The sequence below is a fragment of the Methanosarcina spelaei genome (assembly GCF_002287235.1).
GTDB classification, from domain to species: Archaea; Halobacteriota; Methanosarcinia; order Methanosarcinales; family Methanosarcinaceae; genus Methanosarcina; species Methanosarcina spelaei.
Map to the genome: position 1 here is coordinate 1 of NZ_LMVP01000057.1, position 47673 is coordinate 47673.

31 protein-coding genes are annotated in these 47673 nt (G+C 37.4%); 16 read left to right on the forward strand and 15 right to left on the reverse strand.

All coding sequences use genetic code 11. From position 1 onward, the window contains the following. Window positions 1-141 precede the first annotated feature (141 nt). The 8 genes from ASJ81_RS04460 to ASJ81_RS04495 all read right to left on the reverse strand — a co-directional run bounded on the left by ASJ81_RS04460 (window position 142) and on the right by ASJ81_RS04495 (window position 8953). Entirely contained in the window at window positions 142-1188 is a 1047-nt protein-coding gene (locus ASJ81_RS04460) for a polysaccharide deacetylase family protein (protein WP_095643434.1), read from the reverse strand. 56 nt (window positions 1189-1244) lie between these two features. After that, window positions 1245-2672, reverse strand: a complete 1428-nt coding sequence (locus ASJ81_RS04465) for a nucleotide sugar dehydrogenase (protein WP_095643435.1) — start codon at window positions 2670-2672, stop codon at window positions 1245-1247. Between the two features lie 173 nt (window positions 2673-2845). Continuing rightward, window positions 2846-3781 (reverse strand): UDP-N-acetylglucosamine 3-dehydrogenase, encoded by a 936-nt coding sequence (locus tag ASJ81_RS04470; RefSeq protein ID WP_095643436.1) that lies wholly within the window; start codon window positions 3779-3781, stop codon window positions 2846-2848. 45 nt (window positions 3782-3826) lie between these two features. Then, entirely contained in the window at window positions 3827-4909 is a 1083-nt protein-coding gene (locus tag ASJ81_RS04475; RefSeq protein WP_095643437.1) for a DegT/DnrJ/EryC1/StrS family aminotransferase, read from the reverse strand. 61 nt (window positions 4910-4970) lie between these two features. Further along, window positions 4971-5639, reverse strand: coding sequence for an acyltransferase (locus ASJ81_RS04480; protein ID WP_095643438.1), 669 nt, complete (start codon window positions 5637-5639; stop codon window positions 4971-4973). Window positions 5640-6142: 503 nt separating this feature from the next. After that, a complete protein-coding gene (locus ASJ81_RS22580) occupies window positions 6143-6400 on the reverse strand; it encodes a hypothetical protein (RefSeq protein WP_170943189.1) in 258 nt (85 codons plus the stop codon). Between the two features lie 820 nt (window positions 6401-7220). After that, the gene (locus ASJ81_RS04490) at window positions 7221-8063 is read right to left on the reverse strand and encodes a CPBP family intramembrane glutamic endopeptidase (protein WP_095643440.1); all 843 of its coding nucleotides are present in this window, start codon (window positions 8061-8063) and stop codon (window positions 7221-7223) included. Window positions 8064-8065: 2 nt separating this feature from the next. Continuing rightward, window positions 8066-8953, reverse strand: coding sequence for a DUF1616 domain-containing protein (locus tag ASJ81_RS04495; protein ID WP_095643441.1), 888 nt, complete (start codon window positions 8951-8953; stop codon window positions 8066-8068). A 911-nt stretch (window positions 8954-9864) separates the two neighbouring features. Between ASJ81_RS04495 and ASJ81_RS04505 the strand changes: the two genes are divergently transcribed. The 3 genes from ASJ81_RS04505 (at window position 9865) to ASJ81_RS04515 (ending at window position 13981) form a co-directional block, all read left to right on the forward strand. Continuing rightward, a complete protein-coding gene (locus tag ASJ81_RS04505) occupies window positions 9865-10764 on the forward strand; it encodes a glycosyltransferase family 2 protein (RefSeq protein WP_095643460.1) in 900 nt (299 codons plus the stop codon). Between the two features lie 22 nt (window positions 10765-10786). Then, window positions 10787-11803 carry a glycosyltransferase family 2 protein gene (locus tag ASJ81_RS04510; RefSeq protein WP_095643443.1) on the forward strand — a complete coding sequence of 339 codons (1017 nt, stop codon included), beginning with the start codon at window positions 10787-10789 and terminating at the stop codon, window positions 11801-11803. Between the two features lie 192 nt (window positions 11804-11995). Further along, the gene (locus tag ASJ81_RS04515; protein WP_095643444.1) at window positions 11996-13981 is read left to right on the forward strand and encodes a hypothetical protein; all 1986 of its coding nucleotides are present in this window, start codon (window positions 11996-11998) and stop codon (window positions 13979-13981) included. 207 nt (window positions 13982-14188) lie between these two features. Here ASJ81_RS04515 and ASJ81_RS04520 read toward each other — a convergent pair whose 3' ends face one another. Beyond that, window positions 14189-15394 carry a glycosyltransferase gene (locus tag ASJ81_RS04520; RefSeq protein ID WP_095643445.1) on the reverse strand — a complete coding sequence of 402 codons (1206 nt, stop codon included), beginning with the start codon at window positions 15392-15394 and terminating at the stop codon, window positions 14189-14191. A gap of 205 nt (window positions 15395-15599) precedes the next feature. Here ASJ81_RS04520 and ASJ81_RS04525 point away from each other — a divergent pair, with 205 nt between their 5' ends. From ASJ81_RS04525 to ASJ81_RS04545, 5 genes are all read left to right on the forward strand, one after another. Next, on the forward strand, window positions 15600-16784 hold the full coding sequence (locus ASJ81_RS04525) for a glycosyltransferase family 4 protein (protein ID WP_095643446.1): 1185 nt from the start codon (window positions 15600-15602) through the stop codon (window positions 16782-16784). 915 nt (window positions 16785-17699) lie between these two features. Then, window positions 17700-19178: a right-handed parallel beta-helix repeat-containing protein gene (locus ASJ81_RS04530; RefSeq protein ID WP_170943190.1), complete on the forward strand. Its 1479-nt coding sequence runs from the start codon at window positions 17700-17702 to the stop codon at window positions 19176-19178. A 944-nt stretch (window positions 19179-20122) separates the two neighbouring features. Further along, window positions 20123-22132: a putative Ig domain-containing protein gene (locus ASJ81_RS04535; protein WP_095643447.1), complete on the forward strand. Its 2010-nt coding sequence runs from the start codon at window positions 20123-20125 to the stop codon at window positions 22130-22132. Window positions 22133-23231: 1099 nt separating this feature from the next. Further along, window positions 23232-26186, forward strand: a complete 2955-nt coding sequence (locus tag ASJ81_RS04540) for a disaggregatase related repeat-containing protein (RefSeq protein WP_245859789.1) — start codon at window positions 23232-23234, stop codon at window positions 26184-26186. A 780-nt stretch (window positions 26187-26966) separates the two neighbouring features. Next, entirely contained in the window at window positions 26967-28433 is a 1467-nt protein-coding gene (locus ASJ81_RS04545; RefSeq protein ID WP_095643448.1) for a flippase, read from the forward strand. Window positions 28434-28492: 59 nt separating this feature from the next. Here the strand turns inward: ASJ81_RS04545 and ASJ81_RS04550 are convergent, their stop codons facing one another. Further along, a complete protein-coding gene (locus ASJ81_RS04550) occupies window positions 28493-29452 on the reverse strand; it encodes an NAD-dependent epimerase/dehydratase family protein (RefSeq protein ID WP_095643449.1) in 960 nt (319 codons plus the stop codon). A gap of 200 nt (window positions 29453-29652) precedes the next feature. Between ASJ81_RS04550 and galU the strand changes: the two genes are divergently transcribed. Further along, on the forward strand, window positions 29653-30549 hold the full coding sequence (gene galU, locus ASJ81_RS04555) for a UTP--glucose-1-phosphate uridylyltransferase GalU (protein WP_095643450.1): 897 nt from the start codon (window positions 29653-29655) through the stop codon (window positions 30547-30549). A 72-nt stretch (window positions 30550-30621) separates the two neighbouring features. Here galU and ASJ81_RS04560 read toward each other — a convergent pair whose 3' ends face one another. Beyond that, window positions 30622-31905: a UDP-glucose dehydrogenase family protein gene (locus ASJ81_RS04560; RefSeq protein WP_095643451.1), complete on the reverse strand. Its 1284-nt coding sequence runs from the start codon at window positions 31903-31905 to the stop codon at window positions 30622-30624. Between the two features lie 230 nt (window positions 31906-32135). Between ASJ81_RS04560 and ASJ81_RS04565 the strand changes: the two genes are divergently transcribed. From ASJ81_RS04565 to ASJ81_RS04590, 6 genes are all read left to right on the forward strand, one after another. After that, window positions 32136-32414, forward strand: a complete 279-nt coding sequence (locus ASJ81_RS04565; RefSeq protein WP_095643452.1) for a hypothetical protein — start codon at window positions 32136-32138, stop codon at window positions 32412-32414. Between the two features lie 585 nt (window positions 32415-32999). Beyond that, entirely contained in the window at window positions 33000-34073 is a 1074-nt protein-coding gene (locus tag ASJ81_RS04570; protein WP_095643453.1) for a DUF354 domain-containing protein, read from the forward strand. Continuing rightward, complete coding sequence (locus tag ASJ81_RS04575; protein WP_095643454.1) at window positions 34057-35106, forward strand: polysaccharide deacetylase family protein; 1050 nt, start codon at window positions 34057-34059, stop codon at window positions 35104-35106. Before ASJ81_RS04570 ends, ASJ81_RS04575 begins: the two co-directional genes overlap by 17 nt. Before the next feature lie 19 nt (window positions 35107-35125). Continuing rightward, window positions 35126-36022 (forward strand): glycosyltransferase, encoded by an 897-nt coding sequence (locus tag ASJ81_RS04580; protein ID WP_275112528.1) that lies wholly within the window; start codon window positions 35126-35128, stop codon window positions 36020-36022. Between the two features lie 52 nt (window positions 36023-36074). Next, window positions 36075-37286, forward strand: a complete 1212-nt coding sequence (locus ASJ81_RS04585; RefSeq protein ID WP_095643456.1) for a glycosyltransferase family 4 protein — start codon at window positions 36075-36077, stop codon at window positions 37284-37286. A gap of 73 nt (window positions 37287-37359) precedes the next feature. Beyond that, a complete protein-coding gene (locus ASJ81_RS04590; RefSeq protein WP_095643457.1) occupies window positions 37360-38367 on the forward strand; it encodes a GNAT family N-acetyltransferase in 1008 nt (335 codons plus the stop codon). 178 nt (window positions 38368-38545) lie between these two features. Here ASJ81_RS04590 and ASJ81_RS04595 read toward each other — a convergent pair whose 3' ends face one another. From ASJ81_RS04595 to ASJ81_RS04605, 3 genes are all read right to left on the reverse strand, one after another. Next, a complete protein-coding gene (locus ASJ81_RS04595) occupies window positions 38546-40018 on the reverse strand; it encodes a lipopolysaccharide biosynthesis protein (RefSeq protein ID WP_095643463.1) in 1473 nt (490 codons plus the stop codon). A gap of 75 nt (window positions 40019-40093) precedes the next feature. Then, window positions 40094-42040 (reverse strand): hypothetical protein, encoded by a 1947-nt coding sequence (locus ASJ81_RS04600; RefSeq protein ID WP_095643458.1) that lies wholly within the window; start codon window positions 42038-42040, stop codon window positions 40094-40096. A gap of 38 nt (window positions 42041-42078) precedes the next feature. After that, window positions 42079-42666 carry a hypothetical protein gene (locus ASJ81_RS04605; RefSeq protein WP_212556026.1) on the reverse strand — a complete coding sequence of 196 codons (588 nt, stop codon included), beginning with the start codon at window positions 42664-42666 and terminating at the stop codon, window positions 42079-42081. 937 nt (window positions 42667-43603) lie between these two features. On the opposite strand from ASJ81_RS04605, the gene ASJ81_RS04610 reads away from it, so the two are divergent. Further along, window positions 43604-45205, forward strand: a complete 1602-nt coding sequence (locus tag ASJ81_RS04610) for a glycosyltransferase family 2 protein (protein WP_245859791.1) — start codon at window positions 43604-43606, stop codon at window positions 45203-45205. A 539-nt stretch (window positions 45206-45744) separates the two neighbouring features. Here ASJ81_RS04610 and ASJ81_RS04615 read toward each other — a convergent pair. Further along, window positions 45745-47286 carry a right-handed parallel beta-helix repeat-containing protein gene (locus ASJ81_RS04615; RefSeq protein WP_245859793.1) on the reverse strand — a complete coding sequence of 514 codons (1542 nt, stop codon included), beginning with the start codon at window positions 47284-47286 and terminating at the stop codon, window positions 45745-45747. Window positions 47287-47673 lie beyond the last annotated feature (387 nt).

Below are 47673 nucleotides of genomic sequence, written 5' to 3' on the forward strand. Positions count from 1 at the left end.
GTGTTAATTTGATAAGTGTTAATTTGATAAGTGTTAATTTGATAAGTGTTAATTTAATCAATTTATCATACATGTAAGAAATTAATCTATCTTAGTGCCTCTGACGATTATTAACTGACCCCTATCTTATACCTGGTTTTTTCAATACCGCGGTTCAATATTGGTAGACCACCAGTTATATATTTCCTTTCCACTTGTAATCCAGGCTTTTTTACTGGAAACATATTTGAGGAATTTTTCGTAATATTTAAGGCCTTTTCCTTCAATAGATGTGTTATTGTGCCATAGAATCGTGATCACACCATTATACTGTTCAACCTTATCAACAAGACTTTTTGTTAGTTCCCAGGCCTTTTTAACGTCAAGTCTCATGTAGTCTCTAAATAAAGTCCGGTCCATAACTATGAGAGGGAGCTCTATGATATCGATTTGTTTTCCGGTATTTATATTATAAGGCCTGAAGGGATGACACATACCGTTTCTAAAGCCTGCACAATCTGGGTACCCGAATGTCGTATCATACTTAAAGTTTGCTTTGCTTAATAATTCCCATGTGTCCGGTACTTTAAACTTTAAATAGTGATTTCTGTACCCTATAACTTCTTTGCCTAATACTTTTTCAAGTCTCTGCTTTTTTTCTTTTATATCTTCCAGGCTGCTGTAGGATTTGTGCCCTCCATGTAATCCTACTTCCCATCCCTGAGAGGATATAAACTTCAATTCGGCCTCAAGATCCTCTATTTCATAGTTGAAGTCTTTCTCTCCAGGCCTCAAGGCCAGAAAATAAAAGCTGGATTTTGCATTATATTTTGCCTCCAGCTCCATTATTTCTCTAAAATTCCAGCAAGGGTTAAACTTCTTGCAAATTCTACAAAAGGGGGTCTTTATAGCATCTGTTAAGTTCCCTTTAGCAAAGGCTTTGGCAGTTCCAATGATCGGGTAGAACTTTTCCGGATATATCACATCAATATCATGAGTAAGGCAGACTGCAAATTTTTTTCCGTCTGGATACTCAGGGTGTAATCCCTTTTCTACTAGAAACCTGGAAACTCTGGGATCAAAAACATTCCTCTGGCTACTTAGATAGTAAGGAAACCTATCATGCTGGTCAGAAAAGGTCAAATTGTATTCTTCTTTTTTGCTAAACAGATCCCAGAGTTCATCGTTTTGTTTCAATTTCTCGATCATTTCTCTTCCTTTTCCAGATTTTAAAGTCTGAAGTAGTTTTTCAAAGAAATCTTAGTTTACATTAATAAATGTTCGTTTTTATCGCCTCTTCCAATCCCCTTATAGACAAAGCCCTTGCGAATAAATTCATCTGGTTCAACTATATTTCTTCCATCCACAATAACTGGGTTTTCCTTGCCTGTAATTCTCTTTACCCAATCGGCCTTTATATCAGAGTATACACTATGCCCTGCAAGAATAACCACAGCATCCGCGTTTCTGACAACATTTTCAAGATTATCCGAGATCTCAGTTCCTGGATAGTTCACGACATAAGGGTCATGCACATTAACTGTCGCACCTTCCTTAAGGCAGAGGTCTCTATAAGGTTCTGAAGGCGTATTCCTCGCATCATCCGAGTCTCGGATGAAAGCCCAGCCGAGCATTGCAATCTTTGAGCCTTTCATCTCTTTTCCAATCCTCATAAGGGCTGCAATAGTCAGGTTGTACATGTGGACAGGCATGAAATCATTTACTTTTCTTGCGAGCACGTAGATTGAGTCTGCACCTTCTGGATAGTCAAGCTGCCCATTACCGATCTTAACTCCTCTCTCCAAGTGGTACGTATCCTTGGTAAGGCAGTGACCTCCAACGCCTGCTCCTGGCCAGAGTATAGCTCTTGTAATACCTTCTCCTTTTAGACTGTCTACACCAGTCCTTACATCGTACACGTTTATGCCCATGGCTTCACAGTAAAGAGCAAGTTGGTTGATTGCTGCAATCTGGAGATCACGGAAAGTGTTCTCTGCAGTTTTCGTTACCTCAGCTGCAGTTGCACTCATAGGAATTACTTTCCCCGCAGTTAATACAGGGGAATAGAGCTCAATAGCCCGCCTGGTACTTGCTTCGTTTATACCACCCACGATTCTATCATGTTCTCTGATGTTCTTCAAAAGCCTGCCCACCATTACTCTTTCAGGTGCATGGGCAAGGGCAAAGTCTTCTCCGGCTTTCAGGCCTGATTCTTCCTCAAGAATCTTTTTTGCCATACCTTCGGTTGTGCCAGGAGTAATTGTGGACTCAAGAACGACGAGTATTCCTGGTCTCAGGTATTTTCCTACGTTTCTGATACCCTCAATAAGTGCGGAAAAGTCAGGTTCCAAATCTTTAGGATTTGCAAAAGGAGTTTGGATTGCAAGAGTGACGGCGTCAAGTTCTGATATTCTTGAAAAGTCGGGAGTGCATTCAAACTTGCCGGCTTTTACAACTTTGCTAATGAGGTCTTCCAGACCGGGTTCTTCTCCTTTGAGAGGACTCTCTCCACGGTTGAGCATATCAATCTTGTAACTTGAGCTTTTTGAATTACGCTGGAAACCAAGAACTTTAGTAAAACATGGGGCATCTGCGAAAAGAACGGCTGAAGGAATACCTACGTAGCCCATTCCAAGTACTCCTATTTTTTTTATTGGGCCTCTGTCAGCGATAAGTTTTTCTAATTTACTCATATTCATCACTTTCCAAATTGTTTTTTAGATTTTTTTTCAAATCCTTTTGTTTTTTTCAAAGTTTTTAAGATATTACTTCTTTGAGCTTTTAGATATTATTTCTTCAGATCTTTTAAGATATTACTTCTCTAGATTCTTTAAGACATTATTTCTTCAGATCTTTTTCCGGCTTATTATCCTACTTCAATTAATCTTCCTTCCTCGTAGGACTTTATAGCTGCCATTGCCACTTCAAGGGCGTGTTTTCCGTCTTCTCCACAGGGGTTAGGGCTTTTACCATTTGCAGCGCAATCTATGAAATATGTGAGTTCATTTTTCAGAGGTTCACTATGTTCTACTTTGGCTTTTCTTATCCATTCGTTATCGTGTAGCTGTACTGTTTGATTAATGTAGTCCAGATAGGCAACCCCCTTAACTCCTATTGCTGTTAGCTGCCTGATCTTGTGTGGAGTCAGCCAGTTTGTTTCCACAACCCCTGCAAAATTATGGTCCATACGCAGAATAATTGAGGCATGATCTTCAAATGAGTGAATGTCTGCACCTGCAATAGCATAAACACTATTTATTTTCTTGCCGTAAAGATATGAAATTACATCTATGTCATGGACACCAATATCCAGGATTACTCCCACGTCTCTTATTCTCGGGTTATAGGGCCCTACTCGTTTGGTTGAGATCGAGACTATTTTTCCCAAAGTGCCTGAGTTTATAATTTCTTTGAGTTTTATGACTGCAGGGTTAAAACGTTCGATGTGTCCAACCATAAGGATTTTTCCCGCGTTTTGTGCGGCTGCTATCATCAAGTCCGCATTTTCAGTTGTGTCTGCAATCGGCTTTTCTACAAGGACATTTATGCCTGCCTCAAGAGCATCAAGTACAACTTGCTTATGCAGTTTAGTAGGTACAACAACACTTACCGCGTCAAGTCCTTCTGCTAACATTTTTTTATAATCTGTAAAGGCTTTTGTCTTGAATTGCGTAGCCATTGCTTCTACACGCTTCTGGTCTACATCCGAGATTCCGGCAAGCTCTACGTTATTCATTTCACTATAAATTCTTACATGGTTCTGTCCCATAGCACCTGTACCTATTACTCCTACTCTTATCAAAAATCTCACTTCCTGGTTATGAGAATGCAGTGGCTGGAAAAATGATCAGTCCTTTGCATAAAATTCTTTGGTCGCTTCGATTATGTTCTGCAAATCGATTCTGGATAATGAAGGGTGCACAGGGAGAGATAATACTTCTTCCGCTGCTTTTTCCGAGACCGGTAAGGAATCCGTGTATCCAAGTTCCCTGTAGAAAGGCTGCTTGTGAATGGATATAGGATAGTGAACTCCTGTTCCTATTTCTTTTTCTTTCAGGAAAGTTGCCAATTGGTCCCTCTTTTCTGCTCTGACCGTATATTGGTGGAATACATGGGTACATTCGGCTTTTGTTACAGGTAGCACAATTTCGGGTATGTTCTTTAACCCTGCTGAAAGAATCTCTGCGTTCTTTTGTCTGGTTGAGGTAAATCCATCCAGTTTTCCAAGTTGTACAAGTCCGATTGCAGCTGCAATATCAGTCATGCGCAGGTTGAAACCTAGCATTTCATGCAGATATCGAACTTTTGAGCCATGGGCCCGAATCATCTTTGCCTTCTCTGCAATTTCCTTCTCATCTGTAGTGAGCATTCCACCTTCGCTGGTTGTCATATTTTTAGTAGGATAAAAGCTGAATGCCCCTGTTCCGAAGCTACCCACTTTTTTTCCAAGGTATTCTGCGCCGTGTGATTGGCAGGCATCCTCAATTACAATGAGCTTATTATCATCTGCAATTTCCATTATCGCTTTCATATCTGCAGGGTGTCCATAAAGATGAACAGGCAAAATAGCCCTGGTTTTTGGAGTTATTTTCTCCTTAATATTTTCAGGGTCCATATTGTATGTGTCTAAATCAATATCTGCAAAAACAGGTTTTGCCCCGGTATAAAGGATGCTGTTTGCTGTTGCAATAAAACTGAAGGGACTTGTAATCACTTCATCACCTTTTCCTATACCATGGGCAAGAAGCGCAATGTGTAAAGCTGCAGTTCCAGAGTTCACAGCAACTCCATACTCACAACCAATGTATTCAGAAAAAGCAAGTTCAAACTCTTCGACTTTTGGACCCTGTGCAATCATACCTGACCTCAGGACCTCTGTCACTGCATCAATCTCTTCCTTACCCATAAGGGGCTTGGCAATTGGGATCATTTTGGAACCTCTTTTAATAATCTTGATAAAACTAATCTTACTTAGCTTGATTTTTACAAGTTTATATTTGATTCAATTCCTTTAAATCTTTTGGAAGTTCTTGTATTCTGGCAGGCACTCCAATTGCAAGTTTCCAGGCGGGAACATTTTTTGTAACGAGTGCTCCTCCTGCAACCATTGCTCCCTCGCCTATTTCAACATCAGGAAGCAGGGTAGCGTTTGCACCTATAGATGCGCCTTTTCTCAAGAAAGGACCCTTCAATTCGTATTTCTTTCGAATTGGATATTTATCGTTAGCCAGAACAGCACAGGGCCCAATAAATACATTGTCCTCGATAACAACATTGGTTGGAATGTAGACATTTCCCTGGATACTTACGTTATTTCCTATTTTCACGTTTCCGTCTATAATAACATTAGTTCCAATAAGAACATTATTTCCAATTTCTGTATTTTCTCTAATCATTACGTTATGCCCGGTTTTGAAGTTTTTTCCGGTTTTTACGTTGGAAAATATCGTTGATCCAGCCCTTACCATTGAGTTCGAGCCTATCGTACACCCTGGAAAATCAAAGTTTTCAATTTCTATGTTTTGCTTCAGGATTTCCATCAGAATTCTGTGTTCAGGGTATCCTAGAATCACATTTTCCATTATTACCGTGTCTTTCCCAATTACAGAGGTTCCATATATTTTAGAAGAATTGTGAATCTTAAATTCAGTCGAGTTCATTGTTCCCCCCGTTTTTCTGGTGTTTGTTAACCAGATAAACTTTCTGTTGGAGCATAAAAACATCCGCTTACTTTTTGTAGTTTTACATAGCTTTTCATTTCATAGTTTTTCATTTTTTATCTTCCCGATAACCGGGCTAAGTAAACCTCTCAGGACAAACCCAAGATATTGCTATTACTTTTTCCATCTTCATTTCTTGATTTTTTCTAACTATCCTTAGTTTTTATTTTAGAGGATTTTTTAATTATTTAATGATTTTGTTTATTTTTCTACTCTTCTCTTCTATCTTTTCAAGAATTATTTAATTTATATTTTGCGTCTATAACTTTACAATATAATTTTGATTCTTTGGTTGCGAACTCAAACTTACAGTATTTTCGTTATCTATTAAGGGAACTTCCTACTTTTTTCTAAAATTCGAGTTTAATCCTTTCTCTCCTGATGTTTATCAATTTGTATGAGGAGGATTTTTATATCTTATCGCGTATTGTTCCTGTAATATGCTAATCAACTCGAGGAGTGCTGACTATTCTTACAAGTTTAATCACGTCTAACTCCGTTTCTTCAGGCATGCTCTCAGTAACTACCGTAACACCGGGAATTCCTGAAGGCGCATCTGTGGCTGCGGCAGTTTTACTTTTATTGCTTTTGCTCAGGGACTTCCTTCCTGCATCGAAACATTGGGGAAGTACGGTAAAGGTTTCTTTGAATATGGGAATTATTCCACTGATGTTTTCCTTTGGTGCAATCATTCTCTTCAAGGTTGTTGCACTATTTCAATGAATTTTCAGCGGGCGGCTGTCCAAGTGTCCGCTCGATTTCTATCTCAACAAAGTTTTGCGGCTTTACAGTGTACTGACATTTTCACTCCACTCTGTTTCCATGAGAACTGAATTATAGGCAAGTAATAGGGGTCTTGTCTCAAGAAGTAACTTCTAAACATAATAACACTTTATTTAATAATGCTTTTTTAATAATGCTTTTTTAATAATGCTTTTTTAATAATGCTTTTTAAAAATCGTAACTGACTCAATTTCTGTTATAGAAGGCAATTTCAATTATACTTGGCAGTTGATGAGTTTCATTTATTTCAGTCGAATACCCCGCTAGCTTGCTGCGGGGATGGAAACTTCCCCGGTAACCGTTGATGACTATATTATTTATCAATTTCATTTTCGGTTGTTAACTTCTGATCAAACCAAACAGTTTGGGGTTATTACTTCCTTTAACGGAATTTTGAGCGGTGGCGCGAACATACCCCGTTGCTTGCAGCGGGGTGCGCCAGCGCAGCTTTGATTTTTTATTATAGTGAAATACATTTTATATATCAACTCTCTGGTTAATTCTGGAAAATATGAAAAATATGAAAAATATGAAAAATGCGAAAAGCATGGGGAACTGTTAATGTTTACTTTATTCTGTATTTCCATTATTATAGAAACATGAGTGAGTTTTTCTGACTATATTATCGAGAATAGTCCAGAAAAAAGTTCCCGACTATATCGGGCTTTCGCTTTTGGTTTAATTTTCTTTGATTAAGCTACTTTTTCTTTTTCGGAACACGTTAATGGACATAGAGAGTTAAAGGAGAAGGGGAATAATCCCGAAAAAGAATACATTCATAAACCCATGAATTAATGCAACAAGCGGTAGGCTTCGGGTTCCGTAAAACAGGTAGCCTATAACAGCACCTACTAAAGTTATATAAAATATCTCGTAAACGCTCCCATATCCTGAATGCATTAGCCCGAATAAAATACTTGTAACTATTAGCGCTTTCCGGCCGCCTAATACTGTCTCTAATCGATTCTGCAGGATTGATCGGAAGATCATCTCCTCTATAGGGCTCACAAGAAGGACCATAATTATGGTGAGACTCAGGAGGTTAAGGATTGAAAGATCCTGAATAAGAGGATTTTTTCCGACTATGATATATTCTCCTGCTCCTAATAAAAGGCCCATGAATACTGATAACGGAATATATAACCCTATTTTTTTGAAAGTCACTCCAAGCTGCGTGCTAGTAAACTCCTGATTAATAGCTGCAATGCTTACCGGAATTGCCATAAGACAGTATATGAAAATAAGGTTGTAAAGTTTCTCTTCATAGAAAATAGGCATTGAAAAATCCACCAGACGCAGGAGCGGTAGAAGGAGAAAACTCTGATAGGTTTTCTGAATATCCTTGTTTTTTATATATATTATGGATAAGGAAAGCCCGAGCAGAACTAATGCATATATTCCCATAGCTTCGAGTTTTCTTCCCGAATATATCATCAGTTCAGCAAGAGCGATAGTTACAATCGGGATTGATAGATAAACCCATTTGTTTTCTATCTCAGGTGTTTTTTCCTTCAGATCCTCAGACATCTCCGTTTTTATGCCTCCCGGAGTCTCCACGTTAGCACTCTCAAATTCTCCCATCCTCACACCTCCTCTCCAACGTTTATCCAGAGGTGCAGATCTTTGTAAGGTATATTCTTTTCAGTTTCATTGAAGAGCAGGAACTCAAGCTTCATATTCTCTCCTTCAACAGAAGGCGTAATCTCAAGAGGCTCTACCAGGGTTTTATTATTGGCAAGCCTTATATGCTGCAGATTTTCCGGAAGGGGCAGCGATTGATTTTCGAGTCTTACTTCCATTGTATAGTCCATTGTTCTATACTCATTATTTGTTATTCCTATAAAGTAGGTCCCGCTTTCTCCCTGTATATAATCTGTTTTATAGTTGTTAGCCGTCCCGTTGGTTCCAAGGACATAGAACTCCGTATATGTTTCTTTATCCTGAGGTACCAGAATGACGTAAACTCCAGTTCCTATCAAGATAAGGAAAGAAAGAATTAGAATTATCCTGAGGTTTTTTTCAGTCTTTGATTCCGTTTTTCCCGTAATTCCTAATAGCAGGGTTAGGGTAAGAGCCCTGAAAGGGACATCAAATTTTCTGTCTGCAGGTAGATAGTTTCTTCTAACGTATGCTATTGCCAACACAATTAGGGTAAATATGGAGACACTTGTAATGAGAGGCATCTCCTTGATTTCCCAGGGGGTATAATTGAGTGCAAGCCCTATCAAAGGCACAACTGAGACGCTCATTGCAACAGAAAGAGCTATTCTCTCCATCCCTTCAAGTTCGCTTTTTTCCGGAAAAAGCATAGCTATGAGAGCGTACCCTGGAAGGAAGAGTATTAGGGGTAGACCAAGAGCTGTGCGAATAATACTTCCGCTAAGTACAGGAATTAATACGAAAATGTCCATAAGAATTACAAGGCCTGCTACTAACAACAGGTCAGATGGGAACTTCTGGTTTCCGGCCATATAACTCCTCATAAAACGGTTTTATGTTTTTTTGGCTTCCCAGCCTTTTTGTTATTCGGGCTAATCTGCCAATTTCTTTGTTCCCTATGAGGTTTTTCGGAAACCTTCCGATTTCCTCTCACCGACTTTTAATCTTCAACTGCGAAGAGGTGCGCCGGAAAGGTGAAAGTTTTCCGAGTTTTAATCTCGGTTTTCTTCTGATTTAGCAGAATATATTTCCTGAATTATATTCGTTTTCAAGAATGTTTTAACCCGATCTACTCAATTACTTAGTTATATAAAATATCTTTCCCTTTTCCTGAGTTTTATTTAAAATACTTTTCCCTTTTTGTCTATTTCTTTTAAAGAAGTTTTAGTCTTTTGAGGCCCCATCTCTTTAATTTTTTAAATGCATTTTCGGGGTTGAGTCCGCAGGTGTTTAGTCTGAAGGGTTATGAACACTGACATATACAAGGAAGTCCTTGAGTTCTTATATCTGTGTAATTTTTTCTTTTATTATTCTCTCACACCAGTAAATAATTGGTGCCTTTTAAGCCATTATTCCGATTAACAGGCACTTCATATAGATTTAACTGTTTTTCGTCATCGGAGTTACTGACTAATTATTTTTTGTGTCTAAACGCTTATATAGCTCATCTATTAAAACAGATACAGGTCTTGTATTAAACGCTGTGACTCACTTACGGAGTATTTATGTTCCTTCTTTTAGGTAAAAAGAGGAGAACAATTTCCCTAACTGATTCTCTGTAAACGTAGTCGTAAAAGACCTTTTGAAACCCTCTAAAAATTGTGGAGCGATGACTCTGAAAAATATATTTGCAGAATTTGGAATTTTTACTGATTCTTCTATAATAAACTATGTTACCAAGGAGACTTCTTACCTTTATCTTCAAAGAGGTAGATGATTGCATATGGCCATTACGATTGCAGCCATGCCTGCCTATAACGAAGCCCATGCCATTGCAGATGTTATCAAGGGTTGCAAAAAATACGTCGACAGAGTAGTAGTTGTAGATGATGGAAGTACCGATGATACTGTCGATATCGCCGAATCTCTTGGCGCCTATGTAGTTCGTCATGAAATAAATAAGGGATATGGAGCAGCCCTCAGGAACTGTTTTGAAACCGCCCGTAAGCTCGATGCAAATGCTATGGTCATAATTGACTCTGACGGTCAACATGACCCCTCCGAAATTCCCAAGCTTCTTGAACCCTTAAAAAATGGTTTTGATCTGGTAATTGGCTCAAGATTTGTCAATGGCAACGGTAAAAATGTTCCTGTTTACCGCAAATTCGGGATGAAAGTCCTTGATATCGCAACTTATATTGCAGGCGGTCTGAATGTAACCGATTCTCAGAGCGGCTTTAGAGCTTATGGAAAAAAAGCTATCGAAAATATAAATTTAAATGGTACAGATATGTCTGCGGGCTCTGAAATTCTGATTCAGGCCAAAGATTACAAACTGAAGTTTACTGAAGTGGAAATCCATTGCAGGTATGATCTTGAGGACTGCTCAAGTGAGCATCCTTTCATACATGGACCCAGAGTCCTATTCCGCATCCTTAAAGATATGGAGTACAGACGGCCTCTGTATTATTTCTCCGTTCCTGGCCTGATTATGACATCTACAGGCTTTCTTATGGGACTGATATTTTTACAGGACTTTCTTCTGGGAGGATCCTTGCGCTTCGGGCCAACACTCCTTATGGTAATGCTGACGGTTATAGGAGCCTTCATGGTGTTTACTGGAATAATACTGCATGCCATTTCAAGGATGATATTTTTAAATGAGCATATCCGAAAACAATAATGTTAAAACGGGGTCAATTTGTATGAGATTCCCTTTCGTTTCAGTCATAGTAGGTATTCGTAACGAAGAAAAATTCATTGAAGAATGTATTGAGTCACTTCTTAATCTAGACTACCCGAAAGATTCTTATGAAATTATTATCGTTGATGGCATGTCCACCGACAAAACACGCGATATAGTACAGAAATATCCTATCAAGCTTCTTTTAAATGAAAGAAAGAATGTAGCTGCGGCAAGAAACCTTGGTGTGAAGAATGCCAGGGGAGAACTTGTTGCTTTTACTGACGGAGATTGTAAGGTCGATCCTCTGTGGTTGAAAACTCTTGTTCGTGAAATGCAAGCCTCTCCAGAGGAAGTTGTGTGTTTTGGAGGCCCGAACCTGATCTTTGACACTGATCCTGTATTTGGCAGGGTGGTGGGTTATGCCCAGGAATCTTTCTTGGGGTCAGGAGGCTCGGCTCAGTCCAAAAACTCCACAAAAAAACATTATGTTGGCTCTCTTCCTAACTGTAATGCAATGTACAAAAAAGCTGCAATTCAGGAAGTTGGAGGTTTTGATGAGCGGTTTGTGGTAGGTCAGGACGGAGATCTTAACTACAGAATTGGTAAGAAAGGTAACAAATTTTTGTATATCCCGAATGCGCAGGTTCTGCACCATAGAAGAGGAACTCTCAAGTCCTTTTCCGTAAGGATGTTTAAATATGGCATGTGGATGGCAGAACTTTTCAAAAAACATGGAGAATTTGTTCGTTGGTATGCTTTTTTGCCTTCAATTGCCATCGTGTTTGCAGTTGCTTTGCTTATTGCTTCTATAAAGTACTCTACTCCAAGCCTGCTTCTTCTTGCACTTACGGCCGTGTATTTTATTCTTGTCTTTGTTACCTCAATTCAGGTTGCCTACAAAATGAAATCAAAATACGGTCTTTTTGCCCTTTTTATAATTCCTGTGCAACACATCGCTTATGGGCTAGGATTTTTGTACAGCTTTACAAATTCTCCTCTTATCTCAAAAACACGTTCCTGCTCGGATAATGTTTAACGATTACAGACTTATTCGTTCATATAGTAAAAAAGCAACCGAAAAACTTGAGTATATGGGAGGCTTTTCAGGGCAAAATATTCTTAATCAATAAAGCCCTGATGAACTCTCATTGGTTTTGAAACACAGCTTTTTGGATACCAGGTTTACTGAACTCATGAAATTATGATTATTTAACGACATGGAGATAGTATGTTGGGATTAAGCAAAGAAGCAGGACCCGGATTAGATAATAACCGTTTAATGAGATTAATTTCTTTTCTGTTTCCGTTAGCTATCATTTTCGCAGTAATATTCGCGTTCTTATGGATGTTTGCAACCGAAAAGTTCGGTTATGCACTTCGGGGGCTATTTACAGGAGTACCTGCAATACTTTCCTGTCTTTTCGTATTATTTATTTACAAAAAAGATGTAAGTTTACATGATATAGATATCTTCCCATCATTGAGTACAAAGTCCCTTACGTACCTTTTTGGGACATTTTATATTGGTTCCCTAGTTGTACTTATGCTGTCTCCAGGAAGCAGACCTCTGTACTATTTCTTCTTTATTTTAGGACTTTATCTGTCTGTATTCTTCCAAATTTTCTCTGAAGACGTAAACCCTTCCCTTGTTCTGGCTGAATCTGTCTTAATCGCGCTTAATTTAATATTCAGTGTGACTTTAAATTATGATTTCTATGTCGGTACCACAGACATTCTGCCCCATATTTTTATTTCGGAAGTCACTGCACTGACCGGGAAAACAATTCCTACCTCCTTAAGCGATTACGCTTACTTCCCTCTTTATCACGTGTTTATTGCAGAAGCTGCTGAGATCTTGAATATAAGCGTAAAGAACTCACTTTTTCTGGTAACTGCACCTGTCTATGCAATAACTATTATTTTCCTTTATTACCTTATTAACTATATAACAAACAACAGGCAGATCTCACTCCTCTCGTGTGTACTGTTCTCCGCAAGTTCTACCGTGCTTTATTATGGTACAAACGTAATCACCCGCACAATGGCATTCATAATGTTCGTTGTATTATTGTATCTGATTTACAGTGTCAATTTCAAAAAGGATAAACTATCCTTAAAAACTCTCTCAGTAATTGTTGCAGTTTTTTTAACTTTAGTTCACAATGTTTCCCTTCCACAGCTTGTTCTATTGCTAATTATTCTTCTTGCATCGGAATATGTAATAGGAAATAATAGCTATATCAGCAAACCCTTCTTTATATTGCTTAATGTTATTTTTTCCGCTTACTGGTTCTTCGTAGCATATGTGTTTGTACAGAGGAGCCTGGCTCCCCGTTTACAGAGTCAGTTTTTGGATTCTGTAGTTTTAACTGCCGGAGGTTCAGAAGTTCTTCAGGAAAGCTTGATTGATTTAATAGGGCTTCTGGATAAATCGGTATTTTTATTCTTTACCTTGATAGGAATAGGTTTTCTTCTGAAAAATTACAAGAAGAATTATGCTGCCGTTCTAGGGTTATTTGCTTTGTTAACTCTTATATTTTATGTTCCCAATCCCCTGAATACGATCTGGCAGTTCAAGGTCCTCTTTAGAGTTGATCGATTTATGCTTTTCGTCAGTCCCTTTATGGCTTTCATAATGGGATACGGATTGTACATATTCTGGAATTATATGGTTAAGTATTCTAAGAAATCGAACTCCGCTCTATTAGTGACCTTATTATTCTCTATTTTTATTTTAGTTTCTTCGGTCTACAGTATTTCAGATTCGAGTTTTCTTGGTCAAGAAGCAAAACATGAATACTTTACTTCCGAAGAGTTAAGTGGGTTTAATCATGTTTTCAAGTATGTTCCTGTCAATTCCTCAACTAAGTCTGTTTACACCGATTATTACGCTTCAAGATTCTTTTATGTCCCGCTGATACCTTCGAAATCTGCGGAGTTGAATATCTCATCTTACGATAATTACAGAATTGGTAATGTAAATAAACTGCCAGAGTACAAAGGTTATGTAGTTCTAAGAACCAGGGAGTTTCTCAGGAGTGGATTATATTTTGGCAGTGAGGAAAGCACCCTGAAAGATACTGCCAATTATTTCTATCAGGGGATACCCGAAAACGAGCTTGAGCTAGAGAGCAACCTCAAAGGTCTTGACAAAATTTATTCAAATCCGTCGATAAACATTTATATTCCACATCAGGGATTAAATAATCTCTGAAATTTATTTTTTAAGATTCCTTTTTCCTCAACCTTATTTTACTTCTAGATGAAAAAGTACAGCAGGTATTGTACGTGAGTAAAAATTTTTACGAGTTTTTATCTGTTATTCACTTAATTTGAGAAGCATAAAAAATTAAAATAAAAAAAGAGTTTTATGCACCTGTTTTTCCCGTACATTTAATGTTTATGTACTGTTTTTTTGTTTTTATCTTGAAGCTTTCTCCAAAAGTTCTGAGTATATATCCACAGTCTTTTTTGCATGGGATTCCCAGGTCAGTCCTCTCTGAATTATGCTTTTACGCCCTAGCTTCCCCATATTTTCTCTCTGGCTTTTATTCTCAAGCAATTTATTAATTTTTCTGGATATCTCTATAGGATTTTTTGAAGGCACCAGGTAGCCTGTTTCCCCATCGATCATGATCTCAGGTATCCCACCTACATTGGTTGCCACGACCGGTACCTCACAAGCAAGGGCTTCGAGTACTACATTTGGTCTACCCTCAGAAAGAGAAGGTAATACGAGGATGTCAGAAGCTGAAATCCAGAGCGGGATCTTTTCATGGTCTACGGGCCCAGTGAATCTAATGTGATCTGCAATTTTGAGCTCTTGCGCTCTTTTTTCCAGACTTTTTCTTAAACCGTCGTCCCTGCCTACCATAAAAAGATCGGTGTTCGTGTTCACAAAATCTTTTGCAGCTTCAATCAGGTAGTCCACACCTTTTATTTTCCTAAGTGCTCCAACAAAGAGAACAATATTTTTATCCTGCGGTAGATTTAAAAGATCCCTTGCATGTGCTTTTCCTGCAGGTTTGAACTTTGCTGTATCAACTCCGTTTGGAACCACATGAACTTTCTCTTCGTTTATTCCCAGATTTGTTATGTGAAGCTTGAGGTCTTCACTGACAGAAAGAATTTTATCTGCAAAATTCATTGCCTCTATAATCTGTCTAGATGTATAGGAGCCTTCATAAGCAGTTTTTCTTTCTATTGTACCCAGCGCACTTATTACAAGAGGAACTTTCCATCTCTTTGCAAGCTTCATCATTCCATATCCGTCAGGATATGAAAAGTGTGCATGGATCAGGTCTGGCTGGGGCTTTATATTTTTGATCGCGTATTCAAAAACAAAGTGAGAGTATGAGAACCCTGTTATTGGATAAAAATATTTTTTGGGAACTGCATAAACATAGCGTGGATAATGAAGGTCATATTTTTTGGTATGCTCAATCTTTGGTAGTTTAAAAAAGTTATAATATGGAAATACAGAAACAGGAAGGACAAAGGGTTTTGGGGAAATAACAGTAACATCTACTCCCTGATTTACAATTGAATCTATACTCTGTTTTATGAATGTTCCAAGTTGAGGATAATACCTGTTAGGAAATTCCTGACATGCTTCCAGTACTTTCATAATCTTTTGCTCGTTTTCGCTTCGGATGCATCAAAAGCAGACAGAGGAGGGAGTTAATCCTATAAATACTTCTCTCCAAAATGTGTTTAATTTCTGTCCTTAAACTGTATGCTAAACCATCGTTCTTGAGGTTATGAAAATAATAACTAAAGTCGTGGGATAAACTAATTAACTACTTTCGCTATTCTGGTAACCGGCTACCATTATGTTAAAAAAAGTAAATAACATTTTCCTGGTTTATTACGGCTCTTTTAATACTAAATCAGGTTCGAATATCCACATTCTTGAGCTTCTAAGAAATTTAAAAAAATATACTGATATAGTCCTGTTTGCACCCGGACAGAAGAGTGTAGACCGTTCTCTTTCAGGGATAAAATATGTGCCTGTAATAGACAATAAATATCTTGTACAGCCTTCTTACGAATTCATGCTTTCTTTTTACCTTCTTTATTCTTGCATAAAAAATAGGCCGGACGTACTCTATCTTCGCCAGAACTCTTTTCCGTTCTTTCCAATAATTTTATGTAAAATTTTAAAAATTCCTTCCATTGTAGAAGTTAATGGGATAGTTTTGGATGAGTTAAAGGTAGATCCAAATTCACAGTCCTTTGCGTATAGAGTTTTCTCTTACCTTGCACTTCGGTCTGAAAATTTTAACTACAGGCATTGCGACAGAATTGTCTCTGTCACGGATAAACTCAGGGACGAACTTGTGAGACTATACTCTATTCCTGAGAGCAAAATCTATGTTATTAATAATGGGGCAAATACTGATGTGTTCAAGCCTCTAGAATCCGAACAGATGAGAGCGAAGCTGCAGCTTGAAAGCTCAAAGAAATACGTATGCTTCGTAGGTCATCTTGCAGCCTGGCAGGGAGTTGAATTTCTCATTCATGCTTCTCCTCTAATTCTTGAAAAATGTCCGGATGTTCATTTTCTTATTGTCGGGGACGGAGTTATGAAGGATAAACTGATGGAAACAGCTTCTAAGATAGGATTTTCAGATAAATTTACTTTCACCGGAAGAATTCCCTATGAACAGGTTCCTTTCTACATCAATGCAGCCGATGTTTGCGTTGCACCTTTCATCAAGGAAAGAAACTCGAAGATAGGACTTTCAGCATTGAAAACTTATGAATACCTTGCCTGTGGGAAGCCTATTGTTGCAAGTGGTATTTCAGGAGTTAAAGACTTAATTGAAGCTTCAGGCGGTGGACTCTCGGTAACTCCTGAGAGTCCTGAAGAACTTGCGACTGCCGTAGTAAAATTACTTCTCGATGAGAGTACCAGAACCCTTATGGGAGATCGAGGCAGAAGATATGTCGTTGAGAATCACAGTTGGGACGGAGTTACAAGAAAAATTCTGGATATATGCAAAGATATCGTTTAATCAATACCTATAAACATGTAAAAAGTAAAATCTGCAGCTTTATCCATATTTGTTTTATAGAACAAATGCAGGAGAAGGTAATTTTATAACTTATGCTGTTTTCATACTTGAGTAAACTACCAATCTTCACTTTGCAGTTTTCTTCGTTAGTTTAACTATTATAGCTCTATCGTAAAAGAGTCAAGCAATTGATATTATCTTGATCTCACTTTTTATTGCTAGAAGTTGATTAGAAACTGACAAATCGTGTTCTCTTCAACTTAAAGGAGAGTTTTTTAACTAGATAAATATAACTAAATTTATCATACGGTTATAAGTTTAACGCGTTTTTTAGTATGTTTCTGACTTGGCTAAATTTTAAGTTTTCAGTAAGTGTATGAAATTTACTTTTACCCATACAATTTACGAGGGTATACAATAAATTTACTTTTTTCTACAGCCATTGAGTTCCCATATATCATGTGCAAAACTTATCTCAAATACACAAAAGACTAACAAATTTATGCGGAATTTTAGCAAACCATAACAATTTTGTAACTGTATAACGGCGTTACTTGACAAATATCTATCTAAAAGAGATAATTATTAATTTTGTTATGATTTATGCTAAAAAATTTCTATGTTATACCGAAGATCAGGAATCTTTTTATTGGTGAGTTACCTTATCTTTAAAAGCGTCCTTACATATTTACTCTTCACGCTTTCAGAAATGCATTTGTGTTTATAAAGGCCGTGAGTTCTGAAAGTATCTAGTATTTACAATAACTTGGCCAATATATCTGAAAAACTGGCAAACACATTAAGTTTTTTAAAAACTTCTATAAATTTTGCAGAGGTGTGGATACGTCACTCTACAAATATTTAACTACAAAAAATATTAATAAATTTTATTCTGATCACCTTCAGATGATATCGATGTTAAAACAAGAAGTAGGAATTCTTTTCCTGGTAGGTTGCCTTATTCTTGCAAGTGTTCCTACTGCTTTATGCCGGAGTCCTGTACCAACTGTTTATGTTGCAGGTGACGGTAGTGGGGATTTTAATTGCGACGGAAAAGATGATCATGTACAGATAAACCAGGCCCTTAAGTTTGTGGCCGATAACTCCGGATATACCACTGTCCACCTTAAAGGTCCTTTTACGTATGTTATTGATGATACTCTTCTCATCGGCAGTAATACTATTCTTGAAGGGGATTCAAATGCTGTTATCAAACTTGTTGATCATGCAGGCTGGGTTCCAATGAAACCTTTGATCCAGCAGATGAGCAGTTCCGGAAATAGTAACATTGTAATAAGAGGGTTCGAGGTTAATGTAAACCATGACGGTAACACCGAGTTCGCTAAAGGTGATGGATATTATAATATAATGTACTTCCTCTACTGCAAGAACGTAACCGTATATAATATGTATATGCACGATGGTCATGGAGACGGGTTGAGGATAAAGTATGGAGAAAACATCAAATTTTATAACAACAAAATCTATAAGCTCGGACATGACGGTCTTTTTGCAATTCAGTGTCAGAATGTAGAGGCCTGGAACAATAGAATAACTTGCAGGACTAACAGTGGTCTTAGAATCTGGAACTCAAACCACGTAAAATTTCACGATAATGTAATCGATTCCTTTTACCACTGGAGTGCAGGTGGACCGGGCATTCAGATCGAAAAGTCTGCAAGCACTATGGATGACGTAGAGGTCTACGATAATATTATCTATGACACCTATGGACCTGGAATGTGGCTTTTCAACTATGATAATTCTTCTGCTACCAGAGACAAGGCGAAAAATGTCGATATTAATCACAATATTTTCTATGACACTGGCACTAATCCTAGCATTACCTGGGTAGGTGGCATAATAACAGGTGGATTCGAGGATACTATCATTGAAAACAATGTCTTTGACGGAGTATATCACGCTGCAATCGCTAACATGTATATCAACAGTTACACTCCAGGCTATGTGCCAGAAGGTGACGGATACACAACAATTGTCCGTAACAACATAATCACGAATACCAAGCTGCGCACAAAGTCCCCAAGTGGGACAGGATATGGAATTATGAATTATCTGCCTAAAACACACTCCTTTACAATTCTATATAACTGCCTTTACAAGAACTCAGCAGGTAACTATAAAGACTGCACCTCAAAAACCGATATCTACTTAAACCCATTATTTGTATACCAGGTAAACCATGATTACCATCTTCAATCAAGAGGTGGAAGTTGGGACGGGAAAACCTGGGTTAAATATAAAGTGAGTTCTCCTTGTATTGATTCCGGCGATCCGTCTTCTGACTATTCCAAAGAATCTGAGGACAATGGAAACAGGATCAACATCGGAAGGTATGGGAACACAATCTATGCATCGAAATCAAAACACTGAGGCATCGATATGTTTATTGTTTATCGCAAGTCAAGATATTTGAGGTTGCGTTAATAAACTATCATTGATATAAGTACTATAGCAGTTATGGAGGAGAAACTAGATACTCGTCGAGAACTCCATTTGGAGGAATTTGAAAAAGACTCTATATATTTTTATTAATGAGCCTATCCCAAAAAATTATCTAACCTATTATTGCCAATATTATAACTCCTATTCTGGCATTATATTGGTTTTGGGATAGGTTCATATAATGTAATATTATCTTTTATTGATAGTGGTACAGGTTGTCTCAAAATGACATTTAGTTCTATAGTTGGACTCTTTTGTTGACGAGAAAGTAAATCCTACATAAATCTTGGAATAATTTCCATCTCAATTATATTGAAAGTGTCCTTCCCTTCCAATTATAGGAAGTATTAGATTTTTGAGACCACCAGTAAATTTTAATAAAACTGTTTCTAATTTCTCTTTTTCTCCAAAATATTCATTGACTTTTCTTACAATTTTGAACACTGGATAAAAATTTAAAAAAACCACACAAATATTTTTATAACACTACGATATAATTTACACAGTAGACTATAGAAATTTAATTAATGGCTAATACTCAGTTTATTCACTCTGTTTCATGGGGGGACTTGGGTGAACTTGATAGATTGGCCTGAAAAAAATGGAGATTTTTCTGGATCTCTTATTTGTTCCTCTAACAGGATTCAGTAGCTTCCGCTATGAATAATTTCCCTGAGAATTTCTATAGCCTTGAATGTCGGAGAGTGGATACTGTTCGAAAAATCCCATCTGTCATTCAGTGAACTGAGTAAGAAAGTTGTCTAACTATTTCATAGACAATTTTTATTTCTGTAGATTAATGAGCCTTTTTTACCCGGTTCTCACTCTGTAAATTAGTAAATAAAATTATATAGTAATTTCAGGTGATATGGATGCTAAAAAGAGAATTAGGGATATTTTTCCTGGTAAGTTGCCTTATTCTTGCAAACGTTCCTACTGCTTTATGCCGGAGTCCTGCACCAACTGTTTATGTAGCAGGAGATGGGAGTGGAGATTTTAAATGCGATGGAAAAGATGATCATGTACAGATAAACCAGGCCCTTAAGTTTGTGGCAAGTAACTCCAAATATACCACTGTCCACCTTAAAGGTCCTTTTACGTATGTTATTGATGATACTCTTCTCATTGGCAGCAATACTATTCTTGAAGGGGATTCAAATGCTGTTATCAAACTGGCTAATAACGCAGGTTGGGTTACAATGAAACCTATGATCCAGCAAATGAGCAGTTCCGGGAATAGCAACATTGTAATAAGAGGTTTCGAGGTTAATGGAAACCATGACGGTAATCCCAAAGTTTCTAAAGGTGATGGATATTATAATGTGATTTACTTTACTAACTGTAATAACGTAAAAGTATACAATATGTATATGCACGATGGTCTCGGAGACGGGCTGAGGATAAAATACGGTCAAAATATTCAATTTTATAACAACAAGATCTACAAGCTCGGACATGACGGTCTGTTCGCAATTCAGTGTCAGAATGTTGAAGCCTGGAACAATAGAATAACCTGCAGGACTAACAGCGGTCTTAGAATCTGGAACTCAAACCATATAAAATTCCATGATAATGTAATCGATTCTTTCTACCACTGGAGTGCAGGTGGATCAGCTGTTCAGATCGAAAAATCTGCAGGTATTATGGATGATATAGACATCTATGGTAATACTATATCTAACACTTATGGCCCAGGTATCTGGATTTTCAACTATGATAGCTCTTCTGCTACTAAGGACAAAGGGAAAAATGTCCATATTCATCATAATGTCTTCTATAGTACAGGTACCAATCCTAGCATTACCTGGGTCGGAGGTATTGTAGCTAGTGGTTTCCATGATACTTTAATTGAGAATAATGTTTTTGACGGTATATACCATGCTGCTGTTATTCACATGTATCCGGAAGTTTACTCTCCAAGTTACTCGTCAAAGTACACAACCATTGTCCGTAACAACATAATCGTAAATACCCAGAAACGTACGAAGTCCCCAAGTGGAACAGGGTATGCAGTGATCAATTACCTCTCCAAGAACCATAACTTTGTGCTGGAAAATAACTGCCTCTACAACAATGCAGCAGGCAATTATAAAGGCTGCACCTCGAAAACTGACATCTACTTAAACCCATTATTTGTAAACCAGAAAAACCATGATTATCACCTTCAGTCGGTTACAGGTCACTGGAATGGAAAATGGGTAAAGGACAAAGTGAATTCTCCCTGTATTGATGCCGGGTGCGTTTCTTCGGATTATTCTAAAGAACCTGAAAACAACGGAAACAGGATCAACATAGGAAGATACGGAAATACAATATACGCGTCTCTGTCACCGAGTTCACGAGTAAAAACTGTGCAGTCTTCACTAGTAGGTTCGATCTCCGAGGCTACGAATGAGACTGACGAAGATCTTAACTTTACGGCGGAAGTTCTTGAAGGGGATGAAGATAACTTCACATACTCCGAAGATCTCTCTGTCGACATACAGGGACCCGTTATTGAATCTGTTCCTGATGCCACAGTGAAGATTGGAGAAACTTTAAACTTTACAGTGAAAGCTTCTGATATTAATGGAGGCAACCTTACCTTTTCAGCATCTGATCTTCCTGAAGGTGCAAGTTTTGACGAAAGGGGGGTCTTTAGCTGGGCACCTACAGACGGACAGGAAGGACTCTACACTATATCTTTTGAAGTAAGTGACGGTATGTTCAGTGATTCTGAAGTTGCAACAATAACCGCGATTGAAGAAACTCCCTTGAATCTCTCAAGCGTAGTTGAAAAAGCTCCTTTGAATCTCTCTGACATATGCGACAGCTATCTTTACAAAGTTTCTCCTGAAGGTCTTTATGTGAATAATTTATTTCTTAGATTGGAGGAATTATAGATGCTTAATAAGCTCTAGTATACTCAAAAAACTCGCAGCTTGTGGTAAAACTAGCTCTAGTGCATCGGTTCCAAATTATGGAAATAGGACCGAACCTTAAAATTAACGCTGATCAATAAGCTTCCCACGAAAAACTACAGATGGACAAGGATAAACACAAATTGAAACTGTCTGCATTCATCTGTGTTTATCCGTGGTTTATTGAAATTTATGGAATCAATACACTGGATAAAACAAGCTCTTTTTGGGAAAATTGGTCAAAATATTTTAAGAACGTAGCTATAACGGAGTTGCAAGAATGATATTGGAGTAACATAATCTGACAGTACTCTTATGATATGTCAGAGAGTTACGCCTAACTTCTACACTCCTTTCTTACTTCTATAATCTTTTCGATTTTCCGGGTATTTCCTGGCAATTTTCTATCTTTATGGAGTCTTAATCTATACATTTTTGATATTTGACAATCTGTAAAACTGTCTTTTAAAATGTATAATTCTCTCTTTTAAGGTGAAACAAAAAGTTGACTTTGCCAAAGCTATGTACTATATTATCAAAAGAGAGCATCCTATTAAAACCGAGGATCTTGATTTTACTCAACAAATTTATTTTCTCAGTAGTTTTAATAAATCATGTTCTAATTTTGACTTTTTTCACTCCAAAGATTTATTTGTTCTCCTTAACACTATGCAACTCCTTAAATATTTATATGGTTTGCACAAATACTTTTATAACATCAAGATATAGTTTACAGTGTTGACTATAGAAATTCATTAAGGTCTAATAATCAGCTTACTCACTATGTTTCAGGGGGTAATAGGTGAGTTCGAGGAATTGGCCTGAAAACGAGGGGAAATTTATTCAGAGCCACTAATTTATTGCATTTTATAGGATTCAGTAGCATTTGCCATGAATAAGTTCTCCACAACTTTTCTATAGCCTTGAACGTCGGAGAGTGGATACTTTTTGAAAAATTCTATCCAACCTGTGAGATCTAAACTAATATGTAAGATATAAAATGTCAGATTTAAGTAAATTTTTTGCAAATAGTAATAAATTTTATGGGGATATTGATACGTCACCACATGAATATCTACCTATGAAAATTAAAAATATGCGCTGTTGTGATCAATCCCAGGCAATCTCGATATTAAAACGAGAATTAGGAATCCTTTTCCTGGTAGGTTGCCTTATTCTTGCAAGTGTTCCTACTGCTTTATGCCGGAGTCCTGTACCAACTGTTTATGTTGCAGGTGACGGTAGTGGGGATTTTAATTGCGACGGAAAAGATGATCATGTACAGATAAACCAGGCCCTTAAGTTTGTGGCCGATAACTCCGGATATACCACTGTCCACCTTAAAGGTCCTTTTACGTATGTTATTGATGATACTCTTCTCATCGGCAGTAATACTATTCTTGAAGGGGATTCAAATGCTGTTATCAAACTGGTTGATCACGCAGGCTGGGTTCCAATGAAACCTTTGATTAAGCAGATGAGCAATTCAGGGAATAATAATATTGTAATAAGGGGTTTTGAGGTTAATGTGAACCATGACGGTAACACCGAGTTCGCTAAGGGTGATGGATATTATAATGTGATTTACTTTCTTTACTGCAAGAACGTAACCGTATACAATATGTATATGCACGATGGTCATGGAGACGGGCTGAGGATAAAGTATGGAGAAAACGTCAAGTTTTATAACAATACTATCTACAAGCTTGGACACGACGGTCTGTTCGCAATTGATTGTCAGAATGTAGAGGCCTGGAATAACACAATAACCTGCAGGACTAACAGTGGTCTTAGAATCTGGAACTCAAACCACGTAAAATTTCACGATAATGTAATTGATTCTTTCTACCACTGGAGTGCAGGCGGGCCAGGCATTCAGATCGAAAAGTCTGCAGGTGTTATGGACGATGTAGAGATTTACAATAACACTATCCATAATACTTATTGTCCTGGCATCTGGCTTTTTAACTATGATAGCTCTTCTGCTACCAGAGACAAGGCGAAAAATGTCTATATTCATCACAATATTTTCTATGACACTGGCACTAATCCTAGCATTACCTGGGTAGGTGGCATAATAACAGGTGGATTCGAGGACACTGTCATTGAAAACAATGTTTTTGACGGAATATATCACGCTGCAATCGCCAACATGTATATCAATAGTTATTCTCCAACCTATGTACCAGCAGGTGATGGATTCACAACAATTGTCCGTAACAACATAATTGTAAATACCAGGCTGCGCACAAATTCTCCGAGTGGGACCGGATATGGAATTATGAATTATCTGCCTAAAACACACTCTTTTGTGCTGGAGAATAACTGCCTTTACAATAACTCGGCAGGTAACTATAAAAACTGCAAATCGACAACTGATATCTATGTAAACCCTCTTTTTACAGATCCGAAAAACCATGACTATCATCTTCAGTCGGTCTCAGGCCACTGGAACGGGAAAACCTGGGTTAAGGACAAAGTTAGCTCTCCCTGTATTGATGCCGGATATGCATCTTCGAACTATTCTAATGAGCCTGAAGATAATGGAAACATAATCAATATAGGAAGATATGGAAACACGATCTATGCATCTCTTTCAGGGGTTTCTGAGGTAAATCATGCTCCTATAATGAAGCCTATTTCTGCGGTTACGGTAAAAGCTGGAGAGAAACTGAGTATTCTAGTAAAAGCTTCTGATAAGGATGGAGACAGCCTTACATACTCAGCTTCAGGCCTTCCTGCAGGTGCAAGTTTTGACGGAAATTCAGGGTTTTTTAATTGGAGGCCGGTAAATGATCAGGAAGGAGTTTACACGATATCTTTTAAAGTGAGTGATGGTAAGCTCAATGATTCTGAAGTTGCAAAAATAAGTGTCATTTTGAATCTCTCTGGCGAGATATACAATAATCGCATACGTGAAGCATCTCCTGAGGATGTCTTTTCGGATAAAACATTTCTTGATGTAGGAGGAATAAGCAGTGTTGGCAGATACAGAGACCTTGTATGGTTTAACGTAAGTGAATACACCAATTCCACTGAAATCAGCAGTGCAACTCTTTTTCTTTTCTGGTATTATCCTTCCAGTACACGACCAAATGATACTGTTATCGAGGTTTACAGGCCTGCTTCCTGGAACCCTGACTATGTGAGCTGGAATAAAAAGAATGCAAATGTTGTATGGAATAATGCCGGAGGAGACTGGTATGACAGAAACGGTGTCCTCCAGGGCAGTACTCCATATGCTACGTTAACTCTAAAAGCCAATAGCTTGCCGGATAACAGGTACTACGAGCTCAATGTAACCGATCTCGTAAAAGAATATGTCAGTGGTAAGTACGAAAACACAGGTTTCCTTCTAAAAGCCCGCAATGAAAATGATAACTATGTCGCTTTCTACAGTGCTGACTGCGGAAATACAAGCCAGGTACCAAAGCTTAATATTAAGAAAAGGGTAACTGTAAATGCAACTATTACTGGTGCAAAAGACAACCGTCTGCGTGAAACCTCACCTGAAGGAGTCTATTCTGATACATCATTTATCGATGTGGGAGAACTAAGTGATGTTGGAAAGTATAGGGCTGTTATATCATTTAACTTAAGTGAGTATACCAGTAGCACAGAGGTAAATAGTGCAACTCTTTCTCTTTTCTGGTATTATCCTTCCAGTACACGACCAAATGATACTGTTATCGAGGTTTACAGGCCTGCTTCCTGGAACCCTGACTATGTGAGCTGGAATAAAAAGAATGCAAATGTTGCATGGAATAATGCCGGAGGAGACTGGTATGACAGAAACGGTGTCCTCCAGGGCAGTACTCCATATGCTACGTTAACTCTAAAAGCCAGTAGCTTACCGGATAACAGATACTATGAGCTTAATGTAACCGATCTTGTAAAAGAGTATGTTAATGGCAAGTATGAAAACACAGGTTTTCTTCTAAAAGCTCGCAATGAAAATGGTAACTATATCGCCTTCTATAGTGCTGACTGTGGAAACACTAGTCAGGTACCAAAACTGAGTTTAGTGTACAAGTAAAAGTTTGCATTCTCAAGGAGTTCCATCACTTCCGACCCAGGAACAAGCTTCTATTGTCGGATGTTTTTGGAACTTTTTCTTTTAGATTTACTACAAAAACATAAAATTTTAAAAATTATCCAAGGAATCATTTTAAGCAAGTTAGTATGATTCTAGACTTACTAATCGGGATTAACTTACTTATTTTTGCTCCCAAGATTATTCTTCTTTGTCAAATTTATCTTTCTCTGTAAAAGTTTTATTCCCAGCTCAGGATCTCTTTTGGATCCAGGCCTACGTTGCGTAAATTTATAATTCGATTTTCTAATATGTCAGAACTTATGGTAGTTGCATTCCTAATTCTTTTATTTCATTTATTTATCTATTTTTCAGGAAGTCATATCAGATGCTCTTTGAACTTCTGACAAAATTTATTTCAACACAAAGGCTTTTATCTTTTGTAGAAATCTTTTACTCGGGGTAGCTAAAATTTGGTTGTTATTAAAAAAAATGAGCCTAAACAAGTTTAAAGTTAACACTAAATATGAATAACGATATACCTAAGCTTTTGAATTAAAATTAAAGGTATTTTTCATGAATGAAATTTTTTATGATATAGTTATAAATAAAACTTCTACTGAGAGATCAAAACTTGAGCCAAATGATCAGCATTCACAAGGATTTAAATTTCGGGCTAGAATAGTTAGTCTGGTCAAGTCGTAAGAAAAACTTTCTTGTAAGACTATTTTCAAGACTTCTTTCACTGAAATTCTTTAAAACGGATTCTTTTAAGGTGATATGATGTCATATCAAAAGTTTGCAAAGGATGTTGGTTTTATCGGGACAGTTCAGGTACTTACAAGCCTGGGAACTTTCTTCTTACTTCCGATAATCACAAAAACCCTTGGAACATACGACTACGGACTCTGGGCTCAGATCAATACCACGGTATCTCTCATCTCTCCTCTTGCACTGATGGGCCTCTCTATGGGTTTTGTCAGGTTTTTATCCTCTGAAACAGAAATAAAAATAATAAGGGAAGCAGTATATTCCATTCTCTTTTTTGTAACTATAGCCGGTCTGTTTGCCTCATTTTTACTCTATATGTTTGCTGAGCCCCTTGCTACCTTCGGTTTTAAAGATCCTCATGCAACTTATTTTATTCAGGCAGGTTCCCTTTTAATCCTCCTGAGTGTAATTGAGTCAATATCTCTTTTTTATTTCAGGATTTTCAGACAGATTCAGATATTTTCTTACTTAACCCTTTTTGAAACGTTTGGAAAATTATTTTTTATTCTCTTTCTTCTTAAAATGGGGTATGGGCTTCTTGGCGTAATTGCGGCTACTCTACTTGTGCAGGGCTCCATTTTTTTAATTTCTCTTCTGATGATTATATCACAGATTGGATTCGTAATCCCTCGGTTTACTTACATAAAAGAGTACTTGCAATTTTCTCTACCGCTAACTCCCAATTCACTTATTAGATGGATTACGGAATCTAGTGACAGATATATGGTTACTTATTTTCTCGGTCTTAGAAGCGTAGGCGTATATTCGGCAGCCTGTTCAATTGGCAGTCTTATACAACTTTTTGTAAGCTCTCTTCAGCTCATTCTTCTTCCCGAGTTATCAAAGCTATTCGATGAGAATAAAACGGATGAAGTAAGAATTTATATGTCTCATTCTCTAAGATATTTCCTTCTTATCTCAATTCCTGCAGTTTTCGGGCTCTCAGCTCTTGCGAAACCTTTGCTTGGGATCCTTACAACTGATGATTTTCTTTCGGGTTGGTTTGTAATTCCTATTATTGCTTTTTCCGGTCTTCTGGCAGGAATCTTCCAGATATTTGTCAATACAATGCTCCTTATCAAGGAAACAAAGACTACGACCTACATCAATATTGTTGCAGCAGTTTCGAATGTATTGATCAACCTTCTGCTGATACCTTCCATTGGAATTGTTGGAGCTTCACTTTCAACCTTATTCTCCTACTTTTTAATGGCTGTGCTTTGTATGCATATTTCCTTAAAACACTTTAAACTTGATTTTTATCTCCATGATATTGTAAAAAGCGTTCTGTCCTCAATAACTATGTATCTCTTTGTTTCCTACTTCGTTATCTCAAGCATCTTTGAACTCTTTGAGATTGCAGTTATGGGTGTACTTATTTATCTGGTTATGATGTTTTTAATAGGCGGATTCACCGACCACGAACTTTCTTTAATACGAAGGTACTTATTCAGAGCCAAAAGCGAGGTCAAGCAGTAGTTTTACCTTCATTTTCATACTGGTCGACAAAAAATTGTTTAAGAAAAATGGAATATAAGTTATTCTACTAAGTTTTTATCAAGTAATGCTCTTGCTGTTTCTCTAATGCTTCTCTCTGATGTATAGACCGGTTTCCAGCCCAAATTTTTCATTTTTTCAATCCCTAATCTCATTCTTGGCACATCACCTTTCCAGCCTCTATTCCCTCCGGTATAGGTAAATTTGACATTAGAAAGACCTATCTCTTCTATAACAGCCTTTCCTATCTCTATGGCACTGATAGTGTCCTCGGAGCCGATATTAAATATATTTACTTTTTCTTTACTGTTCTTAATTACAAACAATATTGCGTCAATGCACTCTAACACATGGAGGTAGGATTTTTCTTGCTTGCCATCGCCCAGGATTTCCAGTAAATTAGAGTTTTTTCGCAGTTTCTTTACAAAGTCAACCGTAATTCCATGTGTACTACGTGGGCCTACAATATTTGCGAAGCGAAATATCCAGGCCTGCATATCGAAAGTATGAGAATATGAAGTAACTAAGGCTTCACAGGCTAGTTTTGAGGCACCATAAAGAGATATAGGAATAAGAGGGCCGTAATCTTCTGGAGTAGGCATAATGCTCGCTTCCCCATAAACTGTCGAGGTGGAAGTAAATGCAATTTTTTCATTATTGTTTTTCCTCATTGCTTCCAGAAGATTGTAGGTCGCCATAATATTCTGATTTAGGTGAATTCTTGTATCGGAGGCTCCAAGCTTGACATCAGGATTTGCAGCTACATGAAAAATAAAATCAATACCTTTACAGGCCTTCTCTATCGCCTCCTGGTTAAGCAGGTCTCCTTTTATCAGGGTAAAGTCCGGGTTTTCAAGATGTTTTTCTATAAATTCCATTTTTCCTGAACTCATATTATCAAAAACAGTGACCTGGCTTCCTTTTTCTACAAGGCGGTCTACAAGGTGGCTTCCTATAAAACCGGCTCCCCCTGTCACAAGTATTTTATTCTTTGCAGCCATGGAAAATACCAAACAGTCTTTCTTTCGATTAATACTCTACTACTATGTCTTAAAGTGGTCAGAAAATACTTTTATTTCTTTCCCTATAGATGGGATGAGTAAATAACCGGAGAAAATTAAAGATTCTCTGGTTAATAAGTATTTTTAACCCAACTGTATGAACAACCGTTTCATAGAATTCTTTTATCGGAGAGTTTATTTTGACCGTTAAAAAAGCGCTTATTCCAGCGGCTGGCCTTGGGACCCGTTTCCTACCTGCCACCAAATCAATGCCAAAAGAGATGCTTCCTATTATTGACACACCTGTGATCCAGTATGTTGTAGAGGAAGCTATTGCCTCAGGAATTGAGGATATAATCATTATTACAGGCAGGGGGAAACGGGCAATTGAGGACTATTTCGACGATTCTCCTGAACTCGAAATGCATCTTGCGAAAAAACATAACAGTGAACTTCTACAACTTGTCCGGGACGTTTCCTCTCTTGTAGATATTCACTACATCCGCCAGAAAGAGCCCAATGGGCTCGGAGATGCGGTTCTCAGGGCAGAAAAACATATTGGAAATGAACCTTTTGCCGTGCTTCTCGGGGACGATATTATTGTGAATGACAAGCCCTGCACTGCCCAGCTCATTGAAAATTATGAAAAGTATGGTAGATCCACACTCGCAGTGGAAGAAGTTCCTTATGAAAAATTAAGTAGCTACGGAATTATAAAGGGTAAGCCTCTTAATAATTCCCTCTACGTACTTGAGGACATTGTCGAAAAACCGTCACCTGAAAATGCTCCCTCCAATCTGGGAGCAATAGGTCGCTATGTTTTCACCCCTGAAATATTTGACTGTATTAAAGAAGCCGGAACAGGGATAGGAAATGAAATCCAGCTAACCGATGGGATTCGGGTTCTTAACAGGTCGCAAATGATCTACGCATGCAGGTTCAAAGGAAAAAGATTCGATACAGGAGACAGGTTAGGGTACGTGAAATCAATAGTAGATTTTGCTCTTGAGAATGAAAATCTTAGAGAAAACGTACTTGAGTACTTAAGAGAAATTCTAGTCGCGGTAGAGGAACCTTCAGACAAATCAGACTTATAAAGGCAGTTAGAGGTCAGTAAAGTTAAAATATATAAATTTGTGTAAAAAAAAGGAAATAATTTCTGCCGGTTTTTACCAGCAGAGCCCCTCACAATCAATATTTTTCGCTTTAATTATCCGCCTTCCATCAATTACTATCTTTTCTTTCATGCCTTCAAATTCAGAGTCAAGTTGCTTGAACTCATCCCATTCTGTCATTACAAGGCAAGCATCAGCACTTTTAAGAGCGTCTTTAGCTTTCTCGGAGTATTCAATTGTTGGAAAGATTCGCTTCATATTCTCGGTTGCCATTGGATCGTAAGCGGAAATCTCTGTTCCTAATCTTAGAAGTTCAGCAATGACAGGGATAGCCCTGGACTCCCTTATATCATCCGTATCGTTCTTAAAAGCAAGCCCAAGGACTGCAATCTTTTTGCCTGCAAGGCTTCCTATTTTTTTCTGGAGTATTTCGGTCATAAGAATTGGCTGTTTTTCGTTTACTGCAATTACCGATTCTAGAAGATCTGGAGAATAACCTATTTCTTTTGCCTTCCCTATAAGTGCTTTTACATCTTTTGGAAAACAGGACCCTCCAAATCCTGCTCCAGAATTCAAAAACCTTGGAGATATTCTGGAGTCCTTACCTACAGCTTCCATAACCTCGTAGGTATCAACATTTAACCTTTTGCAAATATTGCCAATTTCATTAGCAAAGGATATTTTGGTTGCCAGAAGGGAGTTATTTGCATATTTAATCATTTCCGCTGTTGATAGACTCGTGCGGGTGACCTCACATTTAAAGGTCCGGTAAAGTTCCGAGACAAGATCTCCAGACTTCTTGTCAATTGCTCCAACAACTATTTTATCAGGATGCATAAAGTCGTAGACGGCTTTTCCTTCTCTAAGGAACTCGGGATTCATTGCAACTCCAAAATCTTTTCCGGCTATTTTTCCTGAAATTTCTTCAAGAATAGGAAGGACAAATTTTTCAGTTGTCTCGGGCACAACCGTGCTTTTAACAACCACTACATGGTATCCCTCTTTCTTTGCCAGTACTGCCCCTATACTTGCTGTTGCTGCACGAACAATTGAAAGGTCTATGCTTCCATCTTCTGCGGAAGGAGTTCCTACACAGATAAAGGAAATGTCCGTATTCGTGATCGCATATTCATAGTCAGTGGTTGCAGTGAGACTTTTTCCTGCATACTTTTGCAAAAGCTCTTCAAGTCCCTCTTCATATATCGGAGAAATGCCTGCATTTATCTGATCCATCTTTTTCTTGTCGATATCTACGCAGACTACTTCATGCCCGACTTCTGCAAAACATGCGGCGGTGACTGAGCCCACATATCCTGACCCTATAACGGAAATTTTCATAAATTTGAACCTCTTTATTGAGAATTGGAGAGTAATCAATTCCAATTCTTATTTATTTTTTGATAGGAACTCTTTCCAGTTCCACTCTGGAAATTGTCAATTTATATAGTTTTCTGTGCCAAGCTCCTAATAATTCTTTACATGTTTATATAGTTTAAAGGTTATACCTTGTATAGTTAGGATTTGATACATGTTTGTTGATTCCTTACAGAAATTTTGGGGATTTTATAATGTTTTCAATACTTGGCCTGGGTACAGAGTTTACAGCGGGGAATTCTCTTCCATATTTAGGAATCTGCTTTCTTTCAACGGATTTTGGAATCCCTGTATATTATCGGGTAACGGTTGCGGGACTAATTGCTCTTGTGGGTATGAAAGAGATGTTGCTGGCCTCCAGAGAAGAAGATGAGTTTTCTGTGGATTCAATGGATATGGGGATTTATCCTCTTGTAATATGCTTTATTGCTAGTTTTCTCTTTGCAGGCTTCAAGATAATTTTCTCAAAGTAATCCTCTTAAAATCTACAAATAAATTTATAAAGTGCTTTTTTTCCTTTTAATAAGTCTATTTTTTTGTATAAATTAAAAAAGCTAAATAACTTTTATTTTTTACTTTTGAGAATATCCTGTCTATATTTTTCAACACTGAAAGTTCTAGTTATCTTAGTTCAGTAACTATGTTTTCCATAATTATTTATCCTTGAGCCATTTATCTTCTAATCATAATTTAGTCTGTTAATACCTTTAACTGAATTAAAAAATGAATTTGATAGGGGCACTAATAAGGGGATCTTCAGCCGCTGGAGAAGAATAGTTATTATTTTTAAGGTAGAACGAGGCGGGGAGTTCTATCTGATAGAACAGTTTGAAATTGGGGTTGGGTGAAAACCAGGATTTGACTGAACACATTTGTTAAAGTAAGAGAGAATAAAGCAGGAAAATTTTCTGATTTGTTGATATTAATTTGTCTCATATACTTTCAAATCAGGTTGGGGGTTAGTTTCCGACCTCTCAATTTCAAAAGACTACTCGAACAGACAGACTTTCTTTCGGTGTATTATATATTATAAAAAGTATTAATTGGGGAGTGAAAAGTTGAGAGTTCTTGTCGATATAGGGCATCCAGCCCATGTTCATTTTTTTAAAAACACTATATGGAGTCTTGAGAAAAAAGGGCATCAAGTAATGGTAGTCTCGCGAGACAAGGATGTAGTAATAGAGCTCTTGAACGCTTACGGAATTCAACATACTGTTTTGAGTAAAGTAAAACCAGGAAAGATCAATTTACTTGAAGAATGGTTTATAAGAGAGTTTAAAACTTTTAAAATTACCCAACATTTTGATCCTGATATTTTTATAGGTATCCTTTCTCCAGCTATAGCTCAAGTAGCCTGGATACAGCGAAAAAGATCCATAATTTTTAACGACACCGAACACGCAGTATTGGCGCAGAAGTTAACCTATCCCTTCTGTGACATAATCTGTACTCCTTCATGCTATCTAAAAAATGAAGGACGAAAACAGATAAGGTATTGTGGATATCATGAACTGGCTTATCTTCACCCATCTTATTTTACTCCTCGTCCTGAAATTCTGAAAGACATTGGGGTAGAAGAGGGGGAGCCTTTTACAATCCTTCGCTTCGTTTCATGGGGTGCGCACCATGATGTAGGCCAACATGGAATCAAAAATAAAGTAGCACTTATTCAGGAAGCCGAAAAATTTGGAAAAGTGTTCATAACTTCAGAAGGACCCCTGGAAACAGAGTTTGAGAAGTATAGAATCTGGGTCTCCCCAGAAAAAATTCACCACTTGCTCTATTATGCCACTCTATATGTAGGTGAAGGAGCAACGATGGCTGTTGAGAGTGCAATTCTGGGAACTCCATCAATTTATATCTCCACTCTTGCAGGAACGATGGGGAACTTTTCTGAACTCGAGAAGAAATACGGTTTACTTTTTAACTACAGTGATTCGCAATCTGCCCTTACAAAAATTACAGAACTTTTCAAAGATTCGGAACTTAAGAAAACCTGGAGCCTGAAAAGAGCTGCTCTTCTCAGGGATAAAATCAATGTTACAGAGTTCGTGGTCAAACTCATAGAAAGTCTTCCTGAAAAAAAATCTGGACTTTCTTTATCTTCGGTTTCGGATGAGTCTTATGTATGAATTACTGAAGAAAAATCAGGATTTATGGGATCTTTTCACCCGAAAAGAAGAGTATTATCCTGAAAAGCTGGATAAACACCAGCGTTTTCTTTTCTCTGAAAAATATCTCCAAAACGCTTCTGAACCTGAGGTATCCAGATATCTTATAGAAAATGGGATGCAGGTTGAATTCCCTGAAAATCAAACATTTGCTGTTTGTTTGACTCACGATGTAGATGATATTTACCCACCTCTTTCCCATAGCTTGTTGTCATCAGCTTACAGTTTTAAACAGTTAAATTTTAAGGATTCTGCAAATCAGTTACTGTGGAAACTGAGGGGAATAGACTACTCTCCTTACCTCAATTTTTCTAAAATTATGGACATTGAAGCCAGTTTTGAAGCAAAGTCCTCTTTTTATTTCATTACTTCAGAAGTCGATCCAATAAGATTCAGGTATGATATTGAAGACATAGAACATCATTTGGGAGAAATTTTAGACAGAGGAGGGGAGGTTGGTCTTCACGGAGGTTACTATTCATACGACAGTCCTGAAAAAATAAAAAAAGAAAAACAAAGACTTGAAGCCGTTCTGGGTAAAAAAGTAATAGGTTTTCGTAATCATTACCTAAGGTTCAAAACTCCAGATTCCTGGGAAATACTTACAGATGCCGGTTTTAATTATGACTCCACTTTCGGGTACTATGATTGTGCGGGCTTCAGGAACGGAATGTGCCATCCTTTCAGTCCATATAACCTTGACACAGGAAAAGAAATAGATATTCTCGAAATTCCACTTGTCGTTATGGACGTTGCTCTTTTTGCTACTTCAAACTCTTTCGAGGAAGCCTGGGAGCACACAAAAAATCTGATTGATACTACAGCAAGCTTCAACGGTGTTATTACACTGCTATGGCATAATTTCGTATTTGGTTGCAGTTTCCGAAACGATTGGGTAAAGTTGTACGAGAAGGTGCTTCAGTACTGCTTCGACAAAGGAGCCTGGATGACAAGCGGAGAAGAAATTTTCAGGTGGTGGGCAGATCGAAACTGAATTAAAAGGAAAGTATCTGCTGGTTACTCCTGCAAAGAACGAAGAACAAAATCTTCCGGAAGTTTCAAAAGCTGTAATAGGGCAGGAATTAAAACCTGAGTTATGGATTATAGTCGATGACGGAAGTACGGATGGAACATCACGTATCCTTGAAGACCTGCAGTCAAAATGTTCCTGGATCCAGAGCATAAGATTGCCTCCAAGGCCAAGAGATATTACTTTTCATTACAGTTATGTTTGCAAACAGGGTTTTGACTATGCGCTTGAATATTCTAAGAAAAATAATATCGAGTTCGAGTATATAGGCCTCCTGGATGCTGATACAGTTCTCGAAAAAAATTATTTTGGAAAACTTCTGGCTGAGCTTAAAAAAGACAGTTCTCTGGGAATTGTAAGTGGGGGAATATATTATGATACTGATGGAAAACTTTCCCTGGAAGCAACTGCAAAAAATCTTCCTCGAGGTACAGGAAGAATCTGGAAGAAAGAGTGCTTCCTCGAAACTGGCGGTTATCAGGTTGAACCGTCTCCAGATTCGATTTCTAATATAAAAGCTCTTTTGCGAGGCTGGCGCCTCATGCAGTATACTGAGGTAATCCAGATCCAAAAGCGTAAAACGAGTGCAGCCAACGGCCTATGGAACGGATACCTCAAAAACGGCTGGATGGCTTATTACCTTGGTAAAAACTTTTTCATGGCCCTCTTAAATGTATTTCGTCTTTCCGTGAAATCTCCTTACTATACAGGTATCGCTTATTTTTGGGGATATTTTAGCTCGGCAATTAGAAGGGAGAAAAAAATTCAGGATCCTGAAGTAAGGGCTTATTACAAAAACCAGGGGCCTGGGGGACTGTTATCCAGAATCTCGAAAAATGTTAGCTCAAATTCAAGAGACATAAAGGAGAGAGAGCAGTGAATATTAGCAAACTTCTAGAAGGAGCAGTTCACTTACAGGTGATAATTTGAAGATGCTTTTTCTGGATATGGTAAGACCTCTTTCTCTTGCTGATGGCTCACTTATTCACAGGTATGAGCTTGTTAGTAATCTTGCCAGGCTTGACAATGAGGTCCATATTTTTACTGTAGGTGAGATCTCTTTTTCAAATCTGGCTAATGTTCATAGCCATTATGTCTCTCCTGGAAATTTCCTTTCACTTACTGTCAACTATTTAAAGATTTCTATACGTCTTCTGGGCTCTGAGACTTTTGATGTCCTATATACCCGCAATCCCAATTTTGGCTTTCTTGCTGGATTATTCTGTAAAAGCAGATGCAGAAGAATTGTTTATGAATTAAACGGAATTCCTGAAGACGAAAAGAACCTCCTCAGGGAAAAATCTGAAGAAAATGAGTTTCCGCATGCAGAAAAGAAAAACAATTTCTCAAACCGATATTTTTCTGCACATGCTAGATTAAAACTGTTTATTCTCAAGAAAGCTCTAGGGTTTTCGGACAGAATCATTGCTGTGACTCCAGGAATAAAATCAAATCTTAAGAAAGGCTATAAAATTCCTGGAGAAAAAATATTCGTGGTTTCTAACGGTGCAAATACTTTTCTGTTCCAGCCACTAGAACAGGAAACATGCAGAAAAGAACTTGGTCTGGACCTTAAAACTCCTTTTGTATGCTTTGTGGGCAATCTTGCTCCCTGGCAAGGAGTCGAATATCTGATAAAGGCAGCTTCACATATCCTTTCCACGTTTCCGGAATGCCACTTCCTGATTGTCGGAGATGGAGCCATGAAACACAATCTTATGAAGCTCTCCCGTGAACTTGAAGTTGAGGACAAGTTCATTTTTACGGGCGTGATTGCCTACGATCGCGTGCCTCTCTACATTAATGCTAGCGATATCTGTACCGCTCCTTTTATATTTGCCAGAAACGCAAAAATAGGCCTGTCTCCTTTGAAGTTATATGAATACATGGCTTGCGGAAAACCTGTAGTTGCAAGCAATATCAGTGGTGTATACGAAGTACTTGAAGCTGGGGGGGGAATTCCTGTCCTTCCAGAGAACCCGAAAGCTCTTGCAGAAGGTATCTTAAAGCTTCTTGAAAATCCCGATTTAAGAATGAAATTGGGTTCAAAAGGTTTAAGTTATGTTACTGAAAATTACAGCTGGTATAGCGTTGCGAAAAAGGTTAACGAAGTCTGCAAATCAGCATTTGAGACCGAGAAATAAAGGCTTAAAACCAGTCTTACGTTTTCCTATAACTCATCACAGAAAATAATTATTTATTTGTACGGGGCTTAAAATGGACGAAATCGAAGTTAGAGAACTAGCGCCATCTGAATATAATGAATGGGATTTGCTCGTAGAAAATGCTCAGCCTGGTACACTCTTCCATACAAGTGAGTGGCTTGGAATTTGCAGGGACGTCCTGGCAAAGGAACTTAGAATTTATGGTTGTTTCAGAAAAGGTGAGCTTGTGGGAGGATGTCCTCTTTTTATTAAAAATATTAAGGGGGCTCTTAGAATCGCGAATTCAACCTGTGATATGACTAGTTACAGCGGGCCTCTTATAAAAGAGAGTGCCAGCTCTAAAGCAAGTAAACAGGTACAGGAAGTTCACGATATTCTTAATCCTCTCAGGGAATTTCTTTGTAAGCAGGGATTTGATAGTATTCACCTTACGTTTGCTCCAGGTTTTAAAGACGTAAGACCTTTTACGTGGTACGGATGGGACTCCACTGTACACTATACCCATTATTTGAATCTCAACGAAGATGTAGATAATAATCTTTCAAGAAAGATCCGAAGGGAACTTAAAACTGCAAATGAGGCAGGACTTAAAACCAGGATATGGAACGATCCTGAGACATATTACCATCTGCTCTCAATGGTATACGAAAAGCAAAACTTAGCCCCTCCGCTTCCCAGAGGGTTCTTTGAAAGAGTGTTTAAGCTAATTCAGGAAAAAGATATTGGCTATATGTTTGTCACAGAGACTCCTGAGGGCGAAGCTATTGCGGCTCACTTAAATCTGTATGGAAAGAAGTGTAGTATAACCTGGACCTCAGCCTTGAACCCGGACTTTGGTCGTTTGGGTCCGAACGCTCTTCTGTATTATAACGAATTTCTTGACCTGAAATCCCGAAACTTCGAGTATATGAACGTAATGGCAGCAAATATTTCCAGGTTTGCGGATTTCATTATGGGCTTTTCTCCTGAGTTAATTCCCTATTATAGTGTGACTCTAGAGAGCAAAAAATATTCAATTGCAAAAACCCTGTATAAAACTACTCACAAAGAAACTTACTGACAAAAATCGAAATTTTAAAGATATAAAATTAGGGAATATCCCGAAATTATTTTTTCATTATTTTTCTAATGGTTTTTCCCTTGTTTATTCTGACTGAAACTCTACTTTTCTTCTATAAACTGATTTCCTCAGAGATCAACTTTCAGTAAGTTTTTTCTAAAAAGGAAATTAAACCCTTTCAGGTTCTATTTTTTATATTCACGAGAAAGGCTGAAAATATCCTCTTAAACGTAGGATCGTCATGAAGAGCTATCCCATAATAGATAGGGGTTATGATGATAGCTGCAAGCATAATGAGATAAAAATTCGCAGAAAGTGTTTCTAGTAGAATCAATGGGATTGAGATAACTACTCCAATCACTGTGTATTTAGTGAGGATTTCAAGGCTTTCCTTTTTACTGATCCCTACAAGATTAAGTAAGTATGCATTATTCCAGAGAGCGAATATAACTCCTGTGAAGCTAAACAAGCAAAGGGAAAACTCAGCACTTTTTGCGTAAACTCCTCCTATGGCAAGTGCTACGAACCTTGAGAGTAAAAGAGCCGTGCTGTAAGTAAACCAGACTTTTTGCTTTTCAAATACACTGTAGAGGGTTGAAATGGGTAAGGCAAGGAAAACAAGAAATATAAACGGCACAAGGATTTTTACATAAGTGCCTGCTATATACCAGTTTTTTCCGAAAGCAAATGTAAATATTTCTTCTCCCAGGATTAATAGGAGTATCATAGGGAATATTCCTATTAAAATTAGCTTTTTGTAAACTTCGCTTACGATAGTTTTCATATCGCCACTTGAGTTCCCATTTTTCATCTCACTAATTTTCTGGAAGAAAACCTGTTGTATAGCTGTCCCGACAAGTCCCATGGGCATATTTACTACCTGATTCGCAAGTGAGAAATATCCGACAACGCTTGTGCTGTAAAAATATGCAAGCAAGAAAGTAGGCACCTGCGGAGAAATTGTGTTTGAAAGTGTAGACCATGAACTAAATAAAGGAAAATTTTTATATTCAATAGCCATCTCTTTCATTTTTTTTACTGACACTGTCCTGAAGACCTTTAAGTCCTCTCTTACGCCTTTGAGCATAGCCAGGTCTGCAAGTCCATATCCCAGAGTATAACCTGCAATTAGACCCAAAGGTGATGCGGTCCAGAAAGGAATTAACTGAAGCACTTTGGTCGATAAAGCATTTAACACTCTAGATCCTGCAACAACTCCAAAACGTAGTTTTCTTGAAAGCCAGTAATTCTGCACGAAAAAAAGGCCATTAAAAAATACTATTGCAGGAAGATAGATTAAGTATTTTGAGGATCCCTTAGTATGAAATATATACTCAATAATATGCTCAATGTCTTCTGGAAAGATTATTACTGCTACGGCTACGAGTAAAGATATAAAAGTAACTAAAATTGAGGAAAGGAAAAATACATTTACAGAATCCTCTTCGGATTTTGGCAACATAATAGCAAACTGGTATGAAAAAGTAGAGAAAATTACCAGTATACCTGATATTGCTACAAAAAGCTGAAAGACTCCCATATCGTCAGGGCTATAAATTCTAGTGACTATTGGTACAAGAAGTATACCCAGAATCTGTGCAGCAACACTCCCTGATACAAGTTTTAACACATTACCGATAAAGTTTGACATAATTACTTCCAACTTTAAAACGTAAGTCCCAACAGATGGGCTTTTTTTCATCTCGCAATAAGTAAACGGAGATTATCATGGTCTCTTAGTTTCCGGTCTTTTTTCTTCCTTTGTGTAAGCAAATACCTCTTCGTTATCATATACTCGGGCGTAATCATGTGCTTTGAATCTGTTGAAAAATCCCTCTGGCAATGTCTGGATAATATTTACTCCATAACGTTCAGGGTCATTAATAGAGATAGGTTCTTTAATAGTTGATTTTCTCAGCAAAACAACCGGATTACCATCAATCTCTCCAGTTTGTATATGCTGAATATTAAAATATGTTGCGTTACTGGAATCATATCCTCTGTCTCTGTAAAAAAGACAACTATCATATGGAGAATCCATAAAGATATTTCCGGAGTACTTCGCGGTTACTGTTTTAATAGCTTCTATTTCAATACTTTTGAACTGGTTTCTTACGGTCGTGTCCTTTGCCACAAGTGGGTTGTCTTTATTTATGCCTGGTGTTGTAACCATTACAAACGAAAATAGAAGAATTATTGTGAACATTATGAGGATCTTTGCTTTTTTTGAGTTAAAAAGACTTACTAACTTCAACATATATGAGGCAGATACCAGTACCAGGAACACTGCTATCAATGGGAACCATCGGCTTGTAAGGAAATTCCTCATCCCCAATAAAGGAATTCCATAAGCAAGACCATACAGGATTATAACAACTAAGGCAATAGAAAATTTATTGATTTTTTTGACATCTTCGCGAGAAAACCATACTAATACCCCTCCTATTGCGAAAAAAGGTAGGGCAAGGTAACTTATATGAAGTAGAAGTGTTTCCAGTGTTTCCTGATTAGATACGGAACCTACAATAAGTTCATTACTTGAGTAGCTTGACCCGCTTTGAAGGACATCCATAAGAGGGCTGAGAACCATTTCAAGAAACGAAGTATCTGTATTAACATATGTGAACATCCAGTATGTTTGTAAACTAACTATAAAAAAAAGAATATAATTAAAACTATTTGCTTTCGTGAAAAGACTCTTATATACACGATTATGCAGATATTTACCTACGCAAATTGTGACTAAAGAAAGAAATACTACAAAAGTTGTCAACTGATGAGTCAGAACCATTAGAATAGTAATTAACAGGATAACTGCTGTATATCTCAAACTCTGTTTCTCGCTAAAGATCGCGTATACAATGAATATAAAGTAGCAAAGAACAAGAGAACCAGGAGTTATATTTGTAATTCCTGCAACGATATTATGATTGTTTAAGTTTATTAGTAAAGTCGCAAGCAATCCCATCTGAACACCTTCAAGTTTCTTTCCTACAAGGTAAACACCTACTGTACTGAAAACGCTGGCAAATCCTATGGAATAAAATATTGCGTCTTTGATATCGGTTTCGCCTATTATCTGAATAATTGAGATAAAAATATGAAAAAGCGGGTAGTAAAAGTACTTACCGCTCGTTTCAATCGGAGCAACAAACCCGGTATCAGTAACTACCCGTGCCATATTAGCATGGAAATAAGCATCATAGCCCATTAGACTTGGAAAATTATAAAAAATTCCAACTCTTATAAGAATTGATAGCAGGAATATCTGCAATAGTAAGGAGGTCACTCCGTCCCCTTCTCTAACATAAAGAATCTGGGAGGCGATAACGGCTGCAAGGATACATATCAATATAAAGGAAGATATGGGTCTGTAGTACAGATTCGTACTATATATAAAAATACATGCCAGAAAAATGAGATAAAACGAGATACCCAGTATACTTTTAAACCTGTTTTCTTGAGAAGAGATTGCGGCCTCACTCTTAAATTTATTTCTAAATACAAAGTAGATCAAACAGGCGGAAAGAACGGTAATTCCAATATCTTCCTGGTTTAGGTTGATGATATAGTACAAGGAAACAATTAATAGCCCTAAACCGAATCCCATTACGCTGAGAATCACATCAAGATTAGTTGTGAATCTCTCCGCGTATCCTTTTGCAGTTTCCATACAACCCCACAACACAATAACTTTATAGTTTTTCTAATCTAAATTGTGCCAAAGAAACATAAGTAAGAGTCTATAGCACTCAACTGTATCAATGAGCTTTTCCTTAAGCTTCCATGCCTGATTGAAGTCAAGAATCCTTGATCCGAAATATGACAAAGTTCTCCTTCCAGTTCTTCAACGTTGAATGTATGGTCTTCGTTACCCGAACCAAGGGTCAGAAAATAAAAAGTGGATTTTACTCCGTAATTACCTTCCAATTCCATAATTTGCCTGAAACTCCATATAAGGCTCCTGATTTTGTTTATTCTTGAAAATAAAAGGGTAGAGGTCCGTAGAAACTGCCCCTTTTTGAGAGCTTTTAAAGTTCTGGCTGCAGTACTCAGCGTTCCGGGACATACAAAATCAATGTCATAAGTCAGGCATGCAACAAATTTCTTTTCTTTGGGACATTCGGAATTCACGCCATTTTTTATTAAAAAGCTCGGGACTTCAGATTCAAAAATGTTTTTTTGACTGTTCATGTAATAGGAAAAGCTTCCGTACTTCTCTAAAAGTACAGGGTCGTACTCTTCTCTTTTAGTAAACAGATCCCACATTTCTTTATTTTGTTTCATTTTTTTGATCAAAGTATCCCCTTAATTATACTTTTTGGACCTCCATCTTTATTAAATATTTGGTTCAGTTACGACTTTTCTTTCTCATTCAGGAATATCTATATGGCTTATCATGTTAACCCGTATCTACTGAAACTCCGAACCCACTTTTTCACAGACTTTATATATTTCAAACAAAAATGAGAAATGTTGATTTTTTTGCTCTGCGAAAGTAACAACAGGATAGGAGAAATACTCCAAGCCTTTTTAATAAACAGAAATATTACAGTTTCATTACAGTTTCGACCATTTTATAATGTCTTTTCATTATATAACTAAATATTATTGAAATGTAGGTTTTAGTATCAGATTAAAATTCTTTTTTCGGTGTTTAATCACTATTATAATATTTTACCTACTTGCCTGTTGATATTTTGAGTCATTAAGTATTTCCTGACCTTGGTACTGATTGTAGCTGTCATCTGGAAAGTCGTTCGTCAAGTTCCGGCTTATCCGAGATTGGAAATTTATAATTTGCAGGTACAATATCAAACTCCTGCTATACTATATGACACTAACCTTCTCAATATACTAGTCAAACTCTTGCTAAACTTGTAATATTGCATTAAAAGAGTATGTTAGTGCCTATTTGAACACTTAATCAAGTGGTAAACTTTGCTCTTTCGTATTAGATTATTCTTTGATTTTTTTTCTTTGTTTACTAGCTCTTCAAGCCTCCTTTTTCACGAAATAAGGAGATCTTGCCAGTCAATTAGTTTTTTTATTTTATTCATACAGATTTTTTGTAAGAAAATTTTTTCCGTATTTATATTTTTACGAAACTATTTTTATCAGATGTTAACCTTATATATATCCTAATCTAATAATTTTTAGTATGATAGTCTTTAATATTTTTCCACTTATACAGATAAAGGGGGTTATAGCATATGCGTATGTATAGGGGGGTGGATTGGGTTTGTTTTCAGCCCTTACACTTGGTCTTAATTCTCTAATCTCTGATCCTATGAGCATAGTATCTTCGCCATCTCAACTTTCTGATAGGTTGATCAGGCATGAATTTACTATTTTAATTCCAGCTCACAACGAGGAAACTTCCATTGGAAGCAAAGTCTTGATTGCGGCAAGTTACGCGGATCGTGTACTTGTTCTTGATGAAGGTTCTACCGATCGAACTATGGAAGTAGCTGCTTTGGGAGGGGCACGAGTTGTTCTTATCTCCGGTGGGGAGGAGGCATTACTTGATGTTCTCTACAAGGCATCTCTTGATTCTGAACTTGCGGTTCTTATCTATCCGGAATGCATGCAGGATATAGATTTGCTTTCTCATGTCCTTGAGCCTTTAAGACATGGATTTGACTTATCAGTGGGTTCGTGGCCCTGCCGTATTTCCTGTGAGCAAGAAACGGTAATGCTCTTTAATGGGAAAAGTACTTTTAAAGAAAAAATAGGCTTCCTTGCAATAACTGCAGACTCACTGCAGAAGATCAGTTCAGGCAGAGACCATTTAACTTTAAAATCCTTGCTTTCTGCAGCAAAAACTGAAGGTCTTAATGTCAACTACCTTAGTTTTGATGTAGACCCTATATTCAGGAAGCTTGAGAGCACCCGTATAGGAGTTGTCGTGCCTGCTTATAATGAAGAACTACTTATAGGCGAGACTCTAAGCGGTATCCCTGAATATGTGGACCGAATTTACGTGATCGATGACGGTAGTATAGTTCGAACAGGTGAAATCGTAAAAAAGTTCGGAGATTCTAGAATCGTTTATCTGCGCCATGAAGTAAACAAAGGAGTAGGTGCAGGAATAATTGACGGGTATAAACTTGCCCTAAAAGATGAGATGGACATCATTGCGGTTATGGCCGGAGACAATCAAATGGATCCTGCCCAGCTTCCCAGGTTGATTTTTCCAATCATTGAGGGAAGAGCTGATTATACAAAAGGCAATAGATTACTTACTGACGATTTTATGACCGGGATGAGCAAATGGAGATCTTTTGGAAATCTTCTACTTAGCTTTATCACAAAAATAGGTAGTGGTTACTGGCAGGTTATGGATCCTCAGAATGGATATACAGCTATTTCCAGGCAGGCCCTCGAGGTTATTGATCTGGATTCAGTTTACCCTTATTATGGTTATTGTAACGATCTGTTGATCAAGCTTAATGCCTTTGGAATGAGAGTAATGGACGTAGTAATGCCTGCTCGGTACGGTAGAGAGAGATCAAAGATTCACTACGGCAAGTTTATTCGCAAAGTAGCTCCCATGATCTTTAGAGGCTTTTTATGGAGGCTGAGGGTCAAATATACAGTACTTGATTTCCACCCACTTGTACTATTTTATTTCCTTGGAATGGTTGCCTTGCCTGCTGGTGTTCTTTTAGGACTGTGGGGCTTTTTGCAGATTTTGTTACAAAATTTTCTTCCTTCCTACTACCCTCTGCTTTGTTTCCTTGTACTGGGTACGGGTCTTCAGATGCTTCTTTTCGGAATGCTTTTCGATATGCAGGTCGAGAAGAAAAGGAATGAAAGAGTGGGACTTGCTCGTTAAGACTCGGAAGATTATTCTTCCACATTTTTATTTTGAATTTTTTATTTTAAATCCTATCTCTTTTATCCGTTACTCTCTGAATCCATTTTTAACTTCTAGTTTTTTATCCTAACTTTTCTATTTACTATCCCTTTACTCAGTCTAGGTAACCCCTCAGAGCAAGAATAATAAAATAAGAATAATAGAATACTACTATATGGTCTATAGTCCGTAAGTTTGCAAGGATAGAAGCAAAGTCAATTTTTCCTTATAAGTTTGTGTTAAATTAGGCAGAAGAGCTCTAACAGCGATACATCTCGGATATACAAGAACCCTCAATTGAGGTCTATAAGCCTAAACACTAAATATAATCCGGTTTAATTCACAAATGTCAGAAGAGTAGCATCAAAAATCAAATAATTTTCTGTTTATATCTAAATATTACCATCTTCTTATAAGTCAGATTTCCAGACTAATTTTATTGACATTCATGTATACTTACAGTGAATTTGGGCTTTTCTTTATCATACCAGTCTCCTCCAGAATTTTTCCAGGGGTCATTAATCAGAAGCAATTAAGGGTAAAGCAATTTTAAGGTTATCAACTTTCTCAGATTGTATCGAAAGGCTCAAAAATAATCTTTTCAGGGTTCTTATAAACTCCGAAAAAACTCTTTTAAAACTCGTCGCAAAGCCTTCTTCCTGTTCGGTCTGGACTACACTTTCGTTTATTTCATAAGACATCTGTAGTCCAGCACACATAGCTTCGTTCCAGGGAAAATAATCCTTATCCAAAGACCCATTGGTGTTCAACTTTGCAGCAAGTTCGGAGTCAGCTTTAACGTCTGAGGTGGAATTTGCACCCATATAATTTCCACCGACGTTGCCTGAAAGGCAGTTGTTTTCCAGGATAAAGGAATGTGTATTTTTTAGCTGGTTGTATATAGCATATCCTTCACCAGCTGCACGACTAGACTGTGTGTTAATTATTATGTTATTTCTCACGACAGTTGTGTAGCCTGAACCTGGAGCTGAAAACTCGTCATTAACCTGTTTATGGGCAATAGCAGCACCATAGCATCCGTCGAATTTATTATTTTCTATCACTGTATTTTGGAAACCATTGAGCACTATGCCTCCTGCCCAGTTTGCGCCTTTGTTAGTTCCGGTTTTGTAAAATTTATTATGATGAATCAGTATATCTTTTGCAGAATCTTTTGAATACCTTTGCCCATAACCTGTAATCCATATACCTGCTGCGTTCGTCTCATATAGCAGGTTATTGTAGATTTCAATATCATTCATTGCAGTTGACTGGCCAATTTTCTGGATTTCAATCCCTGCTCCACCTTCTCCTTTTGAGTCAATCTTATTGTTATAGAATTTTACATGGTTTGTATTGTAAATCCTCAAACCACTATTCGTTCTACACGTTATTTTATTATTCCAGGCCTCTATATTAGAAGAATAAATAACGTAGAGAACATCATGCCCTAACTTATATGCCCTATTATTGTAAAACTTAACACCTGAACATTTTACGACTTTAAGCCCATCTCCGTGACTGTCATGCATATACACACTGTGAACCTGTATGTTCTCGCAGTTAAGGAAATAGATCAGATTATGATAACCTTTCCCTCTACTTTTTCCATTATTTTTGTCGTGATTTCCGTCAATCTCAAATCCCTTTATATTAATATCATGATTTCCGGCACTATCCATTTGCGTAATCATAGGTTTTTCTAGAGGCCAATCCGCTTTATCTTCAAGTTTAATTACAGCTGTTGAATCTCCTTCTAGAATAGTTTCATTACCAATGTAGATACTGTCCGAAATGACGTAGGTATTGGGGCCTTCCAGATGGACGGTTGTGAATTTTGGATTTTCTGCAACATATGCAAGAGCTTTGTTTATCTCTATCTGGTCGTCACGTCCATCACAGTTAAAATCTCCACTTCCATTGGTAGCAACATAAATTGTTGTATTGGACGGCTTTGATAAGATGAAGATTATACTCGCAATTAGAACTATAAAAATTATACAAAGAAACAGTAACTTTTTTCGGTTTCCCTGTTTATACATTAGCCTTTTTCCACTCATTTCAAATCCCCAATACATTAAACTATAATTCTTCAAGATTAAAAAAAGTTATCTTTTCAGGGCTGCGTAAATTCCCTTGAAAATATTTACATTCTTCCAGATACTTGAATTCCATGAATATAATTCTAGAGGGGTTTTAATTCTAGAAGGATTTTAAGCTTTAAAAATTAATTTAAGCCACTACGGGAAATCCGGATTTTTAAGTTTATTTAGTACTAAGTTATTGAACCTAAAAATTTGCTTGGTAATTTTTCATCTCGTGTTGAAGTAAAACTAACTATATAAGTAGTTCTTATAAGACGCACTTTTACTCTAAAAAGCACTTTTATGTCGTGCGACAAGAAGTTATGTCATGAATTGCTTTAATGCTGCCCTTTCCATTTGGAG

Coding starts and splice junctions, on each gene's coding strand:
- ASJ81_RS04475 (WP_095643437.1), bottom strand. CDS start 4,909: ATGATCCCAATTGCCAAGCCCCTTATGGGTAAGGAAGAGATTGATGCA.
- ASJ81_RS04575 (WP_095643454.1), top strand. CDS start 34,057: ATGAGTCTTATGTATGAATTACTGAAGAAAAATCAGGATTTATGGGAT.
- ASJ81_RS04465 (WP_095643435.1), bottom strand. CDS start 2,672: ATGAGTAAATTAGAAAAACTTATCGCTGACAGAGGCCCAATAAAAAAA.
- ASJ81_RS04480 (WP_095643438.1), bottom strand. CDS start 5,639: ATGAACTCGACTGAATTTAAGATTCACAATTCTTCTAAAATATATGGA.
- ASJ81_RS04460 (WP_095643434.1), bottom strand. CDS start 1,188: ATGATCGAGAAATTGAAACAAAACGATGAACTCTGGGATCTGTTTAGC.
- ASJ81_RS04560 (WP_095643451.1), bottom strand. CDS start 31,905: ATGAAAATTTCCGTTATAGGGTCAGGATATGTGGGCTCAGTCACCGCC.
- ASJ81_RS04525 (WP_095643446.1), top strand. CDS start 15,600: ATGTTAAAAAAAGTAAATAACATTTTCCTGGTTTATTACGGCTCTTTT.
- ASJ81_RS04590 (WP_095643457.1), top strand. CDS start 37,360: ATGGACGAAATCGAAGTTAGAGAACTAGCGCCATCTGAATATAATGAA.
- ASJ81_RS04510 (WP_095643443.1), top strand. CDS start 10,787: ATGAGATTCCCTTTCGTTTCAGTCATAGTAGGTATTCGTAACGAAGAA.
- ASJ81_RS04550 (WP_095643449.1), bottom strand. CDS start 29,452: ATGGCTGCAAAGAATAAAATACTTGTGACAGGGGGAGCCGGTTTTATA.
- ASJ81_RS04505 (WP_095643460.1), top strand. CDS start 9,865: ATGGCCATTACGATTGCAGCCATGCCTGCCTATAACGAAGCCCATGCC.
- ASJ81_RS04520 (WP_095643445.1), bottom strand. CDS start 15,394: ATGAAAGTACTGGAAGCATGTCAGGAATTTCCTAACAGGTATTATCCT.
- ASJ81_RS04600 (WP_095643458.1), bottom strand. CDS start 42,040: ATGGAAACTGCAAAAGGATACGCGGAGAGATTCACAACTAATCTTGAT.
- ASJ81_RS04585 (WP_095643456.1), top strand. CDS start 36,075: ATGCTTTTTCTGGATATGGTAAGACCTCTTTCTCTTGCTGATGGCTCA.
- ASJ81_RS04545 (WP_095643448.1), top strand. CDS start 26,967: ATGTCATATCAAAAGTTTGCAAAGGATGTTGGTTTTATCGGGACAGTT.
- ASJ81_RS04495 (WP_095643441.1), bottom strand. CDS start 8,953: ATGGCCGGAAACCAGAAGTTCCCATCTGACCTGTTGTTAGTAGCAGGC.
- ASJ81_RS04535 (WP_095643447.1), top strand. CDS start 20,123: ATGCTAAAAAGAGAATTAGGGATATTTTTCCTGGTAAGTTGCCTTATT.
- ASJ81_RS04565 (WP_095643452.1), top strand. CDS start 32,136: ATGTTTTCAATACTTGGCCTGGGTACAGAGTTTACAGCGGGGAATTCT.
- ASJ81_RS04515 (WP_095643444.1), top strand. CDS start 11,996: ATGTTGGGATTAAGCAAAGAAGCAGGACCCGGATTAGATAATAACCGT.
- ASJ81_RS04595 (WP_095643463.1), bottom strand. CDS start 40,018: ATGTCAAACTTTATCGGTAATGTGTTAAAACTTGTATCAGGGAGTGTT.
- ASJ81_RS04615 (WP_245859793.1), bottom strand. CDS start 47,286: ATGAGTGGAAAAAGGCTAATGTATAAACAGGGAAACCGAAAAAAGTTA.
- ASJ81_RS04540 (WP_245859789.1), top strand. CDS start 23,232: ATGAAAATTAAAAATATGCGCTGTTGTGATCAATCCCAGGCAATCTCG.
- ASJ81_RS04490 (WP_095643440.1), bottom strand. CDS start 8,063: ATGGGAGAATTTGAGAGTGCTAACGTGGAGACTCCGGGAGGCATAAAA.
- ASJ81_RS04530 (WP_170943190.1), top strand. CDS start 17,700: ATGTTAAAACAAGAAGTAGGAATTCTTTTCCTGGTAGGTTGCCTTATT.